General features: G+C 60.1%; 46 protein-coding genes and 1 pseudogene (2 of these 47 cut by a window edge). 33 read left to right on the top strand and 14 right to left on the bottom strand.

All coding sequences use genetic code 11. The features are described 5' to 3' along the window. A protein-coding gene (locus B3H65_RS06755; RefSeq protein ID WP_286684634.1) for an SDR family NAD(P)-dependent oxidoreductase crosses the window boundary here: on the bottom strand, positions 1 to 524 show its 5' portion. It extends 238 nt beyond the left edge of the window; 524 of the gene's 762 nt are visible here — the first part of the coding sequence; the start codon lies at positions 522 to 524; its stop codon lies off the left edge, out of view. 583 nt (positions 525 to 1107) lie between these two features. Between B3H65_RS06755 and B3H65_RS06760 the strand changes: the two genes are divergently transcribed. The 10 genes and pseudogenes from B3H65_RS06760 to B3H65_RS06805 all read left to right on the top strand — a co-directional run bounded on the left by B3H65_RS06760 (position 1108) and on the right by B3H65_RS06805 (position 14007). After that, positions 1108 to 1329, top strand: coding sequence for a helix-turn-helix transcriptional regulator (locus tag B3H65_RS06760; protein ID WP_286684635.1), 222 nt, complete (start codon positions 1108 to 1110; stop codon positions 1327 to 1329). Positions 1330 to 1890: 561 nt separating this feature from the next. Next, positions 1891 to 2442, top strand: coding sequence for a hypothetical protein (locus B3H65_RS06765; RefSeq protein ID WP_286684636.1), 552 nt, complete (start codon positions 1891 to 1893; stop codon positions 2440 to 2442). A gap of 446 nt (positions 2443 to 2888) precedes the next feature. Beyond that, positions 2889 to 3993, top strand: a pseudogene (locus B3H65_RS06770) (replication initiation factor domain-containing protein); the annotation flags it as partial. A gap of 8 nt (positions 3994 to 4001) precedes the next feature. Then, complete coding sequence (locus B3H65_RS06775) at positions 4002 to 4496, top strand: XRE family transcriptional regulator (RefSeq protein WP_286684637.1); 495 nt, start codon at positions 4002 to 4004, stop codon at positions 4494 to 4496. Between the two features lie 155 nt (positions 4497 to 4651). Beyond that, positions 4652 to 6865, top strand: coding sequence for an NAD-dependent DNA ligase LigA (ligA, locus tag B3H65_RS06780; RefSeq protein ID WP_286684754.1), 2214 nt, complete (start codon positions 4652 to 4654; stop codon positions 6863 to 6865). A gap of 122 nt (positions 6866 to 6987) precedes the next feature. Further along, positions 6988 to 8484: an ATP-binding protein gene (locus tag B3H65_RS06785; protein WP_286684638.1), complete on the top strand. Its 1497-nt coding sequence runs from the start codon at positions 6988 to 6990 to the stop codon at positions 8482 to 8484. A gap of 81 nt (positions 8485 to 8565) precedes the next feature. Continuing rightward, positions 8566 to 9456: a formate/nitrite transporter family protein gene (locus B3H65_RS06790; protein WP_286684639.1), complete on the top strand. Its 891-nt coding sequence runs from the start codon at positions 8566 to 8568 to the stop codon at positions 9454 to 9456. Between the two features lie 243 nt (positions 9457 to 9699). Next, the gene (locus B3H65_RS06795; protein WP_286684640.1) at positions 9700 to 12246 is read left to right on the top strand and encodes a hypothetical protein; all 2547 of its coding nucleotides are present in this window, start codon (positions 9700 to 9702) and stop codon (positions 12244 to 12246) included. Between the two features lie 78 nt (positions 12247 to 12324). Next, on the top strand, positions 12325 to 13089 hold the full coding sequence (locus B3H65_RS06800) for an ATP-binding cassette domain-containing protein (protein WP_286684641.1): 765 nt from the start codon (positions 12325 to 12327) through the stop codon (positions 13087 to 13089). Between the two features lie 15 nt (positions 13090 to 13104). Next, on the top strand, positions 13105 to 14007 hold the full coding sequence (locus B3H65_RS06805) for a hypothetical protein (protein ID WP_286684642.1): 903 nt from the start codon (positions 13105 to 13107) through the stop codon (positions 14005 to 14007). 9 nt (positions 14008 to 14016) lie between these two features. Here the strand turns inward: B3H65_RS06805 and yihA are convergent, their stop codons facing one another. Then, complete coding sequence (yihA, locus tag B3H65_RS06810) at positions 14017 to 14610, bottom strand: ribosome biogenesis GTP-binding protein YihA/YsxC (RefSeq protein WP_286684643.1); 594 nt, start codon at positions 14608 to 14610, stop codon at positions 14017 to 14019. A gap of 42 nt (positions 14611 to 14652) precedes the next feature. After that, on the bottom strand, positions 14653 to 15471 hold the full coding sequence (locus B3H65_RS06815) for a 5'-methylthioadenosine/S-adenosylhomocysteine nucleosidase (protein ID WP_117679582.1): 819 nt from the start codon (positions 15469 to 15471) through the stop codon (positions 14653 to 14655). 323 nt (positions 15472 to 15794) lie between these two features. Between B3H65_RS06815 and B3H65_RS06820 the strand changes: the two genes are divergently transcribed. The 9 genes from B3H65_RS06820 (at position 15795) to B3H65_RS06860 (ending at position 26532) form a co-directional block, all read left to right on the top strand. After that, a complete protein-coding gene (locus B3H65_RS06820; RefSeq protein ID WP_286684644.1) occupies positions 15795 to 16496 on the top strand; it encodes an NYN domain-containing protein in 702 nt (233 codons plus the stop codon). A 689-nt stretch (positions 16497 to 17185) separates the two neighbouring features. Continuing rightward, positions 17186 to 18406 carry an MFS transporter gene (locus B3H65_RS06825; RefSeq protein WP_286684645.1) on the top strand — a complete coding sequence of 407 codons (1221 nt, stop codon included), beginning with the start codon at positions 17186 to 17188 and terminating at the stop codon, positions 18404 to 18406. A 411-nt stretch (positions 18407 to 18817) separates the two neighbouring features. Then, positions 18818 to 20815 carry a BglG family transcription antiterminator gene (locus B3H65_RS06830; RefSeq protein WP_286684646.1) on the top strand — a complete coding sequence of 666 codons (1998 nt, stop codon included), beginning with the start codon at positions 18818 to 18820 and terminating at the stop codon, positions 20813 to 20815. Between the two features lie 82 nt (positions 20816 to 20897). Then, positions 20898 to 21221: a PTS lactose/cellobiose transporter subunit IIA gene (locus tag B3H65_RS06835; RefSeq protein WP_286684647.1), complete on the top strand. Its 324-nt coding sequence runs from the start codon at positions 20898 to 20900 to the stop codon at positions 21219 to 21221. Positions 21222 to 21287: 66 nt separating this feature from the next. After that, on the top strand, positions 21288 to 21587 hold the full coding sequence (locus B3H65_RS06840; RefSeq protein WP_286684648.1) for a PTS sugar transporter subunit IIB: 300 nt from the start codon (positions 21288 to 21290) through the stop codon (positions 21585 to 21587). Positions 21588 to 21622: 35 nt separating this feature from the next. Next, positions 21623 to 22243, top strand: a complete 621-nt coding sequence (locus B3H65_RS06845; protein ID WP_286684649.1) for a hypothetical protein — start codon at positions 21623 to 21625, stop codon at positions 22241 to 22243. 20 nt (positions 22244 to 22263) lie between these two features. After that, positions 22264 to 23595 carry a PTS cellobiose transporter subunit IIC gene (celB, locus tag B3H65_RS06850; protein WP_286684650.1) on the top strand — a complete coding sequence of 444 codons (1332 nt, stop codon included), beginning with the start codon at positions 22264 to 22266 and terminating at the stop codon, positions 23593 to 23595. Positions 23596 to 23701: 106 nt separating this feature from the next. Continuing rightward, positions 23702 to 25132 carry a 6-phospho-beta-glucosidase gene (locus tag B3H65_RS06855; RefSeq protein WP_286684651.1) on the top strand — a complete coding sequence of 477 codons (1431 nt, stop codon included), beginning with the start codon at positions 23702 to 23704 and terminating at the stop codon, positions 25130 to 25132. Between the two features lie 134 nt (positions 25133 to 25266). Continuing rightward, complete coding sequence (locus tag B3H65_RS06860) at positions 25267 to 26532, top strand: MFS transporter (RefSeq protein ID WP_349675987.1); 1266 nt, start codon at positions 25267 to 25269, stop codon at positions 26530 to 26532. A 49-nt stretch (positions 26533 to 26581) separates the two neighbouring features. Here the strand turns inward: B3H65_RS06860 and B3H65_RS06865 are convergent, their stop codons facing one another. From B3H65_RS06865 to thrC, 4 genes are all read right to left on the bottom strand, one after another. Beyond that, entirely contained in the window at positions 26582 to 27865 is a 1284-nt protein-coding gene (locus B3H65_RS06865) for a HipA domain-containing protein (RefSeq protein ID WP_286684653.1), read from the bottom strand. Continuing rightward, a complete protein-coding gene (locus B3H65_RS06870; protein WP_286684654.1) occupies positions 27865 to 28287 on the bottom strand; it encodes a helix-turn-helix domain-containing protein in 423 nt (140 codons plus the stop codon). Before B3H65_RS06870 ends, B3H65_RS06865 begins: the two co-directional genes overlap by 1 nt. 179 nt (positions 28288 to 28466) lie before the next feature. After that, entirely contained in the window at positions 28467 to 29348 is an 882-nt protein-coding gene (gene thrB, locus B3H65_RS06875; protein ID WP_286684655.1) for a homoserine kinase, read from the bottom strand. 23 nt (positions 29349 to 29371) lie between these two features. Next, the gene (gene thrC, locus B3H65_RS06880) at positions 29372 to 30889 is read right to left on the bottom strand and encodes a threonine synthase (RefSeq protein WP_286684656.1); all 1518 of its coding nucleotides are present in this window, start codon (positions 30887 to 30889) and stop codon (positions 29372 to 29374) included. A gap of 297 nt (positions 30890 to 31186) precedes the next feature. Here thrC and B3H65_RS06885 point away from each other — a divergent pair, with 297 nt between their 5' ends. Further along, entirely contained in the window at positions 31187 to 32551 is a 1365-nt protein-coding gene (locus tag B3H65_RS06885) for an aspartate kinase (protein ID WP_117679587.1), read from the top strand. Between the two features lie 166 nt (positions 32552 to 32717). Further along, positions 32718 to 33743: an aspartate-semialdehyde dehydrogenase gene (locus B3H65_RS06890; protein WP_286684657.1), complete on the top strand. Its 1026-nt coding sequence runs from the start codon at positions 32718 to 32720 to the stop codon at positions 33741 to 33743. 395 nt (positions 33744 to 34138) lie between these two features. On the opposite strand, the gene B3H65_RS06895 is transcribed toward B3H65_RS06890, so the two are convergent. Together B3H65_RS06895 and B3H65_RS06900 are read right to left on the bottom strand one after the other, a co-directional pair. After that, positions 34139 to 34333, bottom strand: coding sequence for a hypothetical protein (locus tag B3H65_RS06895; protein ID WP_286684658.1), 195 nt, complete (start codon positions 34331 to 34333; stop codon positions 34139 to 34141). 8 nt (positions 34334 to 34341) lie between these two features. After that, positions 34342 to 34698 (bottom strand): TetR/AcrR family transcriptional regulator, encoded by a 357-nt coding sequence (locus B3H65_RS06900; protein ID WP_286684659.1) that lies wholly within the window; start codon positions 34696 to 34698, stop codon positions 34342 to 34344. A 207-nt stretch (positions 34699 to 34905) separates the two neighbouring features. Here B3H65_RS06900 and B3H65_RS06905 point away from each other — a divergent pair, with 207 nt between their 5' ends. The 3 genes from B3H65_RS06905 to B3H65_RS06915 all read left to right on the top strand — a co-directional run bounded on the left by B3H65_RS06905 (position 34906) and on the right by B3H65_RS06915 (position 40542). Then, positions 34906 to 35607 (top strand): ABC transporter ATP-binding protein, encoded by a 702-nt coding sequence (locus B3H65_RS06905; RefSeq protein WP_286684660.1) that lies wholly within the window; start codon positions 34906 to 34908, stop codon positions 35605 to 35607. A gap of 9 nt (positions 35608 to 35616) precedes the next feature. Continuing rightward, on the top strand, positions 35617 to 39369 hold the full coding sequence (locus B3H65_RS06910) for an FtsX-like permease family protein (RefSeq protein ID WP_286684661.1): 3753 nt from the start codon (positions 35617 to 35619) through the stop codon (positions 39367 to 39369). 318 nt (positions 39370 to 39687) lie between these two features. Beyond that, complete coding sequence (locus tag B3H65_RS06915) at positions 39688 to 40542, top strand: DegV family protein (RefSeq protein WP_286684662.1); 855 nt, start codon at positions 39688 to 39690, stop codon at positions 40540 to 40542. Between the two features lie 495 nt (positions 40543 to 41037). On the opposite strand, the gene B3H65_RS06920 is transcribed toward B3H65_RS06915, so the two are convergent. Further along, positions 41038 to 44145, bottom strand: a complete 3108-nt coding sequence (locus tag B3H65_RS06920) for a transglutaminaseTgpA domain-containing protein (RefSeq protein ID WP_286684663.1) — start codon at positions 44143 to 44145, stop codon at positions 41038 to 41040. A 388-nt stretch (positions 44146 to 44533) separates the two neighbouring features. Then, on the bottom strand, positions 44534 to 45628 hold the full coding sequence (locus B3H65_RS06925) for an AAA family ATPase (RefSeq protein WP_286684664.1): 1095 nt from the start codon (positions 45626 to 45628) through the stop codon (positions 44534 to 44536). A gap of 232 nt (positions 45629 to 45860) precedes the next feature. Here B3H65_RS06925 and B3H65_RS06930 point away from each other — a divergent pair, with 232 nt between their 5' ends. The 3 genes from B3H65_RS06930 to B3H65_RS06940 all read left to right on the top strand — a co-directional run bounded on the left by B3H65_RS06930 (position 45861) and on the right by B3H65_RS06940 (position 47057). Then, the gene (locus B3H65_RS06930) at positions 45861 to 46418 is read left to right on the top strand and encodes a GNAT family N-acetyltransferase (RefSeq protein ID WP_286684665.1); all 558 of its coding nucleotides are present in this window, start codon (positions 45861 to 45863) and stop codon (positions 46416 to 46418) included. A gap of 79 nt (positions 46419 to 46497) precedes the next feature. Continuing rightward, entirely contained in the window at positions 46498 to 46749 is a 252-nt protein-coding gene (locus B3H65_RS06935; protein WP_009141393.1) for a type II toxin-antitoxin system Phd/YefM family antitoxin, read from the top strand. 2 nt (positions 46750 to 46751) lie between these two features. Then, the gene (locus B3H65_RS06940) at positions 46752 to 47057 is read left to right on the top strand and encodes a Txe/YoeB family addiction module toxin (RefSeq protein WP_286684666.1); all 306 of its coding nucleotides are present in this window, start codon (positions 46752 to 46754) and stop codon (positions 47055 to 47057) included. 137 nt (positions 47058 to 47194) lie between these two features. Here B3H65_RS06940 and B3H65_RS06945 read toward each other — a convergent pair whose 3' ends face one another. Continuing rightward, positions 47195 to 48274 (bottom strand): 6-phosphofructokinase, encoded by a 1080-nt coding sequence (locus tag B3H65_RS06945; RefSeq protein ID WP_117679598.1) that lies wholly within the window; start codon positions 48272 to 48274, stop codon positions 47195 to 47197. Between the two features lie 882 nt (positions 48275 to 49156). On the opposite strand from B3H65_RS06945, the gene B3H65_RS06950 reads away from it, so the two are divergent. The 3 genes from B3H65_RS06950 to B3H65_RS06960 all read left to right on the top strand — a co-directional run bounded on the left by B3H65_RS06950 (position 49157) and on the right by B3H65_RS06960 (position 52417). Further along, a complete protein-coding gene (locus B3H65_RS06950) occupies positions 49157 to 50821 on the top strand; it encodes a M18 family aminopeptidase (protein WP_286684667.1) in 1665 nt (554 codons plus the stop codon). A 94-nt stretch (positions 50822 to 50915) separates the two neighbouring features. Then, positions 50916 to 51869 carry a ketopantoate reductase family protein gene (locus tag B3H65_RS06955; protein WP_286684668.1) on the top strand — a complete coding sequence of 318 codons (954 nt, stop codon included), beginning with the start codon at positions 50916 to 50918 and terminating at the stop codon, positions 51867 to 51869. 131 nt (positions 51870 to 52000) lie between these two features. Next, positions 52001 to 52417 (top strand): peptide deformylase, encoded by a 417-nt coding sequence (locus B3H65_RS06960; RefSeq protein ID WP_286684669.1) that lies wholly within the window; start codon positions 52001 to 52003, stop codon positions 52415 to 52417. A 99-nt stretch (positions 52418 to 52516) separates the two neighbouring features. Here the strand turns inward: B3H65_RS06960 and B3H65_RS06965 are convergent, their stop codons facing one another. Together B3H65_RS06965 and B3H65_RS06970 are read right to left on the bottom strand one after the other, a co-directional pair. Continuing rightward, positions 52517 to 53449, bottom strand: coding sequence for a D-2-hydroxyacid dehydrogenase (locus B3H65_RS06965; RefSeq protein WP_286684670.1), 933 nt, complete (start codon positions 53447 to 53449; stop codon positions 52517 to 52519). A 115-nt stretch (positions 53450 to 53564) separates the two neighbouring features. Further along, positions 53565 to 54197 (bottom strand): helix-turn-helix domain-containing protein, encoded by a 633-nt coding sequence (locus B3H65_RS06970; protein ID WP_286684671.1) that lies wholly within the window; start codon positions 54195 to 54197, stop codon positions 53565 to 53567. A gap of 346 nt (positions 54198 to 54543) precedes the next feature. Between B3H65_RS06970 and B3H65_RS06975 the strand changes: the two genes are divergently transcribed. The 3 genes from B3H65_RS06975 to B3H65_RS06985 all read left to right on the top strand — a co-directional run. After that, a complete protein-coding gene (locus tag B3H65_RS06975) occupies positions 54544 to 55230 on the top strand; it encodes a response regulator transcription factor (protein WP_286684672.1) in 687 nt (228 codons plus the stop codon). A gap of 9 nt (positions 55231 to 55239) precedes the next feature. After that, positions 55240 to 56493, top strand: a complete 1254-nt coding sequence (locus B3H65_RS06980; protein WP_286684673.1) for a histidine kinase dimerization/phospho-acceptor domain-containing protein — start codon at positions 55240 to 55242, stop codon at positions 56491 to 56493. 189 nt (positions 56494 to 56682) lie between these two features. Further along, on the top strand, positions 56683 to 57671 hold the 5' portion of the coding sequence (locus tag B3H65_RS06985; RefSeq protein ID WP_286684674.1) for an MFS transporter. The gene runs 331 nt beyond the window's last position; the window shows 989 of its 1320 coding nt (coding positions 1-989); its start codon is at positions 56683 to 56685; its stop codon lies off the right edge, out of view.

Consider the following 57671-nt stretch of genomic DNA (forward strand, 5'->3'; position numbering starts at 1 on the left):
CCCCACTCCTTGGCGGCAATCTTGGTCAAACCGCGCAGGGCTTCCTTGTTGGAGCCGTAGGCGAGCTGGCCGGCGATGCCGAACATGCCGGTGGCCGAAGCGAAGTTGATGATGCGGCCCTCGTGCTGCTCCTTCATGTAGGGGAAGGCGGCCTGCATATAGTTGAGGGAGCCGATAACGCCGGACTGCCAAGCCTTGAGCATGTTCTCGTACTCGGTGTCCTCGACGGGCTGGGAGGGCACGATTGCCTGCCCGTTGTTGACGATGACGTCGATGGAGCCGAAGGTGTCGACGGCGGTCTTAACAACTTCGAAAACGCGTTCGCGGTCGGCGGAGTCGCAGCTCATGGCCAGGCCGTCGCCGCCCAGCTCCTTGATTTCCGCGATGGTTGCCTCGATAGGCTCGAGACGACGGCCGGTGGCGATGACCTTGACGCCACGCTTAGCCAGGCACAGGGCGATACCCTTGCCGATACCCTGGCCGGCGCCGGTTACGATCGCGACCTTCTCGTTCAACTGCTTCATGATGGATTCCCTCTCTCGAGATGTGTTGCCGCCGAGGCCCCGCGGGTCTGCACGCGCGGGTAACGAATCATGAGTCTACAGGGGGTTTCGATGCGGACCCGTGAGGGACGCTGCCGTGCAAGGCGGGCGGCGGGACGTCTTTCGACCATCGGTTTGTCAAGTGATGGAAAATAAGGTGCATGATTGGGGCATTGCTTTGTTTCCAGGCCGGTATGCCGCGCAGTTCTTGAGGATAATTGCATCCATTTTGGAAAAGGCTTTGTATACAAAATCAGTAACATATCGTTTTGTTTGATACTTGTTCCGCGCGCGAGGCGGCTACTCGAAGAGATTCGAAAACGATGCAATTATCCTTGAGATCTGCGCGCGGGACCTTTCGGCTATGATGGCATCAGTCAGCGGTACCGTTGCCTCCACTTTAAAAACTACCTGATAAATAAGGGTGTAAAAGCATTTATACAGCTCGATGGCGTTTGTGTGGTTCAAAGAGCGCCGCCGTGCGGTTATAGTGTGTGCATCAAAGAACGTCGGAGACCGGCGGGCTTTCGATGGGATTGCAACGGAAGGTCGATGGGAGGCTGCGATGACAAAGCTCGATCAACATGCGGCGCCGGCGATGACGGAGCTTTCAGAGGGTGGGCCTTGTATCAAAACGAATCCCGTCGAATCCGTGGTGGGCGCCCGCATCCGTTCCCTGCGCGAGGCCGCCGGAATGACCCAGGGCGATCTCGCCTCTCGCGTGTTCGTATCGCGCCAAACGGTGATCAACTGGGAAAAGGGAGTTTCTCAAACAAAAGGATATTAAGTAATAACCCGTGTTTACCTGCTTGCAGAGGAAGGAATATTGTTACTAAGCTAGAGATACCACATAAGTGTGCTGGTATCTCTTTTTCGTTGTTGTGAAATAGCAGATTATTTGATTTCTGCTTGGTTACCCTTAGATTTATCGGGCTATGTTTTGTCAAAGCTTGTTGCGTGAGCAATGCTGAACAGCACCCTTTACAAAGCATGCATATCTGTCTTAGTGGTATCTTATAGCAATATAGCTTATGAAGGTACGCTTAGAGAACTATCAGAATGTATAATGAATGAAGGGTTCTGTTGTATTGCTGGTGTTACGGCTATTGCGTAACATTGTTACTAGAAAAAGAATTAATTTTCCAAAGAAAGAACGATACTGACAGGAGATTTAATCTTTTAACCTTATCTGACAAAGGTAAAAAAATAGTGGAAGAAAGTCATAGGCTTTTTTATTCATGGGATACGCAAGTGTTATCTGATATAGATGATAACAGCCGTATGGAACTGATGAATTTGATGAAAACGTTAATTGACAAATTGACTGTAAAAAATGGAGGAAAGAAAAATGAACAAATTGAACGATTTTATGGACATATTGACAGGACACTTCAATAATTCTGCACAGTTTGAAAAAATGAAACAGAACGATTTAAATTTTCCTTATGCTGAACATGTTAATACGATTTGTAATGATAAAATCACAAATTTACCAAATGATTTTCAAGGGATTTTTATGGTGGAAGAAAGCTATTATACAGCGAATGGAAATACCCATGCCACACCTCACTTGTTTTTATTTACAGAAGAAGAAAATGGAATTAAATTGACTTCTTACGAATTGCCTGCGGGATATGACAAAAATACCTTTACCTATAAGGCTCTCAAACCAGTAGACTATCGTGAGTTGAAACTGTCCGAAAAGTTTACTCCGGCATTATATGTTGAAAAAGACGGCGTGTGGGAAGGTGGAAGTACAAGTATGTTTTCCCCTGTGCTGAAATTTACTTTATTTGAACGTTTTTCAAAAGAATATTTAGAGGTTAGTGAGAGTATGGAAGTCAACGGAAAGAAAACTTTTGGGTATGATGAACCGATTTTTTATAAAAGAGTCATTTAGATAACTAGTAATAAGAACAGTAGATGTGAGTTTCTGCCCTGCTTAGAAACATCTTGTAAGGGTGCAAAGTAATAACCACCGAAATGATCCGCCAGCGGTGGCGGTCGAAGACATAGAGCCACGCCAGCTTGCTGGCGAGAGGGCGGTTCACTTTGGCGGTTGGGCGAGCGTTAGCGAGCTTTCTAAGCCCCCGTTATCTAACAAGGGGGGCATAAAAAACAAGAAACAATAGACGTTAGCAAGCGGAAAACGCTGTAAGTACAGGGCAAAACCGCATTTTAAACGGCGTGATATAAATTATGCAATTATCACTTTGAAAAACTAAACAGCATAGGAAAGACAGTTGATTTCAGATAAGAAATTGATTGTCTTTTTCTTTTGCAGAAATGAAATGCAGGCAATTATCAGTACATGGTAGTTGCCTTTTTGATTGGAGGAATTGAAGAATGAATGATAAAAAATTTATTGAAGAATTAAAGCTTAAGCGTGAGGAATACGGAGTATCGCAAAAAAGACTTGCCGTTGCCTGCGGTATCAGTCGAGAACATTATAACCGCATTGAAACGGGAAAACTTTCATTTGACAGAAGAACTGAAAGCGGAAATTCAAAAGCAGTTGGAACGATTAAATCCATTAGAGCCTATGTTCATACTGGTTGACTATTTCCGTGTCCGTTTCCCTACCACAGACCCGTTGACCGTTATTAAGGACATTCTGCATATCAAGCCCAGACACATGCTCCATGAAGAATACGGACGCTATGGCTATGAAGAACAGTATATTTTAGGCGATATTACCGTATTGGTATCTTCCAACCCGTTATTGGGTGTCCTGCTGGAACTGAAAGGCAAAGGGTGCAGACAGATTGAGGGCTATCTTCTGGCACAGCAAAGAAGCTGGTTTGATTTGATGATGGACTGTCTGACTTCTGACGGCGTGATAAAGCGTCTTGACCTTGCGATAAATGACAGAGTTGGGGTGCTGGATATTCCAAAGCTCATAGAAAAGTATCAGCGTGGAGAATGTATCTCCTACTTTCGCAGACAAAAGCGATATGACGGAACGGACAAGAACAGCGATGATATACCCGAAAGCACAGGAAATACGATGTACATCGGCTCAACACAAAGCGAGCTGTATTTCTGCATTTATGAAAAGGCAAAGGAACAATACGTCAAGAAAGGCATTGCCATTGAAGACAGCGAAATCAAGAACCGTTTTGAAATCCGCATGAAGAATGAAAGAGCCTATAAGGCTGTTGTGGATTTGCTGACTTATTATGACGCAGAGAGGACAGCATTTTCTATCATCAATCATTATATCCGTTTCGTTGACCCAGAAGAAGATAAGCCAAAGAACTGCTGGAAAATCAATCCAGAGTGGGCATATTTTGTAGGAGATAACCGAGAACCCATTCGATTAACCACACAGCCAGAACCGTTCACAATGGAAAGAGCATTGCATTGGCTACAAAGACAGGTAGCACCTACGCTTAAAATGGTGCAGGAACTGGATAAGTTGAACCATACAACCATACTGGACGATATGCTGGCAAGACCTTGCCAGACATCGAGAGCGTAAAGCTTCTTTCCGCAGCCTTTGGTATAACGATTGACGCGTTGCTGGATGAGCGGTCGGAAGAATATTTGCGCCAAACGGAGCGCGACCGTCGTACCATCTTGCTGTCGCTCGCAAGTAGCCTGGTGTATTTATTTGTTGCGCTTGCGGGGATTGTCGTCGACGCATTGTCGTATCGGTTTCTCGACTCGACCACGGCGGGTGCTATCGCTATCGTAGTGGACATCCTGCGCTTTTGCCTCATGGTGCCTTGGTTTGTACTGGGATTTAGGGCGAGCGCGATTAGGAATGAACGTCACATTAGGAACGCAGTTGATACCATGGCTTTTCTAGAGGGATATAAGCCCGGCAGCACGCTGCCGCAGACGTTCTTATGGCGGCGCCTTTTGCCGCATTGGGACGCAATCGTTTTCATTACCTGGGCAATTATTCTAGTTCTCATCTTCGCTCCGCTGTTCGCGATGAAGATGGGCTAGAAGCCGGGCCGCATCGTCCAGAGATGGTTTTGCCTTGGACGCATGCCCGCGTCCAAGCGCCATTATTCGCGCGTGATGGTACCCTGTAAGGGTTGAAAACAGGTACCAAGGAGGCACGCGTGTCAGAGCAGCAGAGCTTGTTCGGTGATTTGGCAATGGACAATGAAACTCGGGCGCAGCAGGCGGCTTCTGGAGCCCCGGCCGCGACCGCGCAGCAAGGCGACCGCGCTAAGGCGGCGGAGCGCGCGGCGGAGCTTCGCCACCTGCTCGACTACCACGCGTATCGTTATTATGCTTTGGACGCCCCGGAGATCACGGACGCGGCGTTCGACAAGCTGCTGGTAGAGCTCCAACAGATCGAGGCCGCATATCCCGATCTGGTGACGTCCTCCTCCTACACGCAGCGCGTGGGCGGTTTTGTGGATGCTGAGCAGTTCACGCCCGTCACGCACATGGCGCGCATGTATTCCATGGATGATGCCATGAACCTGGAAGAGCTGGATGAGTGGCTCGACCGCACGGAGGCCGCGCTGGGTGCCGGCAACGTCGCGTATACCTGCGAACTTAAGATCGACGGCCTGGGCGTGGCCATCACGTATCAAGACGGCGCCTTTGTTCGCGCGGCGACGCGCGGCGACGGCACCACGGGCGAGGACGTTTCGCTGAACGTCCGCACCATCAAGGACGTTCCCATGCACCTCTCCGAGGCCGCGCTGGTGCACATGGCCGCGGATCGCTCCACGCCCATCGAGGTGCGTGGCGAGGTCTATATGCCCAAGGGCAGCTTCATGCGTCTCAACGACGAGGCCGACGCCGAGGGCCGCGACCCCTTCGCCAACCCCCGCAACGCGGCAGCCGGCAGCCTGCGCCAAAAGGACCCCAAGGTCACGGCTAAGCGCGACCTCGCTACGTTCATCTACGCCATCGCGGACACCGCGCCGCTGCACGTGGATTCTCAGCACGAGTTTCTCGACTGGCTGCGTAGCGCCGGCTTTTCCGTCAACCCCAACGTGTCCCGCTGCACCACGCCCGCGGCCGTTCATCAATTCTGCGCGGACGCCCTGGCGCACCGCAGCGACCTGGACTATGACATCGACGGCGTAGTGGTAAAGGTCGACAGCTTCACCCAGCAGGGCGACCTGGGGTTCACCGCCCGCGCGCCGCGCTGGGCCATCGCGTTTAAGTTCCCGCCGGAAGAGAAGACCACCGTGCTGCGCGAGATTCGCATCCAGGTGGGTCGTACCGGCGTGCTTACCCCTGTGGCGGAGTTCGACCCGGTGACCGTCGCCGGCTCGACCATCGCCCGCGCCACGCTGCACAACATCGATGAGATCCGCCGCAAGGACGTCCGTGTGGGCGATACCATCATCGTCCATAAAGCGGGCGACGTGATCCCCGAGGTGGTGGGTCCGGTGCTGGATAAGCGCTGGCCCGATTCGGTTGAGTGGGACATGCCCACCGAGTGCCCCGCTTGCGGAAGCCCCGTGGTGCATGAGGACGGCGAAGTGGCCTACCGCTGTGTGTCGCTGGATTGCCCCGCACAGCTCAAAGAGCGCCTGATCCACTGGGTCAGCCGCGGCTGCATGGACGTTGACGGCGTGGGCGAGGAGCTGGTCGATAAGCTGGTCGAGGCCGGGCTGGTGCATGACGTCGCGGACTTCTACCAGCTTGATGTCGACACCGTCGCCGCGCTGGACACGGGCCGTACCTACGCAACCTCCAACGCCAAGAAGGGCGTGGCTGCGGGCGACCCCATCCCTGTGGGCCCCACTATCGCCGCCAAGGTCATAGACCAGCTGAACCAATCCAAGCAGCAGCCGCTGGGCCGCGTGCTGTTCGCGCTGGGCATCCGCCACGTGGGCAAGTCTGTGGGCGAGGTGCTGGCGCAGCGCTTCCTTACCATCGACGCGCTGGTGCAGGCAAGCGAGGAGGACATCGCCGGCTGCGAGGGCATCGGCCCCAAGATCGCTGCCAGCGTCAAGCAGTTCTTGGCGGTCCCTGAGAACCTGGAGGTCTTGCAGCGCTTGCGCGACGCAGGCCTTTCGCTTGAGGAGGATTTGGGCGCCGCCGCGGCGCGCGTGGCCCAGCAGACCGGCGTGGACGCGGATCTGGCGGCGGAGCACCCGCTCGAGGGCCTTACCTTTGTGCTCACCGGAGCGTTGGAGCTTCGCACGCGCGACGAGGCTGGAGCGGCCCTTAAGGCGCTGGGTGCCAAGGTGACGGGTTCGGTTTCTAAAAAGACCAGTTACCTGGTAGCGGGCCCCAAGGCGGGCTCCAAGCTCACCAAGGCGGAGGGCCTGGGTGTGCCCGTTTTGGACGAGGCTCAGCTGGAGCAGATTCTCACTACCGGCAAGGTGCCGCAGGAGTAGGGAGCAGCGCGTCCGCCTCATTTTCCGCGTCATCTCATCATCATTCACGCAAACTGACTATCTAACGCATCTATCGGGTAGAGTGAGAGATATAGTATCTAACGCGTTAGATGGGGGTGCGGATGAAGATGGTGGAAAGCGAGGGGTGCGAGTTCAAGCGCTCCGTCACCCCTCGTCTTGCAAGGGAAGTCATAGCGTTCTTGAACGGTCGCGGCGGCGTCATATACGTAGGTGTTGAAGATGATGGCATCGTTTCTGGTGTGGACGATCCCGCCGCCGCGATGCTCGACGTTGAAAGCATGGTGCGAGGCGCCATCCAGCCAGATGTCAGGGAATTGATGAGATGCAGCGTTGTGTACGGTACCGGCCTCAGCGAGGAGCGGCATTCGAACGACGAGGCGCGGTGCATTCGCATCGACGTTTCCGCGGGGGTGTCCAAGCCTTACTTCCTGCGGTCAAAGGGGCTGACTCCGCATGGCGTCTACGTTCGCCAGGGAGCATCGTCGATTCCCGCAACCAATACCGCGATTCGCAGAATGGTGCGCGAAGCGGATGGGGAGCGTTTTGAGGACCTGCGTTCGCTTTGCCAAGACCTCACGTTCGAGAAGGCCCAAAGCCTATTCAAAGCGAACGACGTTGCGTGGAGAACGTCGCAAATGCGATCGCTTGGGCTCTTAAGCGATGATGGGGTTTTCACCAATCTCGCGCTACTGCTTTCCGACCAATGCCCACCGTATCTCAAGGCGGCGTGGTTTGACGGTACGGCGGCGGGTCAGTTCTTGTTCAGAAATAGGGACGAGTTCACCGGTTCGATATTCCAGCAGTTGGAAGACGCGTTTAGATTTATCGATGATCGAAATAACCTGGCGTCTAAAATCGAGGGTCTCGAGCGCATCGATATTCGCGACTATCCGGTGGACGCCGTGCGCGAGGCGCTGATCAACGCGGTTGTCCATCGCGAGTATTCCTTTAGCGATGCAACGTTGGTGAAGATGTTCGATGACCAAATGCAAATCGTCAACTTGGGCGGCTTGCCAGACGGCATTGAGCTGCAAGACATCGCGGCAGGAGTCTCAAGGCTCCGAAACCCTAAGCTCGCAGGGGTGTTTTTTAGATTGAAGTTGATCGAGGCATACGGTACGGGCATAGCGAAAATACGGTCTGCATATCGCTACGATGTCAAAAGGCCCCAGATCTTGTTCTCTAAAGGCGTCTTCACTATCGCGCTTCCTAATCGTTCATACAAGAATACGTTGTCGAGCGAGAAAGATGCGGCAAGGTTGGCATTGCGGGGTGAGGGGGAGCCCTTCGAGGTTTCTGGCGAGGGGGCGTCTTCGCTCTGGTTGAGGAGCCGTACCGCCGCCGGCGAGCCAAGTCCGCGTAACGCGTTGCGCGAAGAGGGCAGCAGCAAGCGCGCATTGGCTTCGTTTGACTTGAGCGATATCGAGCGTACCGTTCGCTTCATCGAAGTCGAGGGCGAGGTGACGCGTAAGCAGATAGAAGAGCTTCTTGGCGTAGGTCAGACCACAGCGGGTAAGGTCTTGCGTGGTCTGGCAGAAGACGGCGTTATCGTCCAAGAAGGGCGAGGGCCCTCAACGCGCTACCGTTTGGCAGGGTAGCTAGCTGCGCTCTGCAATCTGTGCCGCCACGGCAAGTTTCGGTATACTTCTTGTGCCTGAATCAAATCACAGGAGGTACCCATGCCCGTCGAGCCCAAGCCGATGCACGACTTGCCCGCCCATCACCTGGTCCCGGACGCCCTTACGCCGGAGCAGATCGAATCCAAGGCGGAGCACGTCGCCATCAGCAAAGCGAACATGCCCCTCATCAAGCTCTTTGTCCTCGCCATGTTCGCGGGCGCGTTCGTAGCGTTGGGTGCGGCGTTCTTCACCGTGGTTATGGGGGACGCGCAGATGGGTTTCGCGGCGCAGCGCGCGCTGGGCGGTCTATGCTTCTGTCTTGGCCTTGAGCTGGTGCTTCTGTGCGGCGCGGAGCTTTTTACGGGCAACGCCCTCATGGTGTTGGGCAAGGCGTCCGGCAAGATTTCCGGACGAGGGCTGGCTCGCAACTGGTCCATTGTCTGGCTGGGCAACTTTGTGGGCGCCCTTATGCTGGCGGCGCTCATCTTTATGTCGAACTTGCAGGGCATGAACGGCGGTGCCGTGGGCGATGCGATGGTGTCGCTTGCCGTTGGCAAGGTCACACCCGCATGGCATACGCTGTTCTTTAAGGGTGTGCTATGCAACCTGCTGGTTTGCCTTGCCGTGTGGATTGGTTTTGGTGCGCGCACCACGGCGGACAAGGTTCTCGGCATCATTCTGCCCGTCTCGGCCTTTGTGGTTATGGGCTTCGAGCACTGCGTCGCCAATATGTTCTTCCTACCCATGGGCCTCGCCGCCAAGGCCGCCGGCTTTGGGGCGGCGGTCGCGGGCGCGGAGTCGCTCACCGCGGGCTCCATGCTCTACAACTTGTCCGCCGCCACGCTGGGCAATATCGCGGGCGGTATCCTCATCGTTGGCGTCGGTTATTGGATCGCCTACGGCCGCGAGGCCCACAAGCACGAGACCGAGGTCGAGAAGCTGGCCGAGTAGCGGTAAAGGTTCCTCAAACAAATCAGCCGTATTGACGGGTTCGCTGTGGCGCTATCTTGCTGTGACGAACCCGTCTTTGTTTGTTGAGATGCAGCCGGGTGCAAAGTGACGAACGACCGCACGCGCGACCATGCTGACCACTCGCCCTCCCAAGTCGCTTTAGCGTGCTAGTGTGATATGTTGACATCATCATTGGGCGCGGACGCCCGCGTGCGCGCGAACGCGAGGGGAGGCGCAGGCAGTATGTTCGGACGCATTTTCAGCACCATCGCCAAGCGCGTCGCATCGTCGCGCCTGCTGCTTGTGCTCATCATCGTCCTACAAGTGCTCTACCTGTTGCCCGCGCTTAAACAAACAACCATGGGCGGCTGGCAAGACTCAATCGCATCGACTGAAATCGAGTCCATTCGCATGTACCGCTCCAGCCAGTCGCTCGACCTAAACGGGTATCCAGAAGACGATGCGGTGGGATCGTGGCACCGCGCGAACGATATCAAGATGGCGCAGGCAGCGGATAAGCTGCTCGACCGCTGGGACGCGGGCGACGCGAACGGCTACTTCGCCGCCGCGGCGGAGTATTACCAGATGAGCGCCAAGGTGCAAGGCTACGCGGGTTCCGTTTACAACCTCGATCGCGCGGCGTTTTACCAGGCTCTGGCAGACTCCGGCGCCACGCAGACCTATGCGGTGTCTAACGATGCGCCGGCGCTCCTGTACGCCGTCATGGGTGGCAAGGGCCTCTTCATGTTTCCCAGCGGCGTCATTCCTATTGTCTACTCATCGCAAGGCGATGGCATCTATAGGTATAACAGCCAGGTCGAGCTGCTCTTTTGGACGGTGCCGCTGCTGGCGGTATGCGCGCTTGGCGCCTCGACCCAAACCAAGCAGCGCCTTATGACGCAGGCTCCGTTGGGAGCGCGCCGCCGCATGCTCTACGGAGCGGCTTCCTCTGCCTTGCTGGGCCTTGCCGTCTTGACTCTTATCTGCGCACCGACGTTGATCTTGCAGGCGGTTCGCGCGGGTGTGGGCGATGCGTCCTATCCTGTGGTGGTGGGGTCCGGCGCTTCGCTGGTGGTCTCCACGGTGGGGGAGGCGCTGCTTAAGTCCGCCGTGCTCTACGTGTTGATCGCGTTCACGTTCTCGCTGCTGGCGCACCTCAGCGCGTCGGTGTTCGATTCCGTGGCGCCGGCTGTGGTCGCGTCCCTGTGCATGATGGCGCTGCCTTTGGCACCGGGTTACTACGGTGAGTTCTCGTCCTATCGCGAAGTCGCGCCCTGGCTGCCCTCCACGTATCTGTGGGTGGAATACGCCGCGGGCTCCATCGATTCGGCGATGATGCCCGGCGCGCGGCCCTTGCTGGGCGTCTCCTTTGTTCGCGGTTGCGTGTCGCTGGGTTCCGCGACGTTCGCGCTTTCCGCTTTGCTCGCGCTGTTGGCTCCGGCGGGCGCGCTGGTGAGTTGGTCCTCGCGCCTGCGCCGCGCCGCTCCTCACCGTACGGGTTCGTGTGATGCGGCGATGGACAAAGGTGCTGCGAGCCCCGACATGGCGGCGCCCCCATCTCATTCCTCATCGTCCTCTTCCCGCCCTGCGCTCCCAACATTCTCGTCCCTTTCCGTCTTCGCATCCTACACTGCCGCGTTGGCGCGCATGCTGCTCAGCGGCCCGGCGCTCTACGCGCTCGCTCTTATCATGGCGGCGGCGCTGGTGGTCCCCGCGGTGTTCTCGGTCGATACGAACGTGCGCGACTTCTCGGTCGAGTCCTACAAGAACATGCAGCTTCGCCAGCTCTACGCGCAGCTTGAGTCCGGCGCATATGCGCATGATTCGGACGAATACCTATTGCTGCAGCGTCAGGCGGATGCATTGAGTGGCTACGTGTATAGCGAGACCTCCGCCAAGGGGTACGCGAGTTTGGCGGAGTATGAGCGCCTGCGGCTTGAGGCGGCGGACCTGCCAGCTCTCGCCCAAAACGACCCCGTGGGCGACCCCTTGCGTGTGGAGGCGAAGATCGCCATGCTTGAAGGCTTGGCGGCGTCGGACCAGCTTGAGCTTTACAACATGAGCACCCGTATGCCGGGATCCTTCTACCTATCCTTTGTGTTTGGCGTGGCACCCTTCGCGTTTTGGCTGGCGCCCGCATGCGTGACGGCGCTGTTGATTGCGCGGTATCGCTGTCGCGGATCGCTTATCCAGCAGGCACCCGTTTCCTTTACGGTCGAGCTGGGAGCGGGTTGCGTAGTGGCGTCCGCCATCGCGCTTGTTATGCTGGCACTGGTTGTTATTCCAGGGACCGCGTACGCCACCATGCGCAACGGCGTGGGCGAGATGGGCTATCCCGTGGTGTTCATCCAAAGCGGCGGCGTGGTGGCTACCACCGTAGCGAGCGCCCTTATGTCCGGCGCCGGCGTGCAGGCGCTTGCCAGCGCGTTTGTGGTGGTGTTCCTGGCCTGCATAGAGCGCGCGACCAGGAGTTTCCGTAGCGTGTGCGTTGCTGCTGCGGCTACGTTGGCATTGGCAGCGCTCGCCGTCAACGCGTCTGCGCTGGCGCCTGCGGATAGCATCGCCTCGGTGGCCCTGGGGTGGCTACCGCTTACGTATCTGGATGTGGCGCGCGTGGTTGGCGCCGCAGGTTACGGCTTTATCTCCGGCTGCGGCGTCTCCGCCTGTGCGGCCTGCATCGTGCTGGCGGTCTTCTTGCCGGTCATGGCCGCAGCGACGTACATGGTTGTCCGTGTGCAACGCGCCCGGTCCCTGCGCGTGCGCGATGCCTCTTGCGTGATCAGAATCTGATATTCGTCCAACTTGGCGGCAGCGCTGGCTGCGAAGCGGTGCCCAAGACGTTATTGGATCTCAATCACGGGAGCGCTCATGCTTTCTGTTGCAAATCTTACCCTGTCCTACGGTGGACGCGTGCTGCTGCAGAACGTGTCCTTCGACCTTGAACCAGGTTGCATCATGGGCCTGGTGGCGCCCAACGGCTACGGCAAGACCACGTTGCTCAAGGCTATGGCCAACATCAAGGCCGCTCGCGTTACGGGCGCAATCGCGGTGGACGATCTTCCTGCCAACCAGGTTGCGCGTCGCCGTGCGCGCGTGTTCTACGCCCCGGGCGAGGGCACCTTACTTTACCCGGGCATGACCGTGGGCGACCACCTGGACATGACGCACAAGCTGTGGCGCTCCCAGCGCTCCATCGACGACGTCGCCCGCGCCTGCAAGGTAGACGGCTTTCTCAACAAGCGGGTTCGCGCGTGTTCGCAGGGCATGCGCCAGCAGCTCACGCTGGCCATCGCCTATATGACGGGCGCGCGCTACCTGCTGCTGGACGAACCCATGAACGCGCTGGACCCCACTAACGTGCAGCTCAATTCCGCTATCATGCGTTCGCTGGCCCAGCGGGGGACGGGGATTATCATGTCGTCCCACATCCTTGATAACGTGGACCAGCTCAGCGATAAGATTCTTTTTGTAAAGGACAAGGGGCTGGTGTTGTTCGACCCGTCAGCGCCCGCCGTGCCGGCTTCGATCGCGGCGTCGCCCGCGCACGCCACACCGCGCGCCGGGGCTCACTTTGCCTCCGGCCCCGCCTTCGCCTCCAAGGCGATCGATATCTATAACGAGCTCTACCTGTAGCATAAGGAGATTGAGATGAAGGAAATGATGGGGGCAAAGAGCCCTTCGGCTTTGTGGGCTGCCAAGATTTCGCGGCGCGGCTTGTTGTGCGCGGCGGGTTCGCTGGCGTTTGCGTCGCTGACGGGTTGCTCGCGCGGCGCTGCGGGCGGTGGTTCCGGCAAGGGCTTGGCGGGCAACGGCGATGACGATCCTTCCGACCTCTCCGACGTTACCATCACCATCGAGCCGCCCGCCCCGGCAAGCGAGGTCATTATGGTCGAGAACGCCTGCCGCCTGGCGGAGGGCGAGCCCACGGCGGAGGACACCTTGCTGCGGGCGTTGGAGTACAGCGAGCCGGCGTTTAGCTTGGCAGATAGGCTGCCAGATGGCATGACGCGCGGCGATGTCTACTATTTCGATTTGATGGGGATGGGTGCGGGCGCGGTAAAGAACTCGCAGATGCCCTGTGAGGTGGCGGAGGATACCACTCTGCCGGAAGGGTTCACCTATCTGGTGGTGGACGTTTCCATTCGCAATCCGCTGGATGAGAAGGTCAACTTCAACACGGCAGGGTGCATGTTGGGCGTCTATAGCGCAAACGACGATCCGGCGCTTACGTTTGAGGGAATCGATGCCAATACGTACCCGCGCACGGAGTTTGACCAGGTAGGCTACGCGGGCGAGGGCGCCTTCAGCATTTTCACGGGTGCTGACAATCCCTTGTGGGTGAGCGGCTACGATGGGCCGGGTCCCATGCAGCCGGGGGATCCCGTAGGCGATTTCTGGCGCGATTTGTGGATCATTCCACAGAAGCGCTACCAGTTCTATTACGTGGTGTCGGACGAGGACCTGCAGCGCGAGGGACTTGCCTGGCTTATCAGTCCTCGTCCAGATATCGATGGCGCGCACACGTACGCCTACAAGGTTGAGCTAGCGTAGGCTGCGGACTTACTCGTCCAAACAGTGCTCCGCGATGCAGCGCTTCAGCTCGTCGATGCCCGCGCCGGTCTGCGAAGAGGTGACAAAGATCTGCTCGGCGGGCAGTTCCAGCTGCTTGCGAATGCTTGCCAGCTGGCGGGCCTGCTGGGCGCGGCTGAGCTTGTCCGCTTTGGTGAGTGCTACCACAAAGTTGAACTCGTTCTCGCGCAGGTAATCGACCATCTCAAAGTCGAGCTTGCTGGGATCGTGGCGAATGTCGACCAACGAGACCACCAGGTTGAAGCTGCGCTCGCTCTCAAGAAAATCGCCGATAAGGACGGCCCAGCGGTCGCGCTCTGCCTTGGAGCGCTGGGCGAAGCCGTAGCCGGGCAGGTCTACAAAGTGGATGCCGTCCGCCTCGAAAAAGTTGATGTTGGCGGTCTTGCCGGGGGTGCTTGATACCTTGACCAGGCCCTTGCGGCCAAACAGCTTGTTCATGATGGAGGACTTGCCCACGTTGGAGCGACCCACAAAGCTGACTTCCGGGCAGGTAGAGGGCGGAATCTGCGACGCCTTGCCGTAGCTGGCGACAAAGTGGGCGAGGTTGTAGTTGATGTTTGCCATAGGTTCTCCTGAGGGTAGGGGCGGGGCCCGGGTTTGCGAGCCTTAACGGCTCTCGAGGCCCAGCTTGGCGGCTAGGCGGCGGACGATGGCCAGGGTGAGGGCGCTGGCGGAGCGGGCGTAGTCCTCAAGGTCGAATTCGCGCTCGCACAGGGCGTCGTAGGACTCGTCGCAGTTATCGGAGATGGCGCGCAGCACCAGGCAGTCGATGCCGTTCTTGGCGGCGACGTGCGCGATGGCGGCGCCCTCCATTTCGGCGCAATCTGCCTGGGTGGCGGCGACTACCTGGTCGCGCAGCTCCTTGCCAGAGATGAAGCGGTCTCCGGTGGCGATGGTTCCGCGCAGGTAGCGGCGAGGTTCCGCATCGGTGTTGTTGCGGCGGAAGAAGGAGGCGTCGGCGACGGCGCGCGCTTGCGTACCCTGGGCGATTTCCTCGTCCGATAGATTGGCATCCATGAAGCCGTGCGAGATCAGGGTCTCCTCTGCAAGGTCTACCAGGAAGTCGGTGGATTCGAATTCCTCTAGGCCGGGCTTGGATTCGGCGATCAACGCGGTATCGGTATCGATGTAGCGCAGGCGCTCGCCGATCACCACGTCATCGATGTGCAGCGCGGGGTTGAGGCCGCCGGCGATGCCGCTGAAGATGATGGCGTTGGCGTTGTACTTGGAGATAAGGTGCTGCGCGGCGGCCGCGGCGTTGACCGTGCCCATGCCGGCGGTGGTGCTCACGATGTTGAAGCCGTGGTACTCGCCACCGATGATCTTAAGACCGGCCTCCTCGCAGACGGTGCCGTGCTCGATGGAGGTATAGATCTGGCGAACCTCTTTCTCCAGGGCGCCGATGATCGCGATGGTTGGTGTCATAATGCTCCTCGCAGGTAGGTGCTGTTTTTTGCTTTGCCTATGGTACCAGCACCGCGTGGAAAAAATGCGATGCGAATGGCGGGCGCTCAAGTCGTTCGCGATGCTTGTCGGCGCGGACGAAAAATGCTTCTCTCGAAAACACAATATCACCTATATTTCGTCACAAGTTGCTGCCTGGCTGGGTATAAACTCATAGCAGACAGAGACCAAAGGCAGTTGATCCTATAATCCCTGTTCCTCATCTTTGAAGACCTCCGACAGTGGCTCCAACTTTTCGCCGGAGTTCCACAGTTCGGAGGTCATTTCATGAATCGAGGAATCAAATGACGAAAACAGCTGTTCTTATTGATGGTAATTACTTTCTTAAGCGCGCCAGAAAGCTCTGGGGGGATGTTGACCCGGAAAGCAGGGCGGCGCAATGTCATGCATATGCTTTGCAGCACATCGCTATTCCTCGAAAAAAGATAGTCGAATGTGGTGACCGTTCTCTATACAGAATCTTCTATTACGATTGCCCTCCTCTTTCAAAGGGCACTTTTAAGCAGCCGTGGAGTGCGCACAATACGGTGTTTAGCGCGAAGAACCCATCGAATGTTTGGATGTCGGATTTTCACTCTATTCTAGGATCAAAGCGTAAAGTGGCAATGCGGATGGGGGAACTTCGTGCCGCAAACGCTCACTACAATTTCAAACAGGAGTCATTAAAGAAGCTGTTAAGCGGCGAGCTCCTAGTCTCCGATCTTCAGGAAAATGACTATACGCTTGTTGGCCTTAAGCAATCGGGCGTTGATATGAGAATAGGACTCGATGTTGCCTCTCTCGCGCATCAAAGGCTTGTTGATCAGATAATTCTCGTTGCTGGAGACACTGACTTTATACCCGTGGCAAAAGCCGCTCGCAAGGCGGGCCTCGATTTTCTTATCGATCCGATGGGACATCGCTTGCCTCATGATCTCGTGCTTCAAACGGATGGGGTTGAGGACATTAGCATTGATTTTGATCCTCGAAATAATCAATTGAGGTAAATTGCCGATATTCGAACAACGACCGTGCGCTGACTTTGTTTGCGAGATGTAGGGGATGATGCTCAGCTGAAACGAGTCGTTCGGTTTGGCTATGGCAGCCGAGGTGCTCCAGGTGGGGAAATATTTTTTATGCAAGATCAAAATGGGGAAATGCTGGGCTACAGAAGTTCAGGTGGCTGTACACATACGTAGCATAAGAGTCAAAATGCGTAGTTTGTTAACGAGCGTGAGAATGGGAATCGCCTCAGAGACGACTAAGGGACGCCCGGCATCCCTGAAAGGGGGTTAGAAGGTAGCGTTGTGCGCCGTATTTGGGCCAACCTTACCCACCTCGTGGCCCTCAGCTGCCATCCAGATGGGGCACGGTTTTTTCTCGCTCAATTTACATGTATACAGTAGTAGAAAAACAGCAGGTAGCCAATCAAGAAGATGTATATCGATAGTCTGGGCCTGCTTCCCGGCGCGACCGCAGGCATCGACCGCAGAGTTCTTCTCGTTGAAGCCCTCCCAAAGCCTTTTTCAAATGTCCCTGCAAGGGATTCAGGGTGCCTGCCGTGGGTTTGCTGTGCGACAATCCCAAGGGGCAGCGCTGCAAAGGCATTGCGGTGCAAAAACTCGAAAGCGTCCAGGTGCTTGAAGGCCGGCGCGCAAGATGGCGTTTGTGCAGGGCGCTAAAGGAAGGCGGCTATATGGGTAACGCGAGCGGTGGGGCAAAGGGTAAGTCCGCGGCGGATCTTTCGTCCGCACGCGTGTCAATCTGCGTTGTGCTTCTGGTGGTAATGGGCTTTATTTTGGGTTCATCCGAGTTCATCATCATTGGTATCGAGCAGCAGGTGGCGGATGCCTTTGCCGTGCCGCTGTCCAGTGTGGGAGGACTGGTGAGCATCTTTGCGCTTGCGTACGCCATTCTTACTCCCGTGCTGGCGTTGACCACGGGTCGATTCCGGCGCTACACGCTCTTGATTATCTACTCCCTGCTGTTCTGCGCGGGCAATGCGCTCGCCGCGATCTCGCCCACGTTTGAGATGCTGTACGCGGCTCGCGTGGTGCTAGGCGCGGTCTCCGGCGGGCTTTTGGCGGTGGGCGTTACTTATCTGCCCGAGCTTTTGGGTCCCAAGCGCACGTCGTTTGGCATCTCGCTGGTGTACGGGGCGTTTTCCGTCGCCATGGTTATCTCCACGTCGCTGGGCAAGATGATTGCGGAGGTTTCTAGCTGGCGCGTTGCCATGTGGGCGGTTTTGGCGGTATCCATCGCGGTATGCGTAGCGCTTGTGGCCATGCTGCCGCGTGCGGGTGAGACTGATGAGCCGGCGACCGTTCGAGATCAGATCGGCCTTTTGGGCGAGCCCCAGGTGTTGGTGGGCATGGCCATCTTCATCTTTGGCGTTGGCGGCGTGTACGTGCTCTATGCGTTCATCACGCCGTACCTGGAGCAGGTGCTGGGAATGAGCGCGCTCCAGGCTTCCGGCACGCTGATGGTCTACGGTGTCATGTGCATCATCTCCAACATGCTCTCGGGCATTGTTGACGCGCGCGTTGGGATGAAGGGCCTGGTGCCGGTGTTCTTGCTGCAGGCGGGTCTGCTGTTTGCGCTTTATCTTCTGGGCGCAGCCATGCCGGCGGCGCTGTTGGTGATTTTGGGTCTGGGTATCTCCATGTACGTGCTCTCGGTACCGTGCATCTCCATGTTCATGCGCGTTGCGCGGCAGCGCCATCCCAAGGCCATGATGCTTGCGAGCTCAGTCGAGCCCACGGCGTTCAACATTGGCATCAGCTTTGGAACGGCGGTGGGGTCCGCGGTGGTGGCGGGGCCCGGTATGGCGAGCGCGGGCGTGGTGGGCGCCGTCTTCTCGCTGGTGGCATGCGCGCTTACGCTGCTGACCATGCGAATCGATCGCCGACGTGGCTAGGTTGCGCGGCTTGTCGTAGGGGCTTACGGGTACGGTGCCGATACCGAGCCGTCGCTCCTTTCCATGGCGATGAGGAAGCGGGTGCGACTGCAACACCCGGTTACCCTATGAGGTGCGTGGAGCGTACGCCTCCAGTCGCTTTGGGAGTAGCCGGGTTTTTACGGTCCGTATTTTATCGATTCAGACGAATCGCAAACGGTCGATATGCGCCTGCGAACGGTTTTCTTTTCTGGTCTATTCCGTTCCAATCTGTGTGCAGGATAGGGGAGGCGCGAATAAAAAGTACCATCTACCTGCATATTTAAGTTTGTTCAGTTCAGTTCCGCATGAATCGGAAGCAATTGAATCGAACTATTGCTTTTGGGAACGTATGATTTTTATGTCGAGCAGATGAAAGGGAGGTGACGGGGTTTGGAAATCTCACAGGTTGTCGAATTTGTACGCACCCATGAGGGCATCACGCCCGAGCACGCGGCAATGCAGCTCAGTGTAAGCACGCGCACTTTGCGTAAGTATATCGCGCGGGCAAACGATGCACTTGAGGGCGCGGCTTGCATTACGCTACCGCGCGGCGAGGGATATCGCTTTATCGTCCAAGACGCAAAAGCGTTCGAGTCTTGGAATGCGAAGAATGGTCTGAGCGTTGGTCTGGCATGCAAGACGTCCGAAGAGCGGGTTAACTACCTTCTCAACGATCTGCTTATGCGCGGAGACTGGATCAAGCTGCAGGAGCTTTCCAATGCCCTGTATGTCTCAAAAAGCGCCCTTTCAGGAGATCTCAAAAAGGTCGAGGAGAGGCTTCGCTCGTACGATTTGGTGCTAGAAAAGCGGTCCCACTACGGTATTCGCGTGGTGGGCAGCGAGATGTCACGGCGTTTATGCCTTGCGCGGGCCGCCATCGAAGCTCGCGGGGGGGGGTATCTCCAAGAAAAAGCCGGTGGCCTGCATACCTCGGCAATTAAGGCTATCGCCAGCGGGCGCTTGGAGAATAGCGACGAGCTCCTCGATGCCATCGCAACGTGCGTGTGTCAGGCGTCCGAGGAATGGAATATCGTTATCAACTCCTCGGCGTTCCAGAATCTGCTCGTCCACATCGTGGTGGCGCTCATTCGCATCTCTGAAGACTGCTATGTTCCCATCGAGGACAGCCGTCTGCAGCGAATCGTGGAAACGTATGAGTTTCGCGCGGCGGAAGACATCGCGACTCGAATCGCAACCCTGACAGGCGTGACGCTTCCGCGCGAGGAAATCGCCTACATCGCGATTCACCTTGCCGGCAAGCAGACCATCTACCAGTCACCTGACGAGGACAGCCTTGTCATTTCGGATGAGGTATGGGAAGTCGTGTCCGACATGCTGGAACGCGTGTGGCGGGTCTTTCGCTTCGACTTCAGAAACGATCTTGAGCTGCGCATGAACCTTGCGCGTCATATCCAGCCGCTGTCCGTTCGCTTGCGCTATAAACTCAAGCTCACCAATCCCATGCTCGAGGACATCAAGGCGCGCTACCCGCTGTCGTTTTCTATTGCGGCGGACGCCTCTTCAGTCATAGCCGAGAAGTACGGGGCGAGCCTGTCCCACGATGAGATCGGGTATATCGCTCTCGCATTCGAGCTCGCCCTCGAGCGCTCCAAGACCGAGGTCGCGAAGAAGAACATCCTGGTGATTTGCGCATCGGGAGCGGGAAGCGCTCGCTTACTCGAATACCAGTGTCGTCGGGAGTTTGGAGACTACATCGACCAGATTCAGACCTGCGATGCCTTGAGCTTGGACAAGATCGACTTTTCCAAGATCGACTATGCATTTACCACCGTTCCGCTTCACATCGAGTTGCCCGTTCCGGTCCGAGAGGTTTCTTGTTTCCTCGATCCCGCCGAGGCGGAGCGAACCCGAGCGATGCTTCGCAAGGAGATGCGCGCCGAGAACGTTAACGCCTTCCGCTTTATCGGGGAGGACCTGTTTTTTCCGCATCTATCCTTTACCACTAAGGACGAGGTGCTTGATTTCTTGATCGGCCGTGCGGAAGCGCTTCGGGATACGGCACCGGAGTTCCGCGATCTGGTGTATGCCCGCGAGGAGCGCATGGCGACGGCATTCGGAAACAACATCGCCATGCCGCACCCATTGGAGGTTGCGAGCAATGACGCGTTTATCTGCGTCGGCCTACTTGATGAGCCCGTCGGCTGGGGAATCGACGGGGAGAAGGCGCAAGCCGTCTTCCTGATGGGTTTCTCATTCGATGAGGACGGTGAAGCTCGCTCGTTTTTAGACGGTTTCGCGGGAGTGCTGGTCGATTCGTCTGCAATCGGCCGCTTGGTGTCGGAGCAAACCTGGGACGTTTTCGTTCAGCTTTTGGACGATGCCGGCGTTTCGGCGAGAGGCCGTCTGGGAGTCGAGACACAACTCTGACAGTTTGCTATTTCTCTACGCCTCGGCATATGCCGCGCGCGTTGCATATGTTCGCAAGAAGAAGGGATGAGAGGAGGAAACAATGGCTGAGGAAGAAAGCATGGAGCTTATTTCGTTCGGAATCGTAGCCTCTGCCGGTCAGGCGCGCAGCCTGGCTATGGAGGCCATCGCGCAGGCGCGCGAAGGCGATGTCGAAGGCGCACGCAAGACGCTCGAGGAATCGCGCGAGATTGGCCTGCAGGCACACGACGAGCAGACGAAGCTCCTTTCCCGCGAAGCCGGCGGAGAGCACGTGCCCGTGGACGTGCTGCTGGTTCATTCGCAGGACCACCTGATGACCTCGATGCTCTGCCAGGATCTGGCTGAGGAGATCATCACATTGTACGAGCGCGTTGCTGTTAGGTAGGCGCATCGGTCGCATGTAGGCCGTGATGCAACGGAGCTAAGATGCTCCAGAAGGGAATGATTTGTCATGAAGGTTTTGCTTGTTTGCGCAGCGGGTATGTCCACCAGCATGCTTATGAAGAAGATGGACGCCTATGCAGCTGAGAACGGAATCGATCTCGAGGTTGCCGCCCGCAGCTTCACCGAGCTTAAGGATCCTAAGGCCGATGGATACGACTGCATTCTCGTAGGTCCGCAGATTTCATACCAAAAGGACAAGGTAGCCAAGAAGGCTGACGGCCTGCCCGTCGAAGTCATTCCCATGAAAGATTACGGTCGCCAGAACTGCCCGGCAATCTTTGAGTTGATCAACAGCTTGATTGCCTAGCAGCGTCCTCTGAGTGTAGATGATTGGTTGAGCGCATGAAGAAGAAAGAGCAGATCAGAAGGGCGCGCGCGAAGGCGCAGGCTCAGGCCGAGCGCGCTAAGTCTAGCGTTGCCGAGAGCTGCGCCGTAGGGGAGAATCGGTCTGGTGCGGGCATTGGGGTTGCGTCGAAAAGGGAGCACGGCCCCGGCACGGATGGATTCAAGCGCGAGCAGTCTATTAAGACTGCTAAGTGGAATCGCTTCATGCTGATTCGCTACCTGGATGCGGGTCTGTTTTTCATTGGTTTGTATTGGCTGTTCATGCTTCTCGCTTTTCAGCCGAGTTTCGCCGCGGTTGTTCCGTTGCTGGAGGCTGTGCTGGCCCTTGCGGTGATGGTGGAGGTTTTCACCACGCTGTCTCGCGAGGTCGAGTACCTTAAGTGGTCCCATCGCGCCCTTATCGCCTCGTGTGTTGTAAGTGCGGTAGCGCTTGTCGCGACGCTCGCCGTTGGTGAAAAGCTCTTCTTCCCGTTTTTTAGCAGCAAGATGGTTGGGGCCATATTCTGCGTCGCTCTTATTGCGGTCAAGCTCATCATCATCTATCGCATCGCTCTTGTGCGCGATCGCCGCGACAAGCGCTATGCACTGTATCAGAAGATTCTCAAGTACAACAACTAAAACGACAGGGGGTTGGAATAGTGTTCGATCTTCTTGAGAAGTACATTATGGGACCGATGACCAAGCTGTCTCAGTTCCGCATGATTCGCGCGATTACCTTTGCGGGTATGACGTCGATTTCGTTCACCATCGTCGGTTCGATGTTCCTTATTCTTAATGTCCTTCCGCAGGCATTTCCGGTGCTTGCCGGCATCTGGTCCGTGTCCTTTGACAAGATCACCAATGTGTACATGCTTGCGAATAGTGCCACAATCGGCTGCATCGCCGTCTACTTCCTAATCGCGACGGCTTTCGAGTACGCTCGCATCCTCTCCGAGGAGGACGAGATCGATATCAAGCCCGTTAACGCAGTGCTCATGGCGGTTATGGCGCTCTTTATCTGCATCCCGCAGATTGGCGTCGTCGACGGCGTCATCTCTTTGCTCAACGATGCCGAGTCCGGCCTCTTCAGCGGTTGGACGGTTTCCTCTAGCGGTCCCGCCCGTTTCGGCGCCACCGGTATCTTCTGCGCTTTCATCATCGCTTGGTTCTCCGTTCGCATCTACGCCCTCTGCGTCGAGAAGAACATCGTCATCAAGCTTCCCGATGTTGTGCCCGATGGCGTCGCTCGTTCGTTCACCGCTTTGATTCCTGGCTTCCTGGTCGCAATCGTTTGCATGCTTATTCAGGTTGCCTTCATGATGTTCGGTACGGACTTCTACAGTTTTATCGCCATTCCGTTCGGCTTTGTCGTTAACATCGTCGATACGCTGCCCGGCATCCTGTTCATCTACTTCCTGATTCATGCTCTGTGGCTCGTCGGTATCCATGGCGCCACCATCGTGACTTCGCCGTTGACCGCTATCGCCCTGTCCAATCTCGTGGTGAATGCCGATGGAGGCGCCGCTATTTGGGCGGGCGAGTTCAACAACGCGTTCGTTACCGTCGGCGGCTCCGGCGCAACCCTTGGCCTGACTATCCTCATGGTTGCCATCGCCAAGTCCGAGCAGCTCAAGGCTATCGGCAAGGCTGAGATCGTGCCCGCGCTCTTCAATATCAACGAGCCGCTCATCTTCGGTCTGCCCATCGTGTACAACCCGGCACTTGCCGTTCCGTTCATGCTCGCTCCTATGGCTTCTGCCGCTATTGCCTACCTAGCCATCTCCACGCATTTTATCCCGGCCGTCCTCGTGCAGATGCCTTGGCCCACGCCGGTCGGTTTGGGTGCCTTCATTTCCTGTGGCGGCTCCTTCACTGCTGCTCTCGTTGCCATCCTTGGCGCCGTGGTCGCCACGCTCATCTACTTCCCGTTCTTCAAGAAGTACGATAAGCAGCTTTGCGAGGAAGAGGCTGCCAAGCTCGCTGCTGAGTAGGCTGAGTCGAGTACCTGTACCGTCCGCATACGTGCTGCAAGGGGCCGGTAGACCAGACGGTCTGCCGGCCCCTTTTTCTACATGGTTCGATTAGAGGGGTTTTATCATGGCTTTTTCTGACGACTTCCTATGGGGCGGCGCCGTTGCCGCGCATCAGCTTGAGGGTGGCTGGGATTGCGACGGCAAGGGGCCGAGCATCATGGATGTCACCACCGCGGGTGACGTGAAAACCCGCCGTCGTTTTACGGCAGAGGTCTTGCCGGGTGAGAATTATCCCAATCACGAGGCGATCGATTTCTACCATCGTTATAAGGAAGACATCGCGCTCATGGGCGAGATGGGTTTCAAGTGTTTCCGCACCTCCATTGCATGGAGTCGAATCTTCCCCGAGGGCGACGAGCTTGTTCCCAATGAGGCGGGCTTGAAATTCTATGACGATTTGTTTGACGAGTGCTTGGCGCATGGAATTGAGCCTGTGGTGACGCTAAGCCATTTCGAGATGCCGCTTGGGCTTGTTAACAAGTACGGCGGTTGGCGTAACCGCAAACTCATCGATCTCTTTGTTCGTTTCGCCACGGTGTGCTTCGAGCGCTATAAGGACAAGGTCACCTATTGGATGACCTTTAACGAGATCAACAACCAGGCTAGCTACAATGACGACTTCGCTATGCTGGTGGACTCCGGCATTGTGGCCGAGCCTGGCGAGAACCGCGAGAAGGCGATGTATCAAGCCGCTCATTACGAGCTGGTTGCAAGCGCCAAAGCGGTGATGATTGGTCGCGCTATCAACCCCAATTTCCAAATTGGCTGCATGATCGCCATGTGCCCGGTGTATCCGGCGAGCTGCAAACCCGAGGACATTCTCATGGCGCATAAGGCGATGGAGCGTCGCTACTACTACGCCGATGTCCATACTCTGGGTTTCTATCCTCCCAACATCACCGCGCTGTGGGAGCGCAAGGGCTATGTCATCGACGTGACCACTGAAGACCTCGTCCTGCTGCAGCAGGGCACGGTCGATTACATCGGGTTCTCCTATTACATGAGCTTTGCCACCCAGTGGCGCGAGGACAACGCTCATTTTGATTTCGATGAGTCTGCCGACCTGGTCAAGAACCCGTTTGTCAAGGCGTCTGACTGGGGTTGGCAGATCGACCCCGTCGGCCTCCGTTACGCGCTTAATTGGTTCACGGATCGCTACGCGCTTCCGCTGTTCATTGTCGAGAACGGTTTTGGCGCGTACGACAAGAAGGAGGCCGACGGTTCCGTTCACGATCAGTACCGTATCGACTACCTGCGCGCGCATATAGAGCAGATGAAGCTTGCGGTCGAGGAGGACGGCGTCGACCTAATGGGCTACACCCCGTGGGGCTGCATCGACTTGGTAAGCGCCGGAACGGGCGAGATGGAGAAGCGCTACGGCTTCATCTACGTCGACAAGGACAACCAAGGCAACGGTACGCTGGAGCGCTCGCGCAAGGACAGCTTTGCCTGGTATAAGAAGGTCATTGCCACCAACGGCGAAGACCTGTCGTAACGTCGGGCTGCATCGAGCCGACGCGAGGGCGAGCGTCGCATAAGGCGCTGGCATCAGCGGGGCGGGCATGGATTGGCTCGCCCCGCCGCCTATGGGCGGAAAAGAGCTGTGTAAAAAAGATATCTGGGGGAAGCATGAAGGCACGACGGGGCGGCGTGCAGGGGGCTGCGCGCGAATCGCTGCAGATTAGATATGGGGCGCTGCAGGCGCTCTACTACTTCACAACGTGCGCGCTCGGTGGATTTGCGGCGATATTCTTGGGTTACAAGGGGTTTTCCAACACGCTTATCGGAGTCGCGACGGGCTCGTCGTGCGTGCTGTGCGTGATCGTGATGCCGCTTGCGTCTGCCTTGCTGCAACGCGTGCCCATCGTGACAATTCCACGTGTGCTGCGATGCCTCATCGTTGGTTCACTTGCCTGTTACGTCGCGTTGGCACTGGCACCGTTGCCGCGGGCGCTCGAGATTCCCGTCTTTGCGATCGCCAACGCGCTATCGCTTGCAGTCGCGCCGTTTTTGTCGCAGCTTGCGATGGGGTTCAATAGCATCGGCATGCCCATCAATTTTGGTTTGGCGCGCGGCATGGGTTCTATCTCATACGCCGTCGGTGCGGTAGGGCTGAGTGGCTTGGTGGATGCGGTGTCGCCTGCGGGTTTGGTCGCGGCTTTCGCGGTAGCGGCGGTGGCGTTTTTGGCTGTGCTTGCAACCATGCCTCCGTGTGAGCGGAAAAATGCGGACGAGGAATCCCAATGCAAGCAGACTGCTGATCGACGGGCTGGATTATCTGGAAGTGCTCTGGGCGAGATTTTGCAGCAACGGGTGCTGGTGATGGTTCTTATTGGCTTTATGGTTGCGTTTGTTGCATGCAACTGCCTAAGCGTTTACTTGATTGATATCGTAGTCAACTTGGGCGGAGACACTTCGATGTACGGCATAGCGATCTTTTGTATGGCAGCGAGTGAACTGCCGGCAATGGCGCTCGTTCCACGCCTGCGTCGTCATTTCTCAAATAGCACGCTGTTTATGGTAGTCGGTGCTGCGTATTTACTGCGCAATTTGATAGTCGTTAACGCTGTTAGCGTTCCCATGGTGTTTGTTGGATTGCTGTTCCAGTCGATAAGCTATGGATTGCTCACACCGCTGCTCACCTGTTATGTCGCCGAGGTCTTGACTCCTAGAAGCGAAATGCTGGGGCAGACGCTGCTTTCTGTAGCGACCACGGGCGTGGGTTCAATGGTTGGCACAGTTGCCGGCGGCGCGCTACAGGATGTGTTTGGTATTCAGGCGATGTTGTCCTTCGTCGCATTGAGTACCGTGGCGGCCTTTATCATTTTCATAAGTGCCGGTATTCGATGCCGTAAGGACGAGGCTTCCGCCAAGATTTCGCCTGCGCTTTCTTAAGGTTGTCATATGTGGGTGCTGAATCTGTTTCTCGTCCAGATAATGAGAACTAAAGCAAGGCAAGCGTTTTCTCGCAGTTCTCCTTAACGTGGGGGAGCAAGTGGTCTTGCAGCTCATCGATGCCAACGATGGCGTCGCTCTCCTTAAGTACCTGCTCCATAAGCACAGGGATTCGTTGCGCGTAGTCAGCCATGAGGTCCGTGCAGAAATCTGTAGTGATCCCAATGCGTGCGAGGTTCTCGCCACATGAATTGACAAAGCGCTCGATAGCGCCGCTGCCAATTCTGCCCAGGCGGCTCTCTCCGCCAACGCCCATGGCAAGCCTGCCGTGGCGCCTTAGCAGTTCGTAGGGCAAGCCAGACGCCACGTCATACATCGGCGCGAGCAGCGCTCCGCTCCCAGAGAGAAGCAGGGAATAGTTTTTGGCGTGTGCATCCGTTCCTCCAATAAGAACGTTGAAGAGCAGCATCCGTATGAATGAGGAAACGTTAAAATCTGCGTAGGGTAGACTCGCCAGCAGCGCAAGGATGTCCGTTGCGCTGGGACCGCCATCGGAGGTGTACTTCTCATAGGGCATCTTGCCCAGCGCTTGGCAAAGGTCTTCTTGATGTAGGCGCGAGACGTCTCCGCGCGCGTCGGTCGTTCGGTCGAAGCGCTTCACAATCAAAGCGGGCTCGTCCTCAAATAACTGGTAGGTAACCTGGGCTGCGGGAATATCCAGAAGACCGGCGGTTCTCAAGCATGCGTATTCGTTGAGCGCCTGGAGCTTGTATCCCGCGACTCCGTATTTGAATATGTGTGTGGTTGGGGCAGATCCCAGTGCGGAGTTCCAAGATCCGTTGTGCCACGCCAGGGCGAATTTGCCCTGATTGCCACCGAGCGACCAGCTCTCATTCTTTCCCAACCACGTAGCGTCGTCATCGTCTCGCACGGACTTAAGGCGCAGGGCGATCTGGTGGTTGGTTAGCGGTTCATATGCGGCTGGACGAGGATCGGCGATACTCTGGTCCCCGTTTTGAGACGGCGGAAAGAACTGCACGCCACCGGGACAATCGAGGCCGATATGCTCAAGCATGGCGACGGCGTTATTGGGACGGATGCCGAATTCCCGAGCGATGGCGCTGCGTTGCCGCTCACTATCCGGCAGCAAGCCAAAGAGGTAGGGAAGCAGCTTGGTGTTGTGGAAGGACTGGTTTTTGAGGGGTAGCGCTACAGAAAGCGGGGCCCCGCGATAAGAGGAATCGTATGCAAAATGCGCGATGCCGTGTTGATCTTGCCAAAGCGTGCCCGCCACCTGGCCGTTGATGGTTGCCTGCAAGTAGATGGATGCCATTAGAAGCCTCCTCGCTGCCAGTCCTCGGGCTCCTGGGGGTTTTCCGCGCTGGCGTAGGGCAGCGGACCGGTGGTGTTGCCGGTGATGCGCCTAAAAAGCTCGTCATAGGTTGTGGGCCGCGGTTCCTTTTGCGGCGGACCGCTGGGTGCGACGGCCTTGAACTGCGGGTCTGCTCGCACAAAGAGCGAGAGGCCCAGCGATTCGAGAATCGAGAGCAGCTTGTCGAGGCGGATGCCGGGCGCGGTGCCAACTTCGAGCGCGATGATAGAGCGCTCGGAGACGCCGCAAAGCCACGAGAGCTGCCGCTGCGTAAGGCCTTGACGCTTGCGGGCCTCGCGTACGTATATGCCAACCTGGCGGGGGATGACAATATCCATGGGGCCGTCGATGAGGTTGGCGTAAGGATTGGTGACATCGTCCATAAGCGGTCTCCCTTAAGTGCAGACTTTTGCATATCAGTCTATCTGTAAAAGTCTGCAGAATCAAGTATATGCAAAAGTTTGCAGACTACCATGGACGAGAAAGGGGACCTTAAAACAGGTCCCCTTGGCGGTTCGGATGTGCGTCTGGTCAGCCCCTTATAGCGCGAGGCGCGCTTGCGTTACAGGTACTCAATCTGGGCGCCTTCGGTGTCGCAGGTGAGGATGTGCGTCTCGCAGGTGGGGAAGTTCTCGCGCAGGCGCACCTGTAGGAACTTGGCGACGATGGTGTCGTCCGTAGCGGCCATAAGGGTGGAGCCGGAGCCGGAGATCCACATGGTCTTGGCACCGCCCTCCAGGCAGACGCGGCGAATATCCTCGTAGTCGGGGATGAGGGCGCGGCGGTAAGGCTCCTGCAGGCGGTCGTCGTTAGCGGCGGCGACCAGATCGAGGTCACCGGTTTCAAGACCGCGCGTCATGCCGGCGATGCGGCCCATCTGCCACACGGTGGTGGACAGGGGCACTTCCTGCGGAACGACCTTGCGGGCATCGCTGGTGTGGACCTCGTAGGGTGGGATGATGGTGATGAAGCGCAGGCGGTCGCTAACCTCGTAACGCAGGCAGCGCGGCAGGTCACCCTCGGGCGTGAAGGAGCACACGGCGCCGCCCAGGATGGCGGGGGCGACGTTATCGGGGTGGCCCTCGACGGCGGTGGCGATGCGAACCAGCTCGGCGCGGTCAACGGTGTGGCCGGTCAGCGCGGCTGCCGCCATGATGCCGGCGACCACGCAGGTGGAGCTGGAACCCAGGCCGCGGGCGACGGGAACCTCGGTCTCGATGTGCAGCTTCACGGGGAAGGGTTCGACGCCCCATTCGCGCAGCGCGTCGACAAAGGAGACGTAGACCAGGTTGTTTTCGTTTTGGAACTCCTCCGGGCAGCCGGTGATCTGCAGCGTGTCGGCGCGATCGAAGGTGAAGTGCGAGTACAGCGACACGGCCATGCCCAGCGTGTCGTAGCCAATGCCAAGGTTGGCGCTAGTAGCCGGTACGGTGATCTTGATCATAGGGAAAGCTCCTCGTCCAAATACTAAAGCTTGGCAGCTGCCTGCTCCACAAAGCCGCCCATGCCGTCGATATCCACCACGGCGTCGTGCAGGACGGGCTTTTGCTGCAGCTCGGAAAGCTGGGTGGGGGCGACAGTACCGGTCGCCTTCTCAAGCACGTTCATGCAGGCGAAATCGTCCGGCGGGCAGAACAGGCCAAGCGAGCCGGCGACGGCGCGCGGGAACTTGTAGGGGCTGGCGGTGGAGAGGACCACGCGGGCTTTGGCGTCTGGGGCGGCGGGAACCTGGCCCAAGACGTGGTAGCCGCAGGCGGTGTGCGGGTCGATGAGGTAGCCGTTGCGATCCCAGCAGTCCTTGATGGCGGCGGCGACCTGGTCCTCGTCCGCCCAGCCGCAGCCAAAGACGGCCTGGATCTTTGCCAGCAGCTCCGCGGGCACGTCATAGGAGCCCTGGGCGAGCTGCGCCATAAGGCTGGCTACAAGCTCGCAATCGCCGTCTGCCAGATAGTAGAGCATGCGCTCGAGGTTGGACGAGATGAGGATGTCCATGCTGGGCGAGGTGGTGGTGTAGAAGGGGCGCTGGCGATCATAGGTGCCGGTGGTGAGGAAGTCGAAGAGCACGTTGTTCTTGTCGCTCGCCACGATGAGCTTGGCTACGGGCAGGCCCAGGCGCTGGGCGTAGTAGCCGGCCAGGATGTCGCCGAAGTTGCCGGTGGGCACGCAGAACTCAGCAGCGTCGCCGGGCTGGATCTTGCCGGCGCGAAGCAGCTGGGCGTACGCGGCGAAGTAGTAGACAACCTGGGGCACCAGGCGGCCGACGTTGATGGAGTTGGCGCTGGAGAGCTGCACGCCCGCGGCGGCCAGGCGGTCGGCGAGCTCGCGATCGGCGAAGATGCGCTTGACGGCGCTTTGGGCGTCGTCGAAGTTGCCGCGCACGGCGCAGACGGAGACGTTGGCGCCCTCCTGCGTGCTCATCTGGAGTTCCTGCACGCGGGAGACCTTGCCCTCCGGATAGAAGACGGTGATGCCGCAGCCGGGGGCGTCCGCAAAGCCGGCCAGCGCCGCCTTGCCGGTATCGCCGCTGGTGGCGGTGACGATCATGATCTTATCGGCAGCGCCTTCGGCGTTGGCGCTGGTGCGGGCCATGAGGCGGGGGAGCATCTGCAGGGCGACGTCCTTGAAGGCGCTGGTGGGACCGTGCCAGAGCTCCATCACGTAGGCGGGGGCGCTGCCCTGGTCCGCCTCGCCGGCGACGCCCTTGAGGTCGACCACCGGGGTCACCTCGTCGGAGGCGAAGGTGCTGCCGTAGGCCTCGTCCACGCACGCCGCGATCTCGTCTGCGGAGTAGTCGGGCAACAGGGTGCTCAGCACCTCGCGCGCCAGCTCGAAGTAGTCCTTATTGGCAAGGCCCTCCAGGTCGATCTTGCTCTGACCCAGCTCGTCGGATACGTACAGGCCGCCGTCTGGCGCGATGCCGCGGCGGATGGCCTCTTTAGCGCTGAGCTGCGCGGTGCGGGAACGGGTGCTGTGGTAGGTCGCCATAAACGTGCTCCTTATGGGTGCGTGGGCGTCATGCGGGCGCCCGTAAAACGTTGCTGCACATGGTATCAGAGCATACATGCGAGCCGTCCTGCGGAGCGACGGGCAACATGCCCGTTCAGCTGCAATTCACATGACGTTCTTTGTTTGGAAACAAAAGTGCGATTATGCATGAACGCTCTTCTATGGTTTAGTAGACTAAACATCCATTGTACTTGCTCACGCTAAAGTAACGCCTTGCGAAATATCGCCATCCGGGGGTCTTTGGCGCGAGGGCACCGGGAAGGATTTTGCGTTCTCATGATTAAGATCACCAAGTTCGGCGGCTCTTCTGTTGCCGATGCCGAGCACTTCAAGAAGATCAAGGGGATCATCGACGCAGATCCCGCCCGTCGCTTTGTGGTTGTGTCCGCGTGCGGTCGTCGGTTCTCGGGCGACTCCAAGGTCACCGACCTTTTGTATCTGGTCGACGCCCACGTGAATTACCACGTGTCCTGCGACGACCTTCTGGCAGACATCGGTCAGCGCTATTTCGATATCGCGGACGAACTTGGGCTTTCCTATCCCATCCGCGAGGAGTTTTCCGCGTTTGCCGAGCGCGCCAGCAAGGGCGGCTACACCACCGAGGAGCTGGTAAGCCGCGGCGAGTACTTTACCGCTCGCTTGATGGCCGAGTATCTGGGCTTGCCGTTCATCGACGCCACCGACATGGTCGCGTTCCACCACGACGGCACGCTATCCATGAAGCGCACCGCCGAGCTGGTCAAGAAGAACGCCCGCGAGGGCGGTTTTGTCATGCCCGGTTTCTATGGCGCCACCAAGGAGGGCAAGGTCAAGCTGCTCGATCGCGGCGGCGGAGACATTTCCGGCTCCATCTTGGCCCAGTGCCTGGAGGCGGACCTGTACGAGAACTGGACGGACGTCTCGGGCTTCTTGTCCGCGGACCCGCGTATCGTCGAGGGCGCGCAGCCCATTCCGCGCATCACCTACGAGGAGCTGCGCGAGCTCTCCTACATGGGTGCGAGCGTGCTGCACGAGGAGGCCGTCTTCCCGGTTCGCGACGCGGGCATTCCGTTGGTTATCAAGAACACCAACGCGCCGGAGGACCCTGGCACCATCATCTCCGAGACCGCCAAGGAGGGCGATTCTGAGCCCATCATCACCGGCATCGCCGGCAAGCGCGGTTTCCTTGCGATTAACGTCGCCCGCGACCGTACCAAGAGCCGCATCGGCTTCATGCGCCGCGCCCTGTCCGTCTTCGAGCGCTACGGCGTCTCGGTCGAGCACATGCCCACCGGCGTTGACCAGTTCGCCGCTGTGGTGCAGGCGTCCGACGTGAAGGATTCGCTCTACTCTCTGATCTCCGATATCCAGGAGGAGGTCGAGCCGCTGGAGATCGAGGTGGTCGAGAACCTTGCCCTGATCGCCACCGTTGGCCGTAACCTGCGCGGCCGCCCCGGCATTTCCGGCCATCTGTTTGGCATGCTTGGCCAGGAGGGCGTGAGCGTCCGCATGATCACCCAGGGCTGCGATGAGATCAACATCATCATTGGCGTCGAGGAGAAAGACTTCGACCTGGCTATCAAGACCATCTACAAGGCGTTCTCCGATGAGAACGGCATTGTGAAGACGTCTGATCTGGAGCCCGTCCGCGCGCCGTTCTAAGGCGTGCGATGCGGCGCATGCTCGAGCTTATACCCGCGCCTGCGTCCGTGGATCTTCAACCGGTCCTCGTCCAAATAACCCATACGCGTCCAAACCGGTGGGGCCTGATCAAAGGGCCCCACTGTTGGCAAATACCATCATTACTCTTAACTAGGAGGTAATCGACATGAAGCAGTACACAGTCGCCATTGTGGGCGCAACCGGTGCGGTGGGCACGCAGATGCTCCAGTGCTTGGAGGAGCAGGGGTTCCCCGTTGGCGAGCTCAAGCTGCTGGCGAGCCCGCGCTCTGCCGGCAAGAAGGTCGAGACCCCCTGGGGCGAGGTTGTGATCGAGGCGGCCGCTCCCGAGTGCTTTGACGGCGTCGACATTGTTCTGGGCGCCGCCGAGGACGATGTTGCAAAGGCGCTCTACCCGGAGGCCGTGCGTCGCGGTGCCGTGGTTGTGGACAACTCCCATGCTTTCCGCCTGGACGAGGGCGTGCCGCTGGTGGTGCCCGAGATCAACGCGGGCGACATCGCCTCTCACCACGGCATCATCGCCAACCCTAACTGCGCCACCATCATCGGCCTGGTTCCCACCTGGCCGCTGCACCAACTGGCAGGCGTGAAGCGCATGATCGTCTCCACCTACCAGGCCGCATCCGGCGCCGGCATGCCCGGCATGCTGGAGCTTGAGGCTCAGATTGGCGCGATGGGCCGCGGCGAGGAGATTCCTGAGCCCCGTGCGTTTGCCGCCCAGCTGGCGAGCAACCTGATTCCGCAGATTGGCGGCGAGAAGTTTGAGGGCTTTACCTCTGAGGAGATGAAGCTGCAAAACGAGGGCCGCAAGATTATGCACCTGCCCGAGCTGCGCGTGAACTGCACCTGCGTGCGCGTGCCCGTGCTGCGCTCCCACTCCGAGAGCATCACCCTTGAGTTCGAGCGCGACATCACCCTGGAGCAGGCGCGCGAGGCGCTGGCCGCCGCCCCCGGCGTCAAGTTGGTGGACGACCTCGAGGCCGAAAGCGCGCACGACCGCTGGCCTATGCCGCTCGACACCTCTGACCAGGACCTTATCTACGTTGGGCGCGTCCGTCGCGACATCTCCAACCCCGAGGCCCAGCGCGGCATCACCTTCTGGTGCTGCGGCGACCAGATCCGCAAGGGCGCGGCGACCAACGCCGTCCAGATCGCGAAGCTGCTGACCGAGTAGCGCATGTACACCTAAGGGAGAGCGGGGGTGGTACCCACCGCGGCTTGTCCTTCCAAGATACTGCTTTTTTACGAAAACCGCGTGCTGCCTGGTTGCGGCGCGCGGTTTTTGCGTTCTAAGTAGATTTACGTCCTGTGTATGATAATTGTGAAGGCAAAGATATGGCAATTGCTAAGTCATGTATATGAAAGTTACTAAGAAAAACGAGATCGACGTCATCGCCGAAAAGGACCGGCTCCGTTTGCCGCCATCGAGATCAAATCCTCTTCAACGTTTAGAAGCAAGTATTTTGACGTGCTCGAGCGAATCATCCCTTCTGAGCTTGGTTTGGATGAGGGCCATCGTTACGTGGGGCGCGCTGCCGTGCGCCGTCGCCAATCGCCGCGGCATCGGCCTTAGCGCTGGCTTGCGGGCATGACCGCGCCCACAACCAGGGCGATCAGCTGGTCGACGGGCATGCTGTCGGGGTTCGACGCCCAGGTGGAGATGGCGGAGAGCAGCCCGGAGAGGTAGAACTCGCGCAGGATGGCCTTGTGCTCTTCCGGCATGCCTTGGGCCGGCAGGATAAAGCGGTCTAGCAACGGTGCCAAGATCTCCTTCAAGCGGATGCTGAAGAGGGGTCTCCGTGCGGGCCCATCAGCTGCGGCACGTATGCGTCGTAGCGCTGGGCAAGTTGAAGAATCAGACCCATATGCTGTGAGAAATCCAAGGTCTCCTGACGCATGAGCCCCTGGTCGACCAGGCGCCCGACATCGTCCAAAATCTCCTGCTCGATTTGCTCGAACAAGTCGTATACATCCCGGTAGTACAGGTAGAAGGTGGCGCGATTGTAGCCGGCGCGGTCGGTGATCTCGCGCACGGTTATCTTGCTTGTGGGCTTCTCCTGGTACAGGCTCCAAAACGCCGTGCGCAGGTTGGCGCGCGTCTGCTCGGTTACGGCTGGCTGCTTTTTCATGTTTCGCCCCTTTACGCAGGTTTGGGCGGCCGCGCGGATGAGTTGTCGCGCCACGCCGCCGCGCGCTTCCATCCACTCGACAATCCCCGCCGGGCTGTCGAGTGGATGGCGCCTTGCTGTTTGCCCTCAACTATACTGAACAATTAGACAACAGGTTGTCGAGCGATGCCGCCGCGCACCGCTCGCGGGCATGAACGGGGCAGTGCGATGGCCTATATTGAGTTTTCAGACGTTACCAAGGTATACGGTTCGGGCGAGGGCGAGGTCCGCGCGCTGGACGGGGCCAGCTTCGAGGTCGAACGCGGCGAGCTCGCGGTGATCCTGGGCGCGTCGGGCGCCGGCAAGACCACGGCGCTCAACATCCTGGGCGGCATGGACACCGCGACCAGCGGGCGCGTGGTGGTGGATGGCCGCGACATAGGAGGGGCGCGCGAGGACCAGTTGGTGGAGTATCGTCGCGCGGACGTGGGCTTTGTGTTCCAGTTCTACAACCTGGTGCCCAACCTTACGGCGTTGGAGAACGTCGAGCTTGCCTCGCAGATCTGCCCGGACTCGCTGGATGCGGCGGAATGCCTGGCCAAGGTGGGCCTCTCCAAGCGCACGGCCAACTTCCCAGCGCAGCTCTCCGGCGGCGAGCAGCAGCGCGTCTCTATCGCGCGCGCCATCGCCAAGAACCCCAAGCTGCTGCTGTGCGATGAGCCCACGGGAGCGCTCGATTACCAAACGGGTAAGCAGGTGCTGCAGCTGTTGCAAGACACCTGCCGCTGCGACGGCATCACCGTGCTCATCATTACCCACAACTCCGCGCTGGCGCCCATGGCAGACCGCCTCATCCGTTTCAAAAGCGGGCGAGTGACCTCCATGAAGAAAAACGCGAATCCCGTGCCCATCGCCAGCATCGAGTGGTAGGTGCGCGCCATGTCACGACCATCAGCCTTCGCCACGGACGTTCGCCGCACCATCACCGGCAACCTCAAGCGATTCATCTCCATCTTCATCATCTGCGCGCTGGGCGCCGCCATGCTGGTGGGCCTCAAAGCCGCCTGCGATGATCTGCGGCTCACCGCGGATTCCTATTACGATGACCAAAACCTCTTCGACATCTCCGTGCAGTCCACGCTTGGCCTCACCCAGGGCGATATCGATGCGCTGGCAAATTTGGACGATGTCGACGCTGCGGAGGGCTCCTACACGGAGACCGCCTATACGGGGGTGGGCGGCTCCAATGAGAAAGTCGATCTCAAGGCGCTATCCGCGCAGGGCCTCAACCAGCCCCAGGTGGTGGAGGGCGAGTTGCCCCGGGCAGCAAACGAGATCGCCGTCACCACCAAGTACGCCTCCGCCGCGGGCAAGGGCGTGGGCGATACACTGACGTTCTTCTCCAAGGGCGAGCGTTCCTCGTCCACATCGTCCGCTTTAACCGCTGCGGATTCCGGCGACACTTCGGCCGCGGATGAAGAGTCCGGCGAGATTTTCAAACGCGGCACCTACACCATCACCGCGGTGGTGCGCGATGCCATGGATGTCAATTCCGACACCTCGACCATGGGCTTCCGCACGGCGAGCTCGACCAAATACGCCTTCTTCCTTACGCGCGACGCGGTCGAGGACCCGGACGTGTTCACCATCGCTTACCTCTCTGTTGCGGGCGCGCGCGAGCTGCCCAGCTACTCGGCAGCCTATGAGGACCTTATCGCCAAGGTGAAGGACGAGGCCGAGCAGATTCGCGAGGAGCGCGAGGATGCCCGCACGTCCGCGGTTAAAGATGAAGTGATGGACAAGGTGGACAAGGTCGAGCGCGAGGCGCGAGAAAAACTCGATGACGCAGCGGATAAGATTGGCGAGGCGCAGCGAACGCTCAATGGCGGCTGGGATCAGCTTGCCGCGGGTAGGGACGAGTATTCCTTGCAGGAGAAGCTTGCCTTGTCGCAGCTTGATTCCGCAAAGAAGCAGATTGAGCAGGGTTATGCGCAGCTGGCATCTGCCAAGGCGGAGCTCGATTCGAGCGAGAAGACCGTGACCGACGGGTTGGCGCAACTTGCCGCGGGCGAGGCCCAGCTTGACGATGCGCAGGCGCAGGCTAACGCGCAGATCGCCGCCGCCCGCGCGGAGCTGGAGTTCAAGCAAGCGGAGCTGCAGCAGCAAAAGCAGCAGATCGATGATGCTGCCGCGCAGATCAAGGCGATGCTTGAGCAGATGGGCGCCGCCGCGTATTGGCCGGAAGACCTGTGGAATACCGTGTGCACGCAGGTGGACGAGGAGCAGTCGGCCGCCGCGGTGGAAAAACTCGTCCAAATGATCAACACCCAGATGCAGGCGTACGGCGAGCAGAGCACCGCGCAGCTTAAAAGCGCGATCGAGCAGCTGAACCAGCAGCTGGAGGGTCCGCTTGCCCAGATCGACCAGCTTGAAGGGCAGATAGAGCAGCTTGACCCGCAGCGGCCGGATTGCGAGCAGACCAAGGCCCAGCTGGAGGCGGCGCGCGATGCGATTGCAGAGCAGATCGCCCCGGCGCGCCTGCAACTCTCCGAACTGCAGACGCAATACGACCAGGCCCTTATCCAAATAGAAGAGCAGACCAAGACGTATATTGGGCTGGTGCAGGGTCGCGCCGCCGTGACCCTGGCAGAGCCGCGCATCGCGGGCGGCTTTGTGGAGCTTGACCAGCAGCAGAGCTATGCGGACTCGCAGTTTGCCGCGCAGCGCGAGCAGCTTGCCGCCACGCGTTCCCAGCTTGAGGCGGCGTCCGCGCAGATCGCTGTCGGCCGAGCGCAGATCGAGGCGAGCCGGCGCAAGCTCGATTCATCTGCCGCCACCTTTGAGACCGAGCGCACGTCTGCTTTGCAAAAGCTGCAAGACGCCCGCGCCGTGCTGGAGTCAAGCGAGCTTGAGCTCAAGGACGGCCAGGCGGAACTCGACGCCAACCGCGACGAGTACAACGAGCAACGCGCCGACGCCGAGCGCGAGATCGATGACGCGCGCGAGGAGGTTCGCGACATGGAGGGCGCCGTGTGGTACATCCAGGACCGCGGCGCGCTACCCAGCTATGCCAGCGTGAACTCGGATGCAAGCTCTATCGAGGCTATCGCCACGGTGTTTCCGGTGATCTTCTTCACTGTGGCCGTGCTCATCAGCCTTACCACCGTAACCCGCATGGTGGAGGAGGACCGCGGGCTCATCGGCCTGTACAAGGCCCTGGGCTACTCGCGTGCGCGCATTCAGTCCAAGTACCTCATCTACTCGGCAACCGCGTGCATCGCGGGCGGCATCGCGGGCGATGCGCTGGGCTTTTTGGCGCTGCCGGCCATCATCTTCACCATCTTCAAGACCATGTACGCCCTGCCGCCGTTCCAGTTCCACTTCGATCTTGGCAGCGCGCTTCTGGGCGTGGCGCTCTTCGCCGTGGGCATTGTGGGTGCCACGTTCGTCGCATGCCGTCAGGTGCTCAAAGAGACCCCAGCATCGCTCATGCGTCCCAAGGCGCCCCGTGCCGGTGCGCGCATCTTCCTGGAGCGCATCACCCCCATCTGGAAGCGCTTGGGATTCCTCAACAAGGTGACCGCGCGCAACCTGTTCCGCTACAAGAAGCGCTTCTTCATGACGGTCTTCGGCATCGCCGGGTGCACCGCGCTTTTGATCTGCGGCCTGGGCATTCGCGACACCGTGATCTCGCTCAAACCGCGCCAGTACGGTGAGGCGGGCGTGGTGCGCTACGACCTTATGGCGGTGAGCGCGGACGATGATTACGCCGCCGCGCGCGACGAGCTGCTTGATGCCGATGAGGTGGACGAGCTGCTGGGTCTTCGCATCGACTCGGTGACCGCGGAGTTTGGCGGCGTGCGCGAGAGCGTGCAGATCATGGTGGTGCCGGACGGCACGGACCTCTCGTCCTACCTTAAGATGGAGGGCTTGGACGGCCGCGCGCTCACGGTGCCCGCGGGCAGCGCCCTTATCACCAAGAACGCCGAGCAGGTGTTGGGGTTCGCGCTGGGCGATAGCGTGACGCTGCAGGACTCCTCGCTGCGCCAGGGCGAGGTGCGCATAGATGACATCGTCCTTAATTACCTGGGCAACTTTGTCTTCATGGACCAAAGCACGTACCGCGACGCCTTTGGGCAGGACGCGGCGCCCAACGCGTTTTTGGCGCTGCTCAACGGGGACGATGGCGCGCAGATCGCCTTTGCGGACACGCTTGCTGCGGACGATCTCTTTATGACCGTGTCCAGCACCGCGCGCATCGCCAACGACTTTTCCGAGAGCTTCAAGATTATCGACGTGGTGGTCTACGTGGTGACCGTGATGGCGGCGGCGCTGGCGTTCGCCGTGGTGTTCACGCTCTCGACCACCAACATCTCCGAGCGCGAGCGCGAACTGGCCACCATTAAGGTGCTGGGCTTCCGCCGGCGCGAGGTGTACCGCTACATCAACAAGGAGACCGTCATTTTGACGCTGGTCGGCATCGTCGCTGGGTTCCCGTTGGGCTATGCCATCACGCGTGCGCTCACGGTGATTTTGAGGATGCCGTCGCTGTACTTCGACACCCTTGTGGAGCTGCCCACGTACGCGATCGCGGCTGCAATGTCGCTGCTGTTCACGCTGATCATCAACGCGATCACCAACCGTTCGCTCGACCGCGTTGACATGGTTGGCGCGCTCAAGAGCGCGGAGTAGCGCAGGGCCGCGCAGGGTTGCATGCTACGTCCGCAACAGAGTCTGCAGGCCGGTTGCACATAGACAACGAAAGTGGCGGGGCGAAGCTGGGAAACCGGTTTCGCCCCGTTTGTCCAGCAATGAACGTAATCGCCGAACGTTCGCGGAATACTAGCGCACGTACGTGTTACCAAATATCTACAACCCGCGCGGACTGTGTAGAATAGACGCGAGATCGCTGCTGGATGCTTTGTCCCGTCGCTGCAAGGGGACTTATGGGTATCCAGCTTTTGGCGTGCCGCTGCATCGGGCGGCGCGATTGGGAAGATAGGGTTGACCATGAGCAAGTTCGTCATTGTTGCGGAGTCAGGCGCGGATATTCCCGTCGAGGTCCGCGAGCGCTACAACATCCACATCGTCCCCATGCATGTCATCATTGGTGACGAGACCATGGACGACGGCACCATCAGCGGGCACGAGGTTTACGAGCGCTCCCGCGCACTTGGCGTCATGCCCAAGACCAGCGCCGCCACGCTGCATGGTTTTGTGACCATGTTCGATCGCCTTCACGAGGAGTATCCGGATGCGACCATACTGCACGTGGCCTACTCGTCCGTGACAACGTGCAGCTACGCGTCCGCGCTTACCGCCGCCCAGGGCCGTCACTACGTTGTTTCCATCGACACCAAGAGCGTATCTATCGGCCAGTCGCTGGTGGTTGTTCGCACCGCGCAGTTTATCGAGGAGCACCCAGACGCCACCGTCGATGACGTGCTGGCGTTTATTGAGTCCATGCGCGATCGCGTGCTGCTGGGCTTTGTCCCCAGTGACCTGGCGTACCTGCGCGCGGGCGGGCGCCTGTCCAATACGCAGTTCCTGGGCGCGCACCTGCTTAAGATCAAGCCCGTTATCGAGCTGGTTGACGGCAACTTTGTGGTGACCAAGAAGCTGCGCGGCTCCATGAAGCGCGCCGCCCTGCACTTTATCGATCACCTTATGAGCGAGGGTCCGGTGAATATGGGGCGCATCGGCTTGGCGTATTCCGACGGCTTGGGTCAGGATATCAAGGATGCCGTGGAGGAGTACGTGACCAAGCTGGGCTTTAAGAGCTTCGACTGGGTAGAGGTTGGCGGCATGGTTTCCAGCCACTGCGGTCCATGTGCCTTTGGTGCCGTGATGGAGAAGCAGGCGTAGGGCGAGAAGCGGGCGCGGCGTGCGCCTGGTTTTCTAGCGCTCGTCTGGAATGATTCTTGCAAAGGACTCCAGACGCATAATCGACTCATGTGAGGCGCTGCGGGGCGAACCCGTGGCGCCTTTTCCTTGGATTGGAGCATGAGGTTCCTGCCGTGCCGGATCGGGATGGCAATTGAAAGGCTTCAGGCGGGGAATACAAGACCATGAATGGCGTTTTGGCTCTAATAAGGGGTCGAGTGGGAGCGCGCTGTGGTCGATATGCCGGCAAAAAGGTGGTTTGGGCTCTCGCAGAAGGGCCTTGATGATGGTTCGAGGTGCCGATGTTGGGTTTTTGCCCGCCTTGAGCGCTCAGCGTTAGCTCGATGGCTCATTTGCAGCAACGCGCCAGCCCGCCAGGAGCACCTCATTGACCAAGCCGAACAATAGCGGTTTTTTACGTATAAGAAAGTACGTATATAATCGCTGAAGTATAAGAGCTAATTGAATACCATCGATTTAACGCTGCCTGATGTGCCGCTGGGCGAAGAGCGATGCGGGCACAAGCCGGCGGTTCGCGCGAGCCATGGCGTTGCGGGCGCCGTCGGTGCGGCGTGCGTATGCGTCGATGGCGGCAAGGGCGCTGCCAAGTAGCGCTGACAGATCGTTTGTTAGCTGTGCAGTTAAGCTTTCGCCGCCATAGCGCATCGCGCACATGCCCCGGCTTATCTGGAAGAGCGCGGTTGTCGCTGCCGTATCATCCAGTGCGCTAGCGATGGACCTGGCGATGTCTTCTTCCGTGTCGCAGGGGCTCCACGTTATGCCGGCGTCGAGGGCGGGGTCGCTCTGGGCGATGGAGGGCGTCACGTCAAAAGAGACCCAGCCCACGTTGTCGATGAACGCTTCCGTCCATGCGTGGAGGTCATGGTTGGTTGCCTGGTACGTTACGACTTCAACGCCGTTTTCCAGGGCGATCGCGGCGCCGTCCGCGTTGGCCCGGTAGCCCAGGACCAGCCGCGTGGGAACGCCGAGCGCGCGGCCCAGCACAGCCAACGCGGAGGCGTAGTGAACGCAGTAACCCCGCCGCTCCTGGAGCAAATTGGCGATGATTTGGAGGTTGTTGGACCCGCTGCCGTCCGGTGCATCGACCGAGTAGGTAAAGTCACCGTTTGCAAAATAATCCACCAGGTAGCGCATGGCTGCTATCTGGGCTGCTTGCCGCGGGGAAAGGCCGTCTGCGTTCAAGGAAGTGTCGGCATCGCGCCGTATGGCGGGAACCTCTGCGATGCCGTTTGCGCGCGCGGTGTCGATAAGCTCTTGCAGTTCATCTGGCAAAGCTTGGTCTAGATACAGATAGCCGCGATCCGGTTGTCCCTGCGAAAGGGCGCTGGTGTCGCCGTCTTCTTGCGCAACGACTTGGGCATTCAGACGGCTGGCGATGCTCGTGATCTGGTCAAGCTGGTCAGGCTCGCTTACGGGGGCTTGGTAGGCGCAGGTTGCCGTATAGCTAAAGCCCCTGGGGACGTTGGAGCCGTCGCGCGTCCCGGCGCCGCCGTCTTGTGACCACATGAGCTTATCCATAGCGGCCCGCGCGTTGTCGCGCTCCTGCTCGCCGGCATCGTCCATATCATCTGCCAGCGTTATGTTGAACGAGTTAGAGGGAACGGGCAGGTGGGCGCTCGATACGTTATCGAGCGAGATGGTCGCCTGCACCGTCTTTACCTCGCCGATTGCCGCGCTGTTGAGGCGTTCCGCATTGGCGAAAGCGGAAAGCGCGGGCGATGCCTCGTCTAGGGCAACGCCCGTTGCGGCGGTGTTTTGGCCCATCACCCACGTGCCGCTGTTGAACGACCCCAGCGTGGTGAGTCGCAGGTAGAGTGACCCATGGGTCTTCACGGTGCCGTCACTTGCGCCCGTCTGCGCAACGTTTGCCCGGTAGGTCGGCGCGATCGATTTGCCCGGGCGCGTAAGGTCGCGCTTGAGGTCGAGCACAGGGTTGATGGCGCCGTTGGATAAGATGCCCTGCCGGGGGATGATTTCGAACGGTGAGGCCGGGTTAACGTTGATGGCGGCGGGTGCCGCTGCCGCGGCGGCGATGGCGACCATGCTGGCGATGCTCGCGCTTGTGATAGCGCGGACGAGGAGGCCCTTTGATCTGGGGGCGTCCGCGCACATCGCGTCCTTTGGCAGGTGGGAGAGCGCGGCGAGGATGAGCCCGCAGAGAATGGTCGCACCCGCTTGCGGCAGGTGTGCGGACTCGCCCATAAGTAGAAAGGCGGCCGCCTGGGCGATAAGGGGAGCTGCGGCGACAAGCGGGCGGGATCGCCGGCTAAGAAGCAGCGGCCTGAGCGCCATGGCGATAGCGCACCAAATGATGACCAGAGCCGCGTCGCCCGCAAAGCCAACGTTGATGGGCACCCATTGGCCGTAATACAGCGTGTCCACGCCGATGGTAACGATATTGATGATGGGGGCGATGGGCCCGTCAAGCTGCAGCGACCCTAGCATGGCGGGCTGCTCGTAGATCTGTTTGAAAAGGGCGAAGTCGGCGCGTTGGCTCAAGGTTTGCCGCGCTGTGATGGCGCCGAGCGCCAGCAGGGCGACGGTGGTGGCTACAAGCAGGGCGATGCGGGCCGCCTGCGCCGCGGTTATGGGAATACGCCGAGGCTTCGACGCGCGCCGGGTGTTCGCTGCGGACGAGGGCGGCAAGGCTTCCATGAGGGCAGCCTCTGCGCACACAAGGCCAAACGCGTAGAGCGCGGTCATGTTCCATTCGCCGGGCGAGAACATCTTTCCCATGGTTTGCACTAAAAGCAGCAGCGGGTAGAAGGTCGCGGCGCAAATAAGAACGCTGTATAGCGTCCGTGCGATGGGATGCGTTTGCGCCGGAGCTGCGTCTGCCCCTGCGTTTGCGTTCGTGCCTGTGCCTGTGTCCGCGCTCTCTTGCTCATCCTTGTCCTGCGCTGCGGCTTTAGCCTCGATGGCGGTTATCAAGTGCGCCAAATCGCTTGCGGCAAGCGCGTGGGCCATCTGCGAGTTTTCATCTACGGTGATGAAGATGATCTGCCCCGCGCGCACGGCATGGGCGGTGTCGATAACGTGCTGCGCTCGCGCGCGTGCATCCGTCGCGTCTTGCGTCGGCTCTGGATACAGCGCCGCGCAGTAGCGGGAAACGGATGCGTCATCGTCCAGTTGAACCTCGCCGTCTGCAAGGAAGGCATGCAACCGGACGGAGCCTGCTCTGCCCGAGCGCTGGATGGATTCCCAGATTGCGAGCGTGTGGGATGCGAGCGCGTCCGCGTCTGCGGGGCTGGTTGCGGACGAGGTATCGGGGACCACCAGTACGCGCGCGTGCGTGATGCGGCGGTGCTCAAATGACATGAGCCTGCCGTGGTGGGCGGTCTGGCGCCAGGCGATTGCGTTCATTTGGTCGCCGCGTTGGTAGGGGCGCACCAACGAGGTGTCGAGCTCGCTGGCGACCTGCGCGCCGGGGCCGTGCTGCGCAAGCGCGGCTGCGCCCGCGGCACCGCTTGCATCCACGTTGGCGGGCGGGCGCAAAAGCTCGCCATCCATGGTGGTGCGTGTGTTCGAGCGCCACAGCCATAAGGGGCCCCGTTGTGGTGACAAGCTTGTCGCTCTCCTGGTAGACGCCGCGCTCACGGGGAGGCAGCCCAAGGGTCAACGTGGCGACGACGCGCCCCATCTGGTCGATGCGTTTGTAGGTGATGCGCTCGCGGCGATCAGCGGATGCGCGGGCGATTCTATGCACCATGCGGGCTGCTCTGTGCGTGCGCTCCGCTTTACCGCGCCATTTCTCGTCTAAAAACGCGGACAGCGCCACGTCCAGGGAGACGATGTGCGAAAGCAGGATTGCCAGCGCGCCCGCCATGCACGCGTCCGAGCCCGTCTGCACGGCGACTAGGTAGAGGACGGCGCCCAGCACCGCCGCAGCGCACCTATACGCCGTGGGCGCGAGGACGGGCGGCGTATGTGCGGGGCGGCGCTTCATGGCGGCCTACTTGGCGTTGTTGGGGGTGTCCGTCGGCGCGGGCGGATTGGGGGCCGGGACCTGCTGCAGCACGCGGGCCAGTGCGTCGCGCTGCTGGTCGATGGTAGCGGTGCGGGCGTTCATGCTTGCAAAGCGGATGCGGTGCGAGAGCACGGGCAGCGCCATGGCGCGAACGTCGCCGGGGTAGACCGCTTCTTGCCCCAGGGCCAGCGCGCGCACGCGGCTCATGGCAAGCAGCGCCAGGCCCGCGCGCGGCGAGGCGCCCAAGGCGATCTGCGGGCTGGTGCGCGTGGCGGTGAGAAGGGCCACGGCGTAGTCCGCCACCTGGGGAGATACCTTAATCTGCGCGGCGATGCGCGTGGCTGCCAGCAGCTCTTGGGCGGTGCAGACGGGCTCCAGGCGCTCAAGCGGGTCGCTGCCGCTGGGCGACATCACCATCTGCGCTTCCGCGGCGGGCGAGGGGTAGCCCAGGCTGATGCGCGTCATAAAGCGGTCCAGCTGCGCCTCGGGCAAAGGGTAGGTGCCCTCCATCTCGATGGGGTTCTGCGTGGCGATCACCAGGTGCGGGCGCGGCAGCTCGCGCGTGACGCCGTCGACGGAGATGCGGCGCTCTTCCATGGCCTCCAGCATGGCGGCCTGCGCCTTGGGATTGGCACGGTTGACCTCGTCCGCAAGCACTACCTGCGAAAAGAGCGGTCCTGGGTGAAAGGTGAACTCCTGGGTCTGCTGGTTGAACACTGAGACGCCGGTAAGGTCGCTGGGCAGCATGTCGGAGGTGAACTGGATGCGCACCATGTCACACTGCACCGTACGGGCCAGGGCGCGCGCCAGAGTGGTCTTGCCGGTGCCGGGTACGTCTTCTATCAGCAGGTGCCCGCCGGCGATCATGGTCATCACGGCCAGGTCGATCGCGGGGCGTCGGCAGCAAAGCACCTGCTCTAGGGCATCAGCTATGCGGGCGATAAGGTCGCGGGCAAAGTGTAGGTCCTCGTCCGAAACCACGCGCGCGGCGACGCGGGTTCCCGTGGCGGCGCGGCGCTCGGCAACGGGGTGGTTGCCCGCGCGGTCGGGCTGGTTGGATAGCGATCCAAGGTGCATCATATTCACTCCCAAGGGCTCCGGACGGCGCGGGGGTGAGCGGCCGCCCGGGGCTGGTATTGTTGCGCAACATATAAGCATGATGCCCCTTGGCGCGCGCGGGTATGCGCGTCCGCGCGTTCCTTAATAGGTTGGTAAATTGTGCGGAAGACGCGCCCGCGACCTCTTGCGTGGCGCATCATTAGGAGGAGCGTAGGGGTAGTGTGCGCTTCGCGGCGCCGCCGGGGGAGGTTTTATGGACGAGAACGCTGCGCAGCAGCGCGCGCTTGCGATGCCGGGCTTGCAACCGGTTGAGACCGATGCGGATATCGAGCGCTTGGCTAAGCTTGCGCACGAGATTTGGTTTGAGTATTGGCCAGCGCATATTGGCGAGGCCCAGACCCGCTACATGGTCGAGCGCTTCCAAACCGCCAGCGCCATCCGTCGTGATATGGCGAGCTCCGCGTACGAGTACTGGTTTGTGCTCGCCCCGGACGATGGCCGCGTGGTCGGCTACACCGGCGGCTACGTTGAGCCAAAGACCGGGCGCTTCTTCATCTCTAAGATCTACCTGCGCGCCTGCGAGCGCGGGTGCCACTTCGCCAGCGGCGTGATCGCGTTTTACGAGGACCTGTGCCGCAAGCGCGGTCTGCGCGCCATGTACCTTACCGTCAACAAGGGCAACGTGCTGGGCATTCGTGCATACAAGGGCAAGGGCTTTGAGGTCATCGATGCCGTCGAGATGGACATTGGCCAGGGCTTTGTTATGGACGACTACATTATGGAGAAGCGCGTGGACCAGGGCTCCTTATAAGATTTGTGAGTTGCGTTGACGTACGTAATAACGTACGGTAAAGTAGACGTACGTTATTACGTACGGGCATGGAGGCATCATGGGTTCCATTACTGCAACAGCCGCAAGGAAAGACCTCTACAATCTTATTTCTCGCGTTAATGAGGATTGTGCACCTGTTTCTATTACAAATAGTAAAGGTAAAGGCGCTGTACTGATTGGCGAGGACGAGTGGGCGGCAATCGAGGAAACCCTGTATCTTACAGGTATTCCGGGAATGTACGAGTCGTTGATTGCCGGGATGGAGGAACCTGCAGCCGAATGTGTTGATGAGAGCGCTTTGGAGTGGTGACGATGTGGGACGTCGTATTCACCAAACAGGCCGTCAAGGATGCGAAGAATCTCAAAGCGGCAGGTCTCGACGCAAAGGCAAAGCACTTAATTGAAGTGGTTAGGAAAGACCCCTTTGGTCAGCCTCCTTCATATAAAGCGCTTGTAGGAAATCTTGCAGGATTATATTCGCGAAGAATCAATCTTCAGCATAGGTTGGTATATGAGGTCGCAAGAGAAGCTCATGTAAAAGAGGGAATTGAGTACATCGGAACTGTAAAGATTGTGAGAATGTGGAGTCATTATAACGACGTGCAGTCAATGAAATAAAGGTCGTTTGACGCTATCAATCCCTAGCGGCTACCGCTAGAAAAAAGGCCCCGCGGGTTGTCTTGAGGAATAGGCATTCCTCGACAACCTGCGGGGCCCTTGCGTTGCGTTAGCGGATCCTCGTTCAAAAACGGGTGCTACTCATCGCCAAAGCTGATGCCCAAGGCGCGAGCCTCGCGTACCAGGTCGCTTTGCGGGTCGACGTACTTGAGCTTGCCGGCGACCTCTTCAAGCGGCACGCGGCACATGCTGCCGTTGCGCTGGGCAACCATGAAGCCGTACTCGCCCTCAAGCGCACCCAGGGCAGCCTCGACGCCGCACTGGGACGCGAAGATGCGGTCCTGGGCGTCGGGCGCGCCTCCGCGCTGGGTGTGGCCGGGAATGGCGACGCGGGTCTCGCGGCCGGTCGCCTGCTCGATCTGGTGGGCCAGGTCGTAGGCGATGGAGGGGGAGGTGCGCTCGGCCAGCTTGGCCTTGTACTCCTTCTTGGACAGGGCGGCGTCCTGCTTGGAGATGGCGCCCTCTGCCACCACCACGATGGTGAAGCGGCTGCCCGCCTCCATGCGGCGCTCGATGGCGGCTTGAACGTTGGCGATGTCGTAGGGGATCTCCGGAATCAGGCACACGTCCGCGCCGCCGGCGACGGCGGAGTACAGCGGAATCCAACCAACCTTGTGGCCCATGATCTCGATGACAAAGACGCGGCCGTGGCTGGACGCGGTGGTGTGGATGTCGTCGATGCAACGGGTCGCGACCTCGACGGCGCTGGTGAAGCCAAAGGTGAGGTCGGTGCCAAAGGTATCGTTATCGATGGTTTTGGGCAGGGCGATGACGTTGAGGCCCTCTTCGCGCAGGCGGTTGGCGGTCTTGGTGGAGCCGTTGCCGCCCAGCATGAACAGGCAGTCCAGGCGCAGCTTCTGATAGGTCTTCACCATGGCGGGGACCTTCTCGACGCCGTCCTCCTCCGGGGTGTCCAGGCGCTTGAACGGCGTGCGGCTGGTGCCCAGAATGGTGCCGCCGCGAGTGAGGATGCCGCTGAAGTCGCTGGGCTTCATAAGGTCGTAGCGACCGTAGATAAGGCCCTGGTAGCCGTCCTTGAAGCCGTAGATCTCAACGGGCTCGTGGGCGTTGTTGATCATGGTCTTGACGATGCCGCGCATGGTGGCGTTCAGCGCCTGGCAGTCGCCGCCGCTGGTAAGAAGTCCAATCCTGGGCATGGTTCCTCCCCCAAGGGTTCAAATGGTGTGCGCCGGCGGTCTCACGTTGGCGGGCGCTGTCGTGCGTGCTTAGGCGCGAGTTCAAGCGCGTGCTTAAGCCGCGTGCCGGCGTGGGCGCGCGGTTTGGTGCGGCGCCACTCTTGCAGATTCTTTCTAGTTTGGCACAAACCTTATGCCGCGTGGGGCGTTGGCGCCAATCTTGACGAGTTCCTGTTAGGGATTTTACGTTTGAGTGCTGTTGAGGGGTGCCCTCGCGCGGCTACGAGCGGGCGCTGCCGGGTGCGGGGATCACGGCGAGTGCCAAATAATGGCTTAGTGCGGAGGTTAGGACAAATAGTCGCTTAGTGCGGACCCGAGCGTGACAAATAATGCGTTAGTGCGGAAAGGACGAGGTATAGCAAGGGTACCTTATGAATAGGGCGTTCGCACCACCCCAGCTAGAAGGCTCGGGTGATAGCGCTCGATGCATATATAATCCGCGCCGGGCAGCCTCCAGTCCGCACTAACGCACTATTTGTCCTAACCTCCGCACTAACGCGTTTTTTGACATGCCCGCCTTTCCGCACTAAGTCGTTTTTTGACACCGCGCCCCTTCGGGCTACGAGATCTTTCAACATGCGAAGCTTCTCGTCCGCAACATTCCGACTAATCACCGTGGCCCGCGCGTTCACTCCATCCACCGCGCTTCAACCTGGTCGCGCATGGCTCGCGTATGGTGCTTCACAGCCCCGTCCAATCCTCATGTTCAGCGCGGGCGATATGGACGATAATCAAGAGCGGTCAACACGGCGCACTAACGCGCCGTGCAAGTTATTCTGCAGCCGTGGAGACCTCGCTGTTTGATGTGCGACCCGCCATCGCTGCAGGTAGAAGGGGGACCGTATGAATACAACATATAATGCTGGCGGTCGTGACGGTCGCGCGGGCGCTTCGCGCGTGGACGAGGGCTACGATGCTTCGGATGTAGAGACCGACTTCCTCGGCGAAGAGGTCGACTTCGCAGATGCAGAGCTCGACCTCGCAGGCGACTTCACCGGCGGCCCCGCGGACGGCACGGCGCACCCAAGCGCAGGCGCCGCCGCGGACGGCGACCCCGAGGACGTCGACCCCACGGACACGGAGATCGCGCGCGATATGCTCGACTTCATCGAGGCGAGTCCCAGCATGTTCCATTCCGCCGCGTCGATATGCGACTGGCTGGACGATGCCGGGTTCACCTATCTGCCAGAATCCGCCGCGTGGGACCTCGAGCCGGGCGGGGCGTACTACACCCAGCGCAACGGTTCAAGCGTCATCGCCTGGCAAGTGGGCGAGGGCGTCCCGGCGCCCGCCGCGGGCGCGCAGCAAGCGGACTTTCGCTTCGCGGACGAACTCGACTGCCCCGCGTATCACTTCCAAGTCGCCGCGTCGCACGCCGACTCGCCCACGTTCAAGGTCAAAGCGGTGCCGGAGTTGGACGGCGCGGGCGAATCGCTGCGCCTCAACGTCGAGGCCTACGGCGGCATGATCGACTATAGCTGGTTCGACCGTCCGCTGGGTCTGGCTGGCCGCGTGCTGGTGCGTGAAGATATGGACGAGGAGGGCGCGGATGGCGCTGCCGGCGCGGACGCCGCCGTCACGCCGGTGGCTATCCACAGCCGCCTGCTGTTCATCGACCGTCCCGTCGCCATCATCCCAAGCCTCGCCATTCACATGGATCGAGAGGTCAACAAGGGCTTCGCGCCCAATCGCCAGGTCGATCTCTGCCCGCTGTTCTCCGCGGGCGAGCTCAAGGCTGGTGCGTTCGACGCCCTCGTTGCCCGCGAGCTGGGCGTGCGTCCGGACCAAGTGCTTGCGCGCGACCTGTTCCTGGTGAACCTGCAGCCCGCGCAGGTCTGGGGCGAGGGCGAGGAGTTCGTTAGCTCCCCGCGCTTGGATGACCTTATGTGCGCCTATACCTCGTTAAGCGCATTTTTGCAGGTAGGGGCGCCGTTGGAGAACCGCATCTCCGTGTACTGCTGTTTTGATAACGAGGAGGTTGGTTCTAACACCAAGCAGGGCGCCATGTCCACATTGCTGCGCGACACGCTGGAGCGCATCAACCAGTCGCTGGGCTTCTCGTCCCAAGACCTGCGCCGCGCGCTCGCCGCATCGTTTATGGTGAGCTGCGACAACGCGCACGCCGTGCACCCCAACCGTTCCGAGCGCGCCGACGAGCGCAACCGCTGCGTGCTCAACGGCGGGCTGGTGATCAAGGAGGCGGCAAACCAGGCGTACTGCACGGACGCTTTCAGCCGCGCGGTTTTCGCGGCGCTGCTGGACCGCGCCGGCGTTCCGCGCCAAACCTTCGCCAACAAGAGCGACATGGCGGGTGGCTCCACGCTGGGCAACCTTTCAAATATGCAGGTCAGCATGCATGGCGTTGATGTGGGCTGCGCGCAGCTGGCTATGCACTCGTCCTATGAGACGGCCGGTGCCCGCGACGTCGCGCACGCCATCGCGGCATTCGAGGCGTTCTACGAGGCGGATGTGCATATCGACGGGGCGCAGGCGGCGTTGCTGGCGTAAGCGCTGCGACAGGCGGGCGGATTTTGGCGCGCTGCGGCGCTTCGCAGCGCCGGCGGTATCCATGTAGGAAAAACCAATGCGAAACGGGGGAACCGTGCATATCAAGAAGGCGGCGATTATTGGCAAGGGCGCGGTGGGGTTGCTGTACGGCAGCCTCATTGCGCGCAACATCGGTCCGGACGCGGTCGAATATGTTATGGACGATGACCGGCTGGCCCGCCACGCGGAAGATGCCCTCACCATCAACGGCCGTCCGTGCCGCATCCGCACCGTGGGCGCCTCGATCGCCGCGGAAGAGGAGCCGGTCGACCTGCTGATTCTGGCGATCAAGGCGACCGGACTTGAGCAGGCGCTTGTCACCATGGAGAGCTGCGTGGGTCCCCAGACGCGCATCATCTCGCTGCTTAACGGCATCACTAGCGAAGAGGCGATCGCCCAGCGCTTTGGGTGGGAGAACACGGTGCTTAGCGTGGCGCAGGGCATGGACGCCGTCTTTATCGACAACGCGCTCACCTATACGCATCCGGGCGAGATTCGTCTTGGCCCCGCGCCGGCAACCGCTCCGGGCGTGGTCGACCAGATCGCGGACTTTTTGGCCTGCGCGGGCATTTCGCATGCGATCGAGGCGGACATTCGCCGTCGGCAGTGGGTCAAGTTTATGCTCAACGTGGGCCTTAACCAAACGTGCATGGTCTTTGGCGGCACGTACGGCAGCATCGCGGCTCCAGGCGAGCAAAACCGCTGCTTTATCGCCGCCATGCGCGAGGCGATCGCCGTGGCGCACGCGGAGGGCGTTGATTTGGACGAAGAGGACCTGTTGCAGATGGTCGCCATGGTGGAGTCGCTCGACCCCGCCGGCATGCCGTCCATGGCGCAGGACCGCATCAACCGCAAGCGCTCAGAGGTCGATCAGTTCGCCGGGACTATTATTCGCCTGGCGGACCGCCACGGCATCCTGGTGCCGCAGAACCGCTATCTATACGACCGCGTCGCTCAGATAGAGGCGGCGTATATGGACGAGTTGGACGAGGGGCTTCGCTGGGAATGATGCACGGTGGTTTGTGCTGAGGTTGGGCGTATGCCCTCCGCACAACCATGCTCCTTGGGGTTTTGTGTATTATCTAGTGGTTAGCATTACCATCCAGCCGGGGTGCGCCCGGAGCATTCGAAGGGATTTCCATGATCAAGGAGATTGTTCACGATCAGATTCTGCTGTCGCAGGTTGCCGAGCCGGCCACCGCTGAGGACGCCGCCGTCGCCCAGGACCTTATCGACACCATGAACTCGCTGGAGGACTGCGCCTGCCTGGCCGCCAACCAGATCGGCGTGAACAAGGCCATCGTCGCCTACGAGCAGAAGGGCCACGTCTTCGTTCTCTACAACCCCAAGATTATGGCCGGCATGAAGCCGTTCAAGACCATGGAGGGCTGCCTGAGCCTGGAAACCACCTCCAACGTCAAGCGCTTCCAGACCGTTCGCGTCGCGTTCCAGGAGCTGGTGGGCGATCAGCTGGTGCCGCGCACCCGCACCTTCCAGGACTGGGCCGCCCAGTGCGTCCAGCACGGCATCGACCACTGCCAGGGCAAGCTGGTCTAGCCTGGGCGCATGCGCATGCGAGGCGTTTTCGCGCGCTCAAAATGAATTGCCTGAAGGGTCCGCCCGGTTCTGCCTGAGCCGGGCGGACCCTTCTTATAGCTATAGCACGTGGTTGCGCAGGGGCTCGCCCGCGGCCAGGTGCGCCAGATTCTCCGCTGCGATCGCGGCGATGTTGTCCAGCACCACGGGTAGGTGGAAGTTGCCGGAGATGTGAGGTGTGATCAGCACGCCCGGCGCTTCCCATAGCGGGTGGTCTGCCGGCAGGGGCTCGGGCGCGGTTACGTCCAACGCGGCGCCGGCGATGTGCCCGCATGAGAGCGCTTCGATAAGGTCATCTGCCACAACAAGGTCTCCTCGTCCACCGTTGGCGAAAAACGAGCCGGCTGGCATGGAGCTGAAAAAGCGCTTGTCCGCAAGGCCGCGGGTGGTCGCATCGCTGGGCAAGAACGAGGCGACCACGTCTGCGCGGGGCAGCTCGCTATATAGCTGATCCATGGTGACCATGCGCTCAAAAGGCGGGCGGGCGTCTACGGCAGAGCGCCTTATGCCGGTGACGTTGGCGCCCATGGCCCGGCAGAGTTGGGCAAAGTGCGTGCCGATGTCGCCGGTGCCCATCACCAGTACGCGCGCGCCTCGCAGCGAGGTGACGGGGCCGTGGTCGCTCCATGTGTGGGAGAGTTGGTCGGTGTGGTAGGCGGGCAGGCGCTTGATCATGGCGAGGACCATAGCGAAGATGTGTTCGGAAACCGCCTGGCCGTACGCGCCCACCGCGCAGCATACGCGCGCACCGCGGGGCAGCGTCTCCGCTGCGGCATAGTTGTCGTATCCGGCGGAGTTGAGCTGCAGCAGCTGCAGATGGGTCGCTTTGTCCAGGCGTTTGGGGGAGAGGTTTCCCACAATAACGTCCGCCGCGGCGATCTGCTCGTCGGTCGCGCTGTGATAATCGCTGTAGACAAAGGTTGCGCCCGGCGCGCCCGCCTCGAGGACGGTTTTTTGGGCGGCGTTGAACGGAGGCAGGACAAGAACGTTCACCAGGGGGTCTCCTCACAAAGCGGTTGGCAAAAGGGGCTGCTGGCACATGCGCTCGCGCGTGCTTGCGCCCCATGCGTAATGGTACCGCTGCCGCCCGCGTGTAAAGCGGCGACCCTTAGCGTGGCGCGGGGAGTTTACCTGCCGATGAAGGGCGCGCGATCTTGGGAGTGCGCTGGGCAAACAGGCCGTGCCGGTTGCAGAACAGGTAGATGGTGCCCGGACCCGTGATATGGAAACGCGCCTGCGCCTGCATTTCCGGATAGAGCTTCTTGAGGTGGAGTCCGTCTGTGGTGACGTAGGCGGCAAAGCTGATGAAGTGCTGCTTTGTCATGGGATGATCAAGCGTCACGTACCAATCGTCCTCTATCCGCTCGATGGTAAAGGCATGCGCGTCATCTGGCGTCTCCGCCTCTTGGGGCAGCAGCTGGCTTCCACAGCAGCTAAACGACCCCTCGCCCATGGCATGGACCACGTTGCCGCAGATGGGGCACACGTAAAAGCGGCTGCGCGCCATGTTGCCCGCGCGGTTGGCGTTTTGGCGCACATCGCCGCTCAGGAGCTCCGCCACGGAGACGCCCAGTGCCGCCGCCAGTCCCTCTATCAGCGAAATGTCCGGCAGGCCGCGCCCGGACTCCCATTTGGACACGGCTTTGTCCGTCACGCCCACGGCGGTTGCGAGCTCGCGCTGGGTAAGTGCGCGTGCCTCGCGCAGGGTGCGTATGGTATCTGCTGCTAGATAGGTGTTCACGGATGCCTCCTGTAAGGTGAAAGTGGCGGGGTGATCCCGGCGAATACCGCAAGGCCGGTTTGCGCTTTGTTGGTGGTCAACATCGATGCTCGCCGACCATTATGCTGGCGTTCGCGACCGCGCGCCACCTACGCTGCGTAGACTTGGGTTCCATCGCAACGCCGTGGAGCGCCGTTGCACCGTTGGTGGTTTCTCAGCTTTTCCTCAGGTTGCTCGCGTATCTTGTAGGGTGAGCATTTGGACGAGGAAATTGTCCAAGGATTTGTCCAAAGACGTACGGTGGTCTGCGGGGCGGACGAAGCTTGCGGCCAGGCCTTCTGTGCAAGGGAAAGGGGCGTGACGCGCCATGAGGGTGTTGCTGGTAGAAGATGCGCCGCGCCTGGCACAGGCCGTGGCGGAGATTCTGTGCGGCGAGCGCTATCTGGTGGACGTTGCGTCAACGTGTGCCCAAGCGGAGGAGCTGGCGGCGTCGGGCGCCTATGACATGATCTTACTCGACATCATGTTGCCAGATGGCAGCGGCATCGACGTGTTGCGCGGGCTGCGCGCTGCGGGCGACGCCACGCCGGTGATCTTGCTGACCGCGCGCGATGCGGTGGCGGATCGCGTGGCCGGGCTCGATGCTGGTGCGGACGATTACCTGCCCAAGCCGTTTCACGCCAGCGAGCTCCTTGCCCGCATGCGCGCCCTGCTGCGCCGTCCGCGTGAGATTGTGGACGATGGCTCGCTTGCGGTGGCGGGCTTGGTGCTAGATGCGCGCTCTTTCATCGTCCACGCCATAGCTGACGGCGAAGGCGACGACGTTGAACTTACCCCTAAAGAGGCGGCGCTGCTCGAGGCACTTATGCGCGCGGGCGGGCGCGTGGTGGCAAAAGATGCCCTTGCTGCTCGCGTGTGGGGACCGTATGCGACGGGCGCGGGGAACCGCCTGGAAGTGTTGATGCACGCGCTGCGCGAAAAGATCGCCAGAACCGGCGCGCCAGCGGCCATAGATACGGTGCGCGGCAAGGGCTACAGGTTGCATGAGAAATGAGGTGGCGTTGTGTTTGGCGCAAAAAAGACCGCTCGCAAGACCGCTCGCGTGCGCGTGCCCGGCCATCTGGCAAAGACGCGTCGCAACCTTATTCTGCTTTCTAGTGCGCTTACCTGCGCGATTTTGGTTATCTGCCTGATGGGTGCGTGGGGCGTCGCCGCGCACACGTCGCGCCAGGGCAACGTCGCTGCCATGAGCGACGTGGTTGCCAACAGTTTGGAGCTGACGCCGCAGGCGCTGCAGGGCGGCGTCCCCACGGTTGACCAGGCGCTGGTCCAAGCCCAGGCAAGGTACGCGGCGTCGCAAGACGCGCTCGCGCATGGGTCGGCTAGCTACGCGGCGGCGATTAAGTCGGAAGATCGCACGTCACCGGGGCTAGTCGCGGCATGGCGCCCCTTTGTGCTGCTGGAGCTGGCAGATGGAACCGTGAAGTTTGCAATCGCCCCGCAGTGGGGCGAGCCGCAAGAGGTCATCATGAGCCGCGATGACGCGGTCGGGTTGGTGCAGGGGGCGATTGATGCCGTTCACGGGCGCGCGTCCGATGCGCCAGCCTCGCACGAGGCGACGCAGACGGCGACCCACACCGCCCAGGCCGGCCCCACCACCTGGCTGTGGAGCACCTACGTGCTCTGCGTCAACCCCAGGGGCATGGGGAATCCCGGCGGCGATGTAGTGAGTTTTTATGAGGACGATGACCTGAGCGCCTATGCGGACGAGGGCCTTATCGCGGCGCGCGCCTTCGTGTTTGTGGACCAGACGCCCTCTTTGACCAATCTGACCAGCCTTGCCGTCGCGCTGGCTTCGGTGGGCGCGGTGGGTTGCGTGCTGCTGGTGCTGGCGTGCCGCGCGGTGATTGGCCGCGCGCTGGCTCCGGCCGCCGCCGCGTGGGAGGCGCAGCAGCGCTTTGTGGGCCGCGCCTCTCATGAGCTCAAGACGCCCCTGGCATCGCTGACGTCTGCCCTGGATGTGCTGGACGCGCACGCGGACCAAACCGTGGCCTCGCAGGAGCGCTGGCTTTTCAACATGCGAGAAGACGTGGACCAAATGGCGGGTATGGCATGCACGCTGCTTTCCTCACTGGATCCCGGTGTGGATGTAGGTACCGATGCGGATATGGGCAACGGTGAGGATATGGGCAACGGTGGGAATGCGTGCGGCAGCGTGGATGCGGGCATCGGAGCGAACGTGGATGCGGGCGATGGCCTCGCTGTCCCCGTTGCAAGTTCCGCCACGTCTCCCGTGACGAATGGGGAGGAACTGTGAAGCTCCTCGTCCAAAAAATGAGAGCGTTGACCCAGACGTAACGTCGTAGTTTTGAATGCCAATCAGACGGCACCCCGCGTGCCGTGCGATCATGTGCGGGCCGTTGCAGCAACATGCGGCCCGCGAACACGTAGTCAAAGCGGCGCGCCCGGCGAATTAGGCGCGACCGTCTGATTGGAAGGAGACCCTATGTTCAAAGGCGCGGTTCTGCGGTACCTGCTGTCCGATGCGCTCTCGCTCATCGGCAACTCGATCGCCGGCGTGGTGCTGCCTTTGGTCCTGCTCGCGCGCACGGGCGACGTGCTGGCGGCGGGCTCGTTGGCGCTGATCTGCGCGGTGCCGCAGTTTGTATGCGGCGTGGTGGGTGGTGCGGTGCTCGACCGCGTGAACCGCCGAACCGTCAGCGTGGTGGTTGACCTCATCTCTGCCGCGAGCTGCGCGCTGCTGCCCGTGGTGGACGAGGTCTGGGGCTTGAGCTTTGGATGGTTTGTGGTGCTGGGCCTGCTGGGCGCGGTGGGAGACGTGCCCGGCATGTCCGCGCGCGACGCCCTGCTGCCGTCCGTCTGCGAGCGCGAGGGCGCCGATTTGCAGCGGTTTGTGGGAGCGAGCCAGTCGCTTGGCGCCCTGGTGAACATCATCGGTCCCGCCGTCGCGGCCCTGCTCATAGGTTTTATGGACGATGTCGATGCCCTGTGGATCACGGCCGCGTTCTCTTGCGGTGCCGCGTTGGTGACGCTGACGCTGCCGCGTTCCGTGGGTGAGGTGTCCTTGTCCAACGATGCCACCGCTGCCTGCAACGGGGATATGATCCGCGATGCTGCGTCCGTCCCCGCAGGTGTTGACGCTGCCCCCGCCGTTCCCAAGAAGGCGGGCATGCTCGCCGCCGCCAAGTCCGTGCTGGTCGACGGCCTGTCTGCCTTGTTTGCGACCGATTCGCTGCTGCGCGCCTCAACGCTGCTCTCGTTTGGCATCACCATGGTGATGGGCAGCCTGCAGGGAATCGTCCTGCCCGCGTACTTCACGCAGCTGGGCCAGCCCGAGGCAGTGGGCTACGTGGTCTCCGCCATGGGCGCCGGCTTGCTGGTTGGCTCGACCGCCTATACCGCGCTCGCCCACGTCATGTCTCGCAGGCGCTGGCTGGTGGTGTCGCTGCTGGGTATGGCTGCATCCGTCTGCGT

The organism is Collinsella sp. UBA1693 (assembly GCF_002320115.1).
GTDB lineage: Bacteria > Actinomycetota > Coriobacteriia > Coriobacteriales > Coriobacteriaceae > Collinsella > Collinsella tanakaei.

Bases quoted from the DNA above. Each gene is read 5' to 3' on its own strand.
- B3H65_RS06870 (WP_286684654.1), bottom strand. From the start codon at position 28,287: ATGGACGATGTCACCAATCCTTACGCCAACCTCATCGACGGCCCCATG.
- B3H65_RS06910 (WP_286684661.1), top strand. From the start codon at position 35,617: ATGTCACGACCATCAGCCTTCGCCACGGACGTTCGCCGCACCATCACC.
- B3H65_RS06805 (WP_286684642.1), top strand. From the start codon at position 13,105: ATGAAGGAAATGATGGGGGCAAAGAGCCCTTCGGCTTTGTGGGCTGCC.
- B3H65_RS06825 (WP_286684645.1), top strand. From the start codon at position 17,186: ATGGGTAACGCGAGCGGTGGGGCAAAGGGTAAGTCCGCGGCGGATCTT.
- B3H65_RS06815 (WP_117679582.1), bottom strand. From the start codon at position 15,471: ATGACACCAACCATCGCGATCATCGGCGCCCTGGAGAAAGAGGTTCGC.
- B3H65_RS06975 (WP_286684672.1), top strand. From the start codon at position 54,544: ATGAGGGTGTTGCTGGTAGAAGATGCGCCGCGCCTGGCACAGGCCGTG.
- B3H65_RS06760 (WP_286684635.1), top strand. From the start codon at position 1,108: ATGACAAAGCTCGATCAACATGCGGCGCCGGCGATGACGGAGCTTTCA.
- ligA (WP_286684754.1), top strand. From the start codon at position 4,652: ATGGACAATGAAACTCGGGCGCAGCAGGCGGCTTCTGGAGCCCCGGCC.
- B3H65_RS06835 (WP_286684647.1), top strand. From the start codon at position 20,898: ATGGCTGAGGAAGAAAGCATGGAGCTTATTTCGTTCGGAATCGTAGCC.
- B3H65_RS06800 (WP_286684641.1), top strand. From the start codon at position 12,325: ATGCTTTCTGTTGCAAATCTTACCCTGTCCTACGGTGGACGCGTGCTG.
- B3H65_RS06855 (WP_286684651.1), top strand. From the start codon at position 23,702: ATGGCTTTTTCTGACGACTTCCTATGGGGCGGCGCCGTTGCCGCGCAT.
- B3H65_RS06845 (WP_286684649.1), top strand. From the start codon at position 21,623: ATGAAGAAGAAAGAGCAGATCAGAAGGGCGCGCGCGAAGGCGCAGGCT.
- B3H65_RS06935 (WP_009141393.1), top strand. From the start codon at position 46,498: ATGGGTTCCATTACTGCAACAGCCGCAAGGAAAGACCTCTACAATCTT.
- B3H65_RS06905 (WP_286684660.1), top strand. From the start codon at position 34,906: ATGGCCTATATTGAGTTTTCAGACGTTACCAAGGTATACGGTTCGGGC.
- B3H65_RS06960 (WP_286684669.1), top strand. From the start codon at position 52,001: ATGATCAAGGAGATTGTTCACGATCAGATTCTGCTGTCGCAGGTTGCC.
- B3H65_RS06915 (WP_286684662.1), top strand. From the start codon at position 39,688: ATGAGCAAGTTCGTCATTGTTGCGGAGTCAGGCGCGGATATTCCCGTC.
- B3H65_RS06950 (WP_286684667.1), top strand. From the start codon at position 49,157: ATGAATACAACATATAATGCTGGCGGTCGTGACGGTCGCGCGGGCGCT.
- B3H65_RS06790 (WP_286684639.1), top strand. From the start codon at position 8,566: ATGCCCGTCGAGCCCAAGCCGATGCACGACTTGCCCGCCCATCACCTG.
- B3H65_RS06940 (WP_286684666.1), top strand. From the start codon at position 46,752: ATGTGGGACGTCGTATTCACCAAACAGGCCGTCAAGGATGCGAAGAAT.
- B3H65_RS06925 (WP_286684664.1), bottom strand. From the start codon at position 45,628: ATGATGCACCTTGGATCGCTATCCAACCAGCCCGACCGCGCGGGCAAC.
- thrB (WP_286684655.1), bottom strand. From the start codon at position 29,348: ATGATCAAGATCACCGTACCGGCTACTAGCGCCAACCTTGGCATTGGC.
- B3H65_RS06785 (WP_286684638.1), top strand. From the start codon at position 6,988: ATGAAGATGGTGGAAAGCGAGGGGTGCGAGTTCAAGCGCTCCGTCACC.
- B3H65_RS06820 (WP_286684644.1), top strand. From the start codon at position 15,795: ATGACGAAAACAGCTGTTCTTATTGATGGTAATTACTTTCTTAAGCGC.
- B3H65_RS06890 (WP_286684657.1), top strand. From the start codon at position 32,718: ATGAAGCAGTACACAGTCGCCATTGTGGGCGCAACCGGTGCGGTGGGC.
- B3H65_RS06865 (WP_286684653.1), bottom strand. From the start codon at position 27,865: ATGGCATCCATCTACTTGCAGGCAACCATCAACGGCCAGGTGGCGGGC.
- B3H65_RS06795 (WP_286684640.1), top strand. From the start codon at position 9,700: ATGTTCGGACGCATTTTCAGCACCATCGCCAAGCGCGTCGCATCGTCG.
- B3H65_RS06885 (WP_117679587.1), top strand. From the start codon at position 31,187: ATGATTAAGATCACCAAGTTCGGCGGCTCTTCTGTTGCCGATGCCGAG.
- thrC (WP_286684656.1), bottom strand. From the start codon at position 30,889: ATGGCGACCTACCACAGCACCCGTTCCCGCACCGCGCAGCTCAGCGCT.
- B3H65_RS06930 (WP_286684665.1), top strand. From the start codon at position 45,861: ATGGACGAGAACGCTGCGCAGCAGCGCGCGCTTGCGATGCCGGGCTTG.
- B3H65_RS06765 (WP_286684636.1), top strand. From the start codon at position 1,891: ATGAACAAATTGAACGATTTTATGGACATATTGACAGGACACTTCAAT.
- yihA (WP_286684643.1), bottom strand. From the start codon at position 14,610: ATGGCAAACATCAACTACAACCTCGCCCACTTTGTCGCCAGCTACGGC.
- B3H65_RS06945 (WP_117679598.1), bottom strand. From the start codon at position 48,274: ATGCCCAGGATTGGACTTCTTACCAGCGGCGGCGACTGCCAGGCGCTG.
- B3H65_RS06840 (WP_286684648.1), top strand. From the start codon at position 21,288: ATGAAGGTTTTGCTTGTTTGCGCAGCGGGTATGTCCACCAGCATGCTT.
- B3H65_RS06860 (WP_349675987.1), top strand. From the start codon at position 25,267: ATGAAGGCACGACGGGGCGGCGTGCAGGGGGCTGCGCGCGAATCGCTG.
- B3H65_RS06900 (WP_286684659.1), bottom strand. From the start codon at position 34,698: ATGAAAAAGCAGCCAGCCGTAACCGAGCAGACGCGCGCCAACCTGCGC.